The 56,985-nt window shown below is 70.1% G+C and carries 56 protein-coding genes and 2 pseudogenes; 37 read left to right on the top strand and 21 right to left on the bottom strand.

Features of this window, described 5'->3' with window-relative positions:
• The first annotated feature begins 67 nt into the window (after positions 1-67).
• Positions 68-271: a hypothetical protein gene (locus Prum_RS35435; protein WP_173080737.1), complete on the top strand. Its 204-nt coding sequence runs from the start codon at positions 68-70 to the stop codon at positions 269-271.
• Here the strand turns inward: Prum_RS35435 and Prum_RS35430 are convergent, their stop codons facing one another.
• From Prum_RS35430 to Prum_RS35400, 7 genes are all read right to left on the bottom strand, one after another.
• On the bottom strand, positions 272-640 hold the full coding sequence (locus Prum_RS35430; protein WP_173084495.1) for a sigma-70 family RNA polymerase sigma factor family protein: 369 nt from the start codon (positions 638-640) through the stop codon (positions 272-274). It abuts the gene before it with no gap.
• Positions 621-1,985 carry an NAD(P)/FAD-dependent oxidoreductase gene (locus tag Prum_RS35425; protein WP_173080735.1) on the bottom strand — a complete coding sequence of 455 codons (1,365 nt, stop codon included), beginning with the start codon at positions 1,983-1,985 and terminating at the stop codon, positions 621-623. The genes Prum_RS35430 and Prum_RS35425 overlap by 20 nt, the downstream gene beginning before the upstream one ends.
• Positions 1,986-2,014: 29 nt before the next feature.
• Positions 2,015-2,911 carry an RNA polymerase sigma-70 factor gene (locus tag Prum_RS35420; RefSeq protein ID WP_173080733.1) on the bottom strand — a complete coding sequence of 299 codons (897 nt, stop codon included), beginning with the start codon at positions 2,909-2,911 and terminating at the stop codon, positions 2,015-2,017.
• Positions 2,912-2,950: 39 nt separating this feature from the next.
• Complete coding sequence (locus Prum_RS35415) at positions 2,951-3,724, bottom strand: ABC transporter ATP-binding protein (protein ID WP_173080731.1); 774 nt, start codon at positions 3,722-3,724, stop codon at positions 2,951-2,953.
• Positions 3,721-4,671 carry a FecCD family ABC transporter permease gene (locus tag Prum_RS35410; protein ID WP_218577500.1) on the bottom strand — a complete coding sequence of 317 codons (951 nt, stop codon included), beginning with the start codon at positions 4,669-4,671 and terminating at the stop codon, positions 3,721-3,723. The genes Prum_RS35415 and Prum_RS35410 overlap by 4 nt, the downstream gene beginning before the upstream one ends.
• A 97-nt stretch (positions 4,672-4,768) precedes the next feature.
• On the bottom strand, positions 4,769-5,797 hold the full coding sequence (locus Prum_RS35405; RefSeq protein ID WP_173080729.1) for a FecCD family ABC transporter permease: 1,029 nt from the start codon (positions 5,795-5,797) through the stop codon (positions 4,769-4,771).
• A gap of 14 nt (positions 5,798-5,811) precedes the next feature.
• Positions 5,812-6,816 (bottom strand): ABC transporter substrate-binding protein, encoded by a 1,005-nt coding sequence (locus Prum_RS35400; protein WP_173080727.1) that lies wholly within the window; start codon positions 6,814-6,816, stop codon positions 5,812-5,814.
• Positions 6,817-6,946: 130 nt separating this feature from the next.
• Here Prum_RS35400 and Prum_RS35395 point away from each other — a divergent pair, with 130 nt between their 5' ends.
• The 6 genes from Prum_RS35395 to Prum_RS35370 all read left to right on the top strand — a co-directional run bounded on the left by Prum_RS35395 (position 6,947) and on the right by Prum_RS35370 (position 13,533).
• On the top strand, positions 6,947-7,951 hold the full coding sequence (locus tag Prum_RS35395) for a FecCD family ABC transporter permease (RefSeq protein ID WP_173080725.1): 1,005 nt from the start codon (positions 6,947-6,949) through the stop codon (positions 7,949-7,951).
• Positions 7,948-8,988 (top strand): FecCD family ABC transporter permease, encoded by a 1,041-nt coding sequence (locus tag Prum_RS35390; protein ID WP_173080723.1) that lies wholly within the window; start codon positions 7,948-7,950, stop codon positions 8,986-8,988. Before Prum_RS35395 ends, Prum_RS35390 begins: the two co-directional genes overlap by 4 nt.
• Positions 8,989-9,085: 97 nt before the next feature.
• Entirely contained in the window at positions 9,086-10,132 is a 1,047-nt protein-coding gene (locus Prum_RS35385; protein ID WP_218577499.1) for an iron-siderophore ABC transporter substrate-binding protein, read from the top strand.
• A gap of 123 nt (positions 10,133-10,255) precedes the next feature.
• Positions 10,256-10,780 (top strand): SigE family RNA polymerase sigma factor, encoded by a 525-nt coding sequence (locus Prum_RS35380; protein ID WP_173084489.1) that lies wholly within the window; start codon positions 10,256-10,258, stop codon positions 10,778-10,780.
• A gap of 175 nt (positions 10,781-10,955) precedes the next feature.
• A complete protein-coding gene (locus Prum_RS35375) occupies positions 10,956-11,594 on the top strand; it encodes a hypothetical protein (protein ID WP_173080721.1) in 639 nt (212 codons plus the stop codon).
• A gap of 100 nt (positions 11,595-11,694) precedes the next feature.
• On the top strand, positions 11,695-13,533 hold the full coding sequence (locus tag Prum_RS35370) for a right-handed parallel beta-helix repeat-containing protein (RefSeq protein ID WP_173080719.1): 1,839 nt from the start codon (positions 11,695-11,697) through the stop codon (positions 13,531-13,533).
• Positions 13,534-13,941: 408 nt separating this feature from the next.
• Here the strand turns inward: Prum_RS35370 and Prum_RS35365 are convergent, their stop codons facing one another.
• Both Prum_RS35365 and Prum_RS35360 read right to left on the bottom strand, forming a co-directional pair.
• The gene (locus Prum_RS35365; protein ID WP_173080717.1) at positions 13,942-14,391 is read right to left on the bottom strand and encodes a YdeI/OmpD-associated family protein; all 450 of its coding nucleotides are present in this window, start codon (positions 14,389-14,391) and stop codon (positions 13,942-13,944) included.
• A 79-nt stretch (positions 14,392-14,470) separates the two neighbouring features.
• Positions 14,471-14,728, bottom strand: a complete 258-nt coding sequence (locus tag Prum_RS35360) for an amphi-Trp domain-containing protein (RefSeq protein WP_173080715.1) — start codon at positions 14,726-14,728, stop codon at positions 14,471-14,473.
• 101 nt (positions 14,729-14,829) lie between these two features.
• Here Prum_RS35360 and Prum_RS35355 point away from each other — a divergent pair, with 101 nt between their 5' ends.
• From Prum_RS35355 to Prum_RS55345, 9 genes and pseudogenes are all read left to right on the top strand, one after another.
• Positions 14,830-15,315, top strand: a complete 486-nt coding sequence (locus tag Prum_RS35355; protein WP_173080713.1) for a hypothetical protein — start codon at positions 14,830-14,832, stop codon at positions 15,313-15,315.
• A gap of 258 nt (positions 15,316-15,573) precedes the next feature.
• On the top strand, positions 15,574-16,572 hold the full coding sequence (locus Prum_RS35350; RefSeq protein WP_246278303.1) for a LacI family DNA-binding transcriptional regulator: 999 nt from the start codon (positions 15,574-15,576) through the stop codon (positions 16,570-16,572).
• Between the two features lie 4 nt (positions 16,573-16,576).
• Complete coding sequence (locus Prum_RS35345; protein WP_173080709.1) at positions 16,577-17,206, top strand: DUF1961 family protein; 630 nt, start codon at positions 16,577-16,579, stop codon at positions 17,204-17,206.
• 236 nt (positions 17,207-17,442) lie between these two features.
• Positions 17,443-18,045 (top strand): YesL family protein, encoded by a 603-nt coding sequence (locus Prum_RS35340; protein ID WP_218577498.1) that lies wholly within the window; start codon positions 17,443-17,445, stop codon positions 18,043-18,045.
• A gap of 5 nt (positions 18,046-18,050) precedes the next feature.
• The gene (locus Prum_RS35335; RefSeq protein ID WP_218577497.1) at positions 18,051-19,583 is read left to right on the top strand and encodes an extracellular solute-binding protein; all 1,533 of its coding nucleotides are present in this window, start codon (positions 18,051-18,053) and stop codon (positions 19,581-19,583) included.
• A gap of 60 nt (positions 19,584-19,643) precedes the next feature.
• The gene (locus Prum_RS35330; RefSeq protein WP_218577496.1) at positions 19,644-20,636 is read left to right on the top strand and encodes an ABC transporter permease; all 993 of its coding nucleotides are present in this window, start codon (positions 19,644-19,646) and stop codon (positions 20,634-20,636) included.
• A gap of 10 nt (positions 20,637-20,646) precedes the next feature.
• The gene (locus Prum_RS35325; protein ID WP_173080703.1) at positions 20,647-21,540 is read left to right on the top strand and encodes a carbohydrate ABC transporter permease; all 894 of its coding nucleotides are present in this window, start codon (positions 20,647-20,649) and stop codon (positions 21,538-21,540) included.
• Positions 21,537-23,927, top strand: a pseudogene (locus Prum_RS35320) (exo-rhamnogalacturonan lyase family protein); the annotation flags it as partial. The gene Prum_RS35325 and the pseudogene Prum_RS35320, both read left to right, overlap by 4 nt.
• A gap of 44 nt (positions 23,928-23,971) precedes the next feature.
• Positions 23,972-24,076 carry an exo-rhamnogalacturonan lyase family protein gene (locus tag Prum_RS55345; RefSeq protein WP_371871403.1) on the top strand — a complete coding sequence of 35 codons (105 nt, stop codon included), beginning with the start codon at positions 23,972-23,974 and terminating at the stop codon, positions 24,074-24,076.
• Between the two features lie 12 nt (positions 24,077-24,088).
• Here Prum_RS55345 and Prum_RS35315 read toward each other — a convergent pair whose 3' ends face one another.
• A complete protein-coding gene (locus Prum_RS35315; protein ID WP_173080701.1) occupies positions 24,089-24,817 on the bottom strand; it encodes a GAF and ANTAR domain-containing protein in 729 nt (242 codons plus the stop codon).
• Between the two features lie 30 nt (positions 24,818-24,847).
• Complete coding sequence (locus tag Prum_RS35310) at positions 24,848-25,570, bottom strand: GAF and ANTAR domain-containing protein (RefSeq protein ID WP_218577493.1); 723 nt, start codon at positions 25,568-25,570, stop codon at positions 24,848-24,850.
• A 370-nt stretch (positions 25,571-25,940) separates the two neighbouring features.
• Here Prum_RS35310 and groL point away from each other — a divergent pair, with 370 nt between their 5' ends.
• Entirely contained in the window at positions 25,941-27,518 is a 1,578-nt protein-coding gene (gene groL / locus Prum_RS35305; protein WP_173080699.1) for a chaperonin GroEL, read from the top strand.
• Positions 27,519-27,546: 28 nt separating this feature from the next.
• Here the strand turns inward: groL and Prum_RS35300 are convergent, their stop codons facing one another.
• Positions 27,547-28,242: an NAD(P)-dependent oxidoreductase gene (locus Prum_RS35300; RefSeq protein WP_173080697.1), complete on the bottom strand. Its 696-nt coding sequence runs from the start codon at positions 28,240-28,242 to the stop codon at positions 27,547-27,549.
• Positions 28,243-28,556: 314 nt separating this feature from the next.
• On the opposite strand from Prum_RS35300, the gene Prum_RS35295 reads away from it, so the two are divergent.
• The 3 genes from Prum_RS35295 to Prum_RS35285 are packed head-to-tail and all read left to right on the top strand — an operon-like array spanning position 28,557 to position 32,488.
• The gene (locus tag Prum_RS35295) at positions 28,557-30,347 is read left to right on the top strand and encodes a penicillin acylase family protein (RefSeq protein ID WP_173080695.1); all 1,791 of its coding nucleotides are present in this window, start codon (positions 28,557-28,559) and stop codon (positions 30,345-30,347) included.
• Between the two features lie 11 nt (positions 30,348-30,358).
• Entirely contained in the window at positions 30,359-31,891 is a 1,533-nt protein-coding gene (locus Prum_RS35290) for an alpha/beta fold hydrolase (protein WP_173080693.1), read from the top strand.
• Between the two features lie 30 nt (positions 31,892-31,921).
• Positions 31,922-32,488 (top strand): RNA polymerase sigma factor, encoded by a 567-nt coding sequence (locus tag Prum_RS35285; RefSeq protein WP_173080691.1) that lies wholly within the window; start codon positions 31,922-31,924, stop codon positions 32,486-32,488.
• Positions 32,489-32,588: 100 nt separating this feature from the next.
• On the opposite strand, the gene Prum_RS52435 is transcribed toward Prum_RS35285, so the two are convergent.
• Complete coding sequence (locus Prum_RS52435; RefSeq protein WP_246278302.1) at positions 32,589-32,831, bottom strand: hypothetical protein; 243 nt, start codon at positions 32,829-32,831, stop codon at positions 32,589-32,591.
• Here Prum_RS52435 and Prum_RS52430 point away from each other — a divergent pair.
• Positions 32,830-33,084, top strand: coding sequence for a hypothetical protein (locus Prum_RS52430; RefSeq protein WP_246278301.1), 255 nt, complete (start codon positions 32,830-32,832; stop codon positions 33,082-33,084). The two genes, Prum_RS52435 and Prum_RS52430, sit on opposite strands and share 2 nt — an antisense overlap.
• Positions 33,085-33,087: 3 nt before the next feature.
• Here the strand turns inward: Prum_RS52430 and Prum_RS35275 are convergent, their stop codons facing one another.
• From Prum_RS35275 to Prum_RS35265, 4 genes are read right to left on the bottom strand one after another with little or no spacing between them, the layout of a single operon-like run.
• The gene (locus tag Prum_RS35275) at positions 33,088-34,155 is read right to left on the bottom strand and encodes a protein kinase domain-containing protein (protein WP_246278300.1); all 1,068 of its coding nucleotides are present in this window, start codon (positions 34,153-34,155) and stop codon (positions 33,088-33,090) included.
• Entirely contained in the window at positions 34,110-34,451 is a 342-nt protein-coding gene (locus Prum_RS52425; protein WP_246278299.1) for a protein kinase, read from the bottom strand. The genes Prum_RS35275 and Prum_RS52425 overlap by 46 nt, the downstream gene beginning before the upstream one ends.
• 11 nt (positions 34,452-34,462) lie before the next feature.
• Complete coding sequence (locus Prum_RS35270; protein WP_173080687.1) at positions 34,463-35,665, bottom strand: glycoside hydrolase family 3 N-terminal domain-containing protein; 1,203 nt, start codon at positions 35,663-35,665, stop codon at positions 34,463-34,465.
• Positions 35,666-35,711: 46 nt separating this feature from the next.
• Positions 35,712-36,332 carry a hypothetical protein gene (locus Prum_RS35265; protein WP_173080686.1) on the bottom strand — a complete coding sequence of 207 codons (621 nt, stop codon included), beginning with the start codon at positions 36,330-36,332 and terminating at the stop codon, positions 35,712-35,714.
• Positions 36,333-36,448: 116 nt separating this feature from the next.
• Here Prum_RS35265 and Prum_RS35260 point away from each other — a divergent pair, with 116 nt between their 5' ends.
• Together Prum_RS35260 and Prum_RS35255 are read left to right on the top strand one after the other, a co-directional pair.
• Positions 36,449-37,441: a GlnX family signal transduction membrane protein gene (locus Prum_RS35260; protein WP_173080684.1), complete on the top strand. Its 993-nt coding sequence runs from the start codon at positions 36,449-36,451 to the stop codon at positions 37,439-37,441.
• Positions 37,438-38,736 (top strand): ABC transporter substrate-binding protein, encoded by a 1,299-nt coding sequence (locus tag Prum_RS35255; RefSeq protein WP_173080681.1) that lies wholly within the window; start codon positions 37,438-37,440, stop codon positions 38,734-38,736. Before Prum_RS35260 ends, Prum_RS35255 begins: the two co-directional genes overlap by 4 nt.
• On the opposite strand, the gene Prum_RS52420 is transcribed toward Prum_RS35255, so the two are convergent.
• Together Prum_RS52420 and Prum_RS52415 are read right to left on the bottom strand one after the other, a co-directional pair.
• Positions 38,733-39,245: a phosphotransferase gene (locus Prum_RS52420; RefSeq protein ID WP_246278298.1), complete on the bottom strand. Its 513-nt coding sequence runs from the start codon at positions 39,243-39,245 to the stop codon at positions 38,733-38,735. The two genes, Prum_RS35255 and Prum_RS52420, sit on opposite strands and share 4 nt — an antisense overlap.
• Complete coding sequence (locus Prum_RS52415) at positions 39,236-39,727, bottom strand: BUD32 family EKC/KEOPS complex subunit (protein WP_246278297.1); 492 nt, start codon at positions 39,725-39,727, stop codon at positions 39,236-39,238. Before Prum_RS52415 ends, Prum_RS52420 begins: the two co-directional genes overlap by 10 nt.
• Before the next feature lie 157 nt (positions 39,728-39,884).
• Here Prum_RS52415 and Prum_RS35245 point away from each other — a divergent pair.
• From Prum_RS35245 to Prum_RS35190, 14 genes and pseudogenes are all read left to right on the top strand, one after another.
• Positions 39,885-41,729, top strand: a pseudogene (locus Prum_RS35245) (glycoside hydrolase family 95 protein); the annotation flags it as partial.
• 97 nt (positions 41,730-41,826) lie between these two features.
• Positions 41,827-42,273: a glycoside hydrolase family 95-like protein gene (locus tag Prum_RS55340; RefSeq protein ID WP_371871402.1), complete on the top strand. Its 447-nt coding sequence runs from the start codon at positions 41,827-41,829 to the stop codon at positions 42,271-42,273.
• A gap of 64 nt (positions 42,274-42,337) precedes the next feature.
• Positions 42,338-43,564, top strand: coding sequence for a TIM-barrel domain-containing protein (locus tag Prum_RS54035; RefSeq protein ID WP_173080678.1), 1,227 nt, complete (start codon positions 42,338-42,340; stop codon positions 43,562-43,564).
• Positions 43,446-44,138 carry a TIM-barrel domain-containing protein gene (locus Prum_RS54030; protein WP_281369142.1) on the top strand — a complete coding sequence of 231 codons (693 nt, stop codon included), beginning with the start codon at positions 43,446-43,448 and terminating at the stop codon, positions 44,136-44,138. Before Prum_RS54035 ends, Prum_RS54030 begins: the two co-directional genes overlap by 119 nt.
• Positions 44,139-44,172: 34 nt before the next feature.
• Complete coding sequence (locus Prum_RS35230; RefSeq protein ID WP_173080676.1) at positions 44,173-44,589, top strand: DUF5110 domain-containing protein; 417 nt, start codon at positions 44,173-44,175, stop codon at positions 44,587-44,589.
• A gap of 77 nt (positions 44,590-44,666) precedes the next feature.
• The gene (locus Prum_RS35225; RefSeq protein ID WP_173080674.1) at positions 44,667-44,903 is read left to right on the top strand and encodes a hypothetical protein; all 237 of its coding nucleotides are present in this window, start codon (positions 44,667-44,669) and stop codon (positions 44,901-44,903) included.
• Between the two features lie 100 nt (positions 44,904-45,003).
• Positions 45,004-47,364, top strand: a complete 2,361-nt coding sequence (locus Prum_RS35220; protein WP_173080672.1) for a beta strand repeat-containing protein — start codon at positions 45,004-45,006, stop codon at positions 47,362-47,364.
• Positions 47,365-47,524: 160 nt separating this feature from the next.
• Positions 47,525-48,127: a DUF4956 domain-containing protein gene (locus Prum_RS35215; protein WP_173080670.1), complete on the top strand. Its 603-nt coding sequence runs from the start codon at positions 47,525-47,527 to the stop codon at positions 48,125-48,127.
• A complete protein-coding gene (locus Prum_RS35210; protein WP_246278296.1) occupies positions 48,124-48,894 on the top strand; it encodes a polyphosphate polymerase domain-containing protein in 771 nt (256 codons plus the stop codon). Before Prum_RS35215 ends, Prum_RS35210 begins: the two co-directional genes overlap by 4 nt.
• A gap of 63 nt (positions 48,895-48,957) precedes the next feature.
• On the top strand, positions 48,958-50,919 hold the full coding sequence (locus tag Prum_RS52410; RefSeq protein ID WP_246278295.1) for a carbohydrate-binding domain-containing protein: 1,962 nt from the start codon (positions 48,958-48,960) through the stop codon (positions 50,917-50,919).
• A complete protein-coding gene (locus Prum_RS52405; RefSeq protein ID WP_308785443.1) occupies positions 50,808-51,104 on the top strand; it encodes a cellulose binding domain-containing protein in 297 nt (98 codons plus the stop codon). Before Prum_RS52410 ends, Prum_RS52405 begins: the two co-directional genes overlap by 112 nt.
• Positions 51,105-51,266: 162 nt before the next feature.
• Positions 51,267-51,977, top strand: a complete 711-nt coding sequence (locus Prum_RS35200) for an AfsR/SARP family transcriptional regulator (protein WP_173080668.1) — start codon at positions 51,267-51,269, stop codon at positions 51,975-51,977.
• 192 nt (positions 51,978-52,169) lie between these two features.
• Positions 52,170-52,820, top strand: a complete 651-nt coding sequence (locus tag Prum_RS35195; protein WP_173080666.1) for a RhiA family protein — start codon at positions 52,170-52,172, stop codon at positions 52,818-52,820.
• A 14-nt stretch (positions 52,821-52,834) separates the two neighbouring features.
• Complete coding sequence (locus Prum_RS35190; RefSeq protein ID WP_173080664.1) at positions 52,835-53,632, top strand: DUF7689 domain-containing protein; 798 nt, start codon at positions 52,835-52,837, stop codon at positions 53,630-53,632.
• A gap of 54 nt (positions 53,633-53,686) precedes the next feature.
• Here the strand turns inward: Prum_RS35190 and Prum_RS35185 are convergent, their stop codons facing one another.
• Both Prum_RS35185 and Prum_RS35180 read right to left on the bottom strand, forming a co-directional pair.
• Positions 53,687-55,480 (bottom strand): glycoside hydrolase family 3 protein, encoded by a 1,794-nt coding sequence (locus tag Prum_RS35185; RefSeq protein WP_218577492.1) that lies wholly within the window; start codon positions 55,478-55,480, stop codon positions 53,687-53,689.
• Positions 55,481-55,597: 117 nt separating this feature from the next.
• Complete coding sequence (locus tag Prum_RS35180) at positions 55,598-56,971, bottom strand: glycosyltransferase (protein ID WP_173080660.1); 1,374 nt, start codon at positions 56,969-56,971, stop codon at positions 55,598-55,600.
• Positions 56,972-56,985: the final 14 nt, after the last annotated feature.

The following is a 56,985-nucleotide window of genomic DNA, read 5'->3' as shown; positions in this document are numbered from 1 at the left end:
ACGAACTCCGGGGCTGTCCTGTCCTTGCTGGCATGAGGAAATCACCCACGTCCCGCCAGGAGGAACGATGAGCGCCCAGACCGGCGACAGCGCCTTCCTGCACGAGCTCGAGCTCAACGTCAAGGCGGAGCTGGCCATGGCCGAGAGCAGCCAGCCGGAGGACGAAGCCGAGTGGCTCTTCGATCCGGCGGATGCCGAGCGCGAAGAGGTCGGCCTCCGCAGTCTCCTCGGCGCGGTCGAGTCCTTGGAGGACGACTCCCCGCACGACTGATCAACGGCGGTGCCAGCCGCGCAGCTTGGCCGGGTTGAGTACGACCCAGAGGACGGTGACCTTGGCATCGACGGTTTCGACGGCGACGACCGCGATGGCCTGGCCGGCGCGGCGCAGCGCCAGCCCGGCACGGCCGTTGACGGCTTCGACGGTCAGCTCGGTATCCGGTGGCCCGCACAGCAGGGCCGCGGCCAACCGGGCAACGTCTTCCGCGCCGTGCGTGGGGCTCATCGTGGCGGGCACCCGGCCGCCGCTGTCGCAGACGGCGATGGCGGCGGCGTCCAGGGCGGCTCGGAGTGCGGCGATGTCTCCTAGCTGGCAGGCCCGCGCGAACCCGCGCACGACGTCGTCATGCCGGTTGAGCGTCATGGACATGGACGGGCGGCTGCGGGGGCGGTTCCACCGGTTCGCCAGCGGTGCGGAACGCGCGACGGGGGTCCTGCACCGAGGCGAGCGAGACGATGTCGCGGCCGAACACGGCGGCGACCAGCCAGATCGCCAGCACCCGGATCTTCCGCTCCCAGCTCGGTACGGCCAGGACGTGGTATCCCCGGTGCATCAGCCAGGCCGCCAGCCCTGTGATGACGATGCCGCGGTACTGGAAGATGCCCCGGCCGAGGCCCAGTGTGGCGACCGTGCCGAGGCTGTGGTGTACATACTGCTTCGGCTTCCGGCCGCGGAGGGTGGCCACGATGTTCTTCGCCAGGAGCTTTCCCTGCCGTACGGCGTGCTGGGCGTTCGGCACGGTCGCGGCTCCGGGCCGGCCCGCGGCGAGGTCCGGAACCGCCGCGTCGTCGCCGCCGGCCCAGGCGTCCGGGACCGGCTCGCTCTCGGTGCCGACCCGCAGGTCGGCCCGGACGACCAGCATCCCGCGCTCGTCGACGGGCAGGTCGGTGTGGCTGCGCACCATCGGGTTCGCGGCGTTGCCGACGGTCCACACGATCAGCTCGGAGTCGAATTCCTCCCCGGTCGACAGGACCACGTGACCATCGCGCGCGGAGACCAGTTGGGCATTGAGGTGTACGCGTGCCCCGCGCTTCTCCAGCGACCGCACCACCCAGCGGCCGGGCCCGTCGGTGACCTCGGGAAGGATCCGGTCCCGGGCCTCCACCAGGTGAAACTCAAGCTCTGTCTGGCTCAGCTCGGGGTACGCCCGGATCAGCGAGGTGGCCAGGGACAGCAGCTCGCCGAAGCCCTCGACGCCGGAGAACCCGCCGCCCACGAACGTCACCGTGAGCAGCCGCCGGCGCAGCGGGCCGGGCTCGAGCGTCGAGGCCCGGTCGAAGGAGGTCAGCAGCCGATCGCGGATCGCCACCGCCTCTTCGACGTGCTTCATGCCGATGGCCTGCTCCGCCACGCCGGGAATGCCCAGCTTGCGGGTCACCGCGCCGGCCGTGACGACGATGATGTCGTAGCCGAGCGCGAACGGCGGGCCGTCCGCCGGCTGCACGACGACCGTCCGGTGCGCGTGGTCGACGGCGACGACCGTACCCGAGATGAGCCTGGCCCGGCGCAGATGGCGGCGCAGCGACACCGCGGCGTGCCGCGCCTCGACCGAGCCGGCCAGCACCTCGGGGAGGAACGGCTGGTAGGTCATGTACGGCCGCGGATCGACCACCACGACGCGCGCCTCGTCCCGCCGAAGCTTCTGCTCCAGCTTCCACGCGGTGTAAAAACCGGCGTAGCCACCGCCGACGACCAGAATCGTACGCATGCGATCCTCTGTTCTCTCGCAGTCGCCAGCTACGACCGGGTAGCACGCTGGTTTGTGACATCGGCGATCTTCTCGGGGTTGAACATCCACAGCACCCGATCGATGCCCTCGGTCGAGGCGCTGATGGTGAGCACGCAGCGCACGGTGCCGCCGTGCCGTATCACGACGGAGGTCTGCCCGTTCGTGCTCGCCCACCGCAGGTCGATGTCGTCCCAGAACCAGGTGGAGATCGCGGTCAGGAACCTCGCCACCCGTACCACGCCCACGACCGGCCGGCGGGAGACCCGGACCATGCCGTTGCCATCGGACATGCTGGTCACGTCCGCCGCGAAGAGCTGCTCCAACGCGGCCATGTCGCCGGAACGGGCCGCCGCCAGGAACGTGGTCAGCAGCTCCCGCTGCGCGGCCGCGGTCGCCGGCGTACGCCGTTCGCCCGCCACGTGCTTGCGGGCCCGGCTGACCAGCTGGCGCACCGCGGGCTCGGTCGACTGCAGGATCTCGGCGATCTGCCCATACGGGTAGTCGAACGCCTCCCGCAGGACATACGCGGCGCGTTCACTGGGTGTGAGCTTCTCCATCAGCAGCAGTGCCGCGAACTCCAGGGCCTCACCGCGCTCGGCGCCCAGGTACGGATCCGCGCTCGTGTCGACGGGTTCGGGCAGCCACGGCCCGATGTACGTCTCGCGGCGCACCCGCGCCGACTGGAGCGCGTTGATGGCCAGCCGGGTCGTCGTCGTGGCCAGGAACGCGGCCGGGTTGACCACCGCCCGGCGGTCGGTCGTCTGCCAGCGCAGCCACACCTCCTGGACCAGGTCCTCGGCCTCGGCGGCGCTGCTGAGCATCCGATACGCGATCCCGAACAGGCGTGGCCGCAGGCTCGTGAATACCGCCGCGGCTGCTTCGAGGTCCGCACCAGAATCCGTCACCTGCCCATGGTGGCCGAACCCATCCCGACTACCAACGAGTTAGGACGGAACCACCATCGGTGTGCCGGCGACGGGGTCGGGTATGACGACGCAGGACAGGCCGAAGACCTTCTCGACAAGCTCGGCGGACACCGTGCCGGTGGGGGTTCCCTCGGCGACGATGGCGCCGTCGGACATGGCGATGAGGTGGTCGCAGAACCGGCAGGCCAGGTTGAGGTCGTGCAGGACGATCACGATGGTCTTGCCGGACTCGGTGTTGAGCTTCTTCAGCAGGCGCAGCAGCTCGACCTGGTGGTTGATGTCCAGGTACGTGGTGGGCTCGTCCAGCAGCAGCAGGTCGGTGTCCTGGGCGAGCGCCATCGCCACCCACACGCGCTGCCGTTGGCCGCCGGACAGTTGCCGGAGCGGGCGGTTGATCAGGTCGGCGGTGCCGGTGGCGTCGAGCGCCTGGGCGACGGCGTCGTGGTCGCGGTCGGTCCAGCGGCGAAACCAGCCCTGGTGTGGGTAGCGCCCGCGGGAGACGAGGTCGGCGACGGTGATGCCGTCGGGCGCGATCGGGGCCTGCGGGAGCAGGCCGAGCACCTTGGCGACGTCGAGGGTGCTCAGGTCGGCCAGGGTCTTGCCGTCGAGGTAGACGGCACCGTCGCGGGGCCGCAGCAGCCGGGCCAGGCCGCGCAGCAGGGTGGACTTGCCGCAGGCGTTGGCCCCCACGATCGCGGTCACCTTGCCGTCGAGCACGTCGACGTTGAGGTTCGTCACGATCGCCTGGTCGTCGTATCCGAGGGTGAGGCCCTCGGCGCGCAGTCGGGTCATCCACCCGCTCCTTGCCGGTTGGTGGTGGCCAGCAGCCACAGCAGGTAGGGCGCGCCGACCGCGCCGGTGACGACGCCGGTGGGCAGCGCCGTCGGCATCAGGTGTACGGCGACGAGGTCGGCGGTGAGCAGCAGCGCGGCGCCGGCCAGCGCCGCGGCGACGATGCCGCCGGTGGCCGGGCCGAGCAGCCGGTTGGCGATCGGGCCGGCCACCAGCGCGACGAAGAGGATGGGGCCGGCCGCCGAGACGGCCAGGGCGACGAGCGTCACCGCCACCGCGAGCAGCCCGGCGCGGCTGAGCTCGGTGCGTGAGCCCAGCGCACGGGCGGTGTCGTCGCCGAGTTCGAGCGTCCGAAGCTGCCGCTGCAGCAACACGGCGGTGGGCAGCAGGAGCAGGAGGGCGTACATCAGCAGCTGCCGCTCGCCGGTGCTGGCCTGCCCGACCGAGCCGGTCAGCCAGTGCATCGCCTGCCGCGCCTCGAAGAGTTGGGCCCGGGTGAGCATGTAGCCGAGGAGGCCGTCGAAGAAGACGGCGATGCCGATGCCGATGAGGATGAAACGGTAGCCGCTGACGCCGTCGCGCCACGCCAGCACGTACATCAGCAGGGCCGCCGTGATCGCCCCGCCGAGGGCGAGGCCGCTGACGACCATGCCGCTGACCTGGAACAGCACGATGCCGGTGACCGCGGCGAGCCCGGCGCCGGAGGTGATGCCGACGAAGTCCGGCGAGGCGAGCGGGTTGCGCAGCAGTTGCTGGAAGATCGTCCCGGAGGCGCCGAGGGCCAGACCGACGGTCAGGGCGGACAGCGCGGTCGGCAGCCGCAGGTCGCGGACCACGAAGTCGACGCTGGGGTCGTCGCGCAGGTGCAGCACCGAGCCGATGACCTCGCCCGCGCTGAGCCGGAAGCTGCCCACCATCATGGTGATCACGAACAGGGCCGCGACCACGCCCCCAGCGCGCACGGCACGACCAGGGCACGGGTCGCCCGGCGACGCCGGGTGGCGTGCAGCGCCCGTCCGGTCGCGGAGGCGGTCAGCGTCATGCTCACACCTCCGACAGCCGGGCGTACCGGACGAGGCCGATGAACGTGGGCGCGCCGAGCACGCCGAGGACGACGCCGACCTGCAGCTCGTCCGGGCCGGAGACGAGCCGGCCGAGCACGTCGGCCAGCAGCAGCACGATCGGGGCCAGCAGCATCGAGTACGGCAGGATCCACCGGTAGTCCGGCCCGCAGATGAACCGGGCCATGTGCGGCACGACGAGGCCGACGAAGACGATCGGTCCACAGGCGGCGGTGGCCGCACCGGCGAGCACCGCGACCACGCCGAACGCGGCCACGCGGGTCAGGCGTACCCGTTGGCCGAGGCCGCGCGCCACGTCCTCGCCGAGCGCCAACCCGTTGAGGGCCCGCCCGAACACCAGCGACGCGGCCAGGGCGACGAGCAGGAACGGCGCGACCCCGACCAGGATCGGCGTGTACCGGCCGGCCAGCGAACCGACCTGCCAGAACCGCAGCTCGTTGAGGGCGTCCACATTGGTCATCACGATCCCGCTCGTCACCGACCCGAGCCCGGCCGTGACCGCCACTCCCGCCAGGGCCAGCTTGACCGGGGTGGCACCCTCCCGGCCCAGCGACGCGATCGCGTACACCAGCACGGTCGCCCCGATCGCGCCGACGAACGCGAACCAGACGTAGACCCCGACGCCGCGTACGCCGAGCACGGTGATGGCGAAGACGACGAACGCGGCCGCGCCCGAGTTGATGCCCATGATCCCCGCGTCGGCGAGCGGGTTGCGGGTGACGCCCTGCAGGATGGCGCCGGCGACCCCGAGCGCGGCGCCCACGAGGATGCCGAGCAGGGTGCGTGGGACGCGCAGCTCCAGTGTCACCGTGCTGTTGATCGATCCGTCGTTGTCCAGGCTGCCGAGGGCGTGCAGCACCTCGGACAGGCCGATCGAGCGCGAACCCTGGGTCACGCTGAGGAACGCGACGAGGGCGAGGAGCGCGCACAGGGCGGCGAGCCCCGGCCCGAGGGCGGAGGCTCGCCGTGCCGTCTTGGTCGAGCTGGTCATTCGGGTACGGCGCGCTAGTCGCCGATGTTGGGGTCCGCGGCCTTGACCGCTTCGGTGAGCTTGTCCAGCTCGGTGGCGAAGTCGCCATAGGTGTGCAGCCAGAACGCCGGCCACGCCACGACCGCCCCGGCCTTCGCCGCCTTGATCTTGAACCAGGTCGGCTGCTTCTTGCCCCAGTCGGCGTTCGCCGTGGCGGTGAAGGACCGGCCGTCCCACAGGATCAGGTCGGGCTGGTACTTGTCCGCGTTCTCCCAGCTCAGGTTCTCCCAGTACGGGAAGCTGGGGTCCGGGCTGGCCGGGTTGATCACCTTCAGGCCGAAGCTCTGCAGGTCCAGCAGTTCCGGCGCGTACACGGGGTTGGCGAAGTACACCTTGTCGTCGCTGGGCGACATCGCCCCGACGGTGAGGCCGGGCTTGGCCGCGGTCGCCTCCTTGAACCGGGCGACGGCCTCCTCGAAGCGCTTCTTGTTCGCCGCGATCTGCGGGTCGTCCACCTTGGCGCCCAGGCTCTCGGCGAGGTCCTCGTAGCCCTCGGCGAGCTGCACGATCGACTTGCCCTGCGTGGCGCCTACCACGGGGGCCAGCTCGGCGAGTTTCTTGCTCTTCTCGTCGACGCCCTCTTCCAGGCCGCTGTGCGCCTTCTCCACCGGCCACCAGTCACCGACGATCAGGTCCGGTCGCAACGCCGCGGCCTTCTCCACGTCGATCTTGCCCCACTCCTCCCCCAGGATCTCGATCCCGGTCAGGTCGAGGTTCTTGAGGTTCGGGTCGGTCTTGACCGACTCGTCGGCGAAGATCCCGACCGGCTTGATGCCGAAGGACATCAGCGCGGCCGCCTCACCGGAGTGCGCGATGATCCGGGTGGGGGTCTTGTCCGCCTTGACGACCTCGCCGGACCCGTCGGTGAACGACCACGGACCGGACGCCTCGGTAGCGTCGGCCGGGGAGTCCTCGGAGCCGCAGCCGGCGAGCGCGACGCTCAGGGCCAGCGCGGCGAGGACCGGACGCCATGCACGCATGGTGGCTTTCCGTTCTCTATGAGCAAACAGGATGATCAGCAACTAGTTAGGTGAGGCTAACTAAACACGTTGCCACCAGCAGCTCGATGTGACCGGGATCACAGGGCACCGTCGTATGCATACTTAGGCAATGCTTACCTCACTCCGTCGCGGTCGGGGTGTGCTCGTCGTACTCTCGCTGCTGGCGCTGGCCGTCCTGCTCAGCCTCGCGCTCGGCGCCCGGGACATGCCGCTGCCGAGCGTCATCGAGGCACTGCTGCACCGAAACCCGCAGGTCAACGACCACGTCGTGGTCTGGGACCTGCGCCTGCCCCGGACCGTGATCGGCGCGCTCGCCGGCGCCGCGCTCGGCCTGGCCGGCGCGCTCATGCAGGGCCTCACCCGCAATCCGATCGCCGATCCCGGCCTGCTCGGCGTCAACGCCGGCGCGTCGCTGGCCGTGGTGGTGGCGATCACCTGGCTGGGGATCGGCACCACCGCCGGGTACATCTGGTTCGCCTTCGCCGGGGCGGCGCTGGCGGCCGTCGCGGTCTACGGCATCGGATCGCTGGGCTGGGAGGGCGCGACGCCGGTGAAGCTCGCCATCGCCGGGGCGGCCCTGACCGCGGTGCTCACGTCGCTCATCACCCTGGTCCTGCTCACCGACCTGCAGACGCTGGAGCGGTACCGGTTCTGGCAGGTCGGTTCGCTGGTCGGCCGGGACCTCGCGGTGGTGCGCACGGTCGCGCCGTTCCTCGCCATCGGTGCCGTGATCGCGCTCGCCTCTGGCCGCATGCTGAACGTGGCGAGCCTCGGTGACGACGTGGCACGAGGGCTCGGGCAGAGCGTGACCCGGACCCGGGCGATCAGCATGGCCGCGATCGTGCTGCTCTGCGGGGCGGCCACCGCGCTCGCCGGGCCGCTCGTCTTCGTCGGACTCGTCGCACCGCACGCGGCCCGCTGGATCACCGGCCCGGACTACCGCTGGATCCTGCCCTACAGCGCCCTGCTCGGCGCCGCGCTACTGCTCGCCGCCGACGTGCTCGGCCGGATCGTCGCCCCGCCCGGCGAGGTCGAGGCCGGGTTGGTCGTCGCATTCCTCGGCGCGCCGCTGCTCGTCGCGCTCGTCCGCCGCACCCGGCTGGCCGGGCTGTGACCGCCACGACGGGGGTGCGGCGCCGGCTCCGCCGCCGTGAGCTGACGATCCTCGCCATCCTGGGCGGGAGCGTGCTGGTGCTCGCCGCGGCCGGCCTCTGCCTCGGGGCGTACCGGCTCTCGGTCGCCGAGGCGATGCAGGCGCTGGCCGGCCAGGGCACGACCCGGGACGAGTTCATCGTGGTCCAGGTCCGCGCGCCGCGCCTGGCCGCCGGGGTACTGGCTGGGGCGGCGCTGGCGGTATCCGGTGGGATCTTCCAGACGCTGCTGCGCAACCCGCTGGCGAGCCCGGACATCATCGGGATCACCGCCGGCGCGAGCGTCGCCGCGGTCTTCGCCATCACTGTGCTGGCGGCGGGCGGCGTCGCCGTATCCGGCTGGGCGTTCGCCGGGGCGGCAATCGTCGCGGGCGGCGTATACCTACTCTCTTGGCGCGGAGGGTTCTCGCGGCTCGGAGGGGTGACCGGCTACCGGTTCGTCCTGGTCGGCATCGCGGCGGCGTTCATGGCCAACGCCGTGCTCGGCTTCCTGCTCACCCGGGGTGAGATCCGGCAGGCCCAGACCGCGATCGCCTGGATGGTCGGGAGCCTGGGCGGCGCCCGGTGGCCGGAGATCACCGTCCTCGCGGTGCTGCTCGCCGCGCTGCTGCTGGTGGTGGCGGCGCTCCAGGGGGCGCTGCGCCTGTTGCAGCTCGGCGACGAGACCGCGCGCGGGCTGGGCCTGCCGGTGGAACGGTCCCGGGTTGCGCTGCTCACCCTGGCGGTGGCGCTCGCGGCGGTCGCGACCGCGGTCACCGGGCCGATCGCCTTCGTCGCGTTCGTCGCCACCCCGATCGCCCGCCGCCTGGTACGCACGGGTGGCCCCGCGCTGCTGCCGGCGGCGCTGGTCGGTGCCGTGGTGGTGACCGGCGCCGACCTGGTGGCACAGCACGCGCTGCCGGGCGTCAAGGCGCCGGTCGGCATCGTCACCGGCATCGTCGGCGGCCCCTACCTGCTGTGGTTGCTCGCCACGGCGGGGCGTACCGCACGCGGGGCGTGACCGGCTGCGCGGCGGGTCACATAGGCTAGCCAAACCTAACTTGACCATGGTTGCATGTGGTCGCTTCCGCGGATCGGCCGCGACCTCTGGAGACATCGTGATCAGCAAAAGACTCACCCGGGCGCTGCTCGCAGCCCCCCTCGCGTTCACCCTCGCCCTGACCGCATGCGGCGGGTCCGGCTCGGACGACAGGACCGGCGACTCGGACGGCGACGCGGCCGGCACCGGATCCTCATCAGCCAGCTTCCCGGTCACCATCAACCACGCCTTCGGCGGCACCACCATCCAGACCGCGCCGACCCGCGTCGTCACGTGGGGCTGGGGCAGCGCCGACGCCGCGATCGCGCTCGGCGTCGTACCGGTGGCCATCCCCTTCCAGAGCTACGGCGGCGACAAGAACGGCGTACTGCCGTGGATCGCGCAGAAGCTCACCGCGCTCGGCGCGGCGACACCGACCGTGCTGCCGGAGACGCAGGAGCCGCCGGTGGAGGAGATCGCCGCCGCCAACCCCGACCTCATCCTCGCCCCGTACTCCGGCATCGACAAGGAGCAGTACGACCTGCTCAGCGCGATCGCCCCCACGGTGGCGTACCCGAAGGAGGCGTGGGCGACGCCATGGCGGGACGTGGTCACCACGGTCGGCACCGCGCTGGGTAAGAAGGCCGAGGCCGACGCCCTGCTCGCGGACTTCGACAAGCTCCTCGCGCAGAAGGCGGGCGAGCACCCCGAACTGGCCGGCAAGACGGTGGCCATGGTCTGGGACTCGGCCGGCACCTTCTACGTCTACAAGGAGGCCGACGCCCGCGTGGAGTTCGCGCTCGACCTCGGCATGAAGGGCGCCGCGAGCGTCAACGAGCTCGGCACCGCCGAGTCCCCGTTCTACTTCACGCTCAGCTACGAGAAGCTCGACAAGCTCACCTCGGACGTCCTCGTCTCGTTCGCGACCACCCAGGCCGAACAGGACACCTTCCTCGCCTCGAAGTCCGCGAAAACCATGCCGCAGGTGCAGAACGGCACGGTGGCGTCCCTGGTGGGCGCGGAGTTCATCGCCTCGGTGTCCCCGCCGACGGCGCTCTCGGTGACCTGGGGCCTCGACAAGTACGTCGCGGCGCTCGCCGCCGCGGCGGCGAAGGTCGGCGCCTGACCAAGAAAACCTTCCGCCCGCGAGCAACCTTTTCGGCCGCCCGGCGCACTTGTGTACGTCTGAACACAAGTGCGCCGGGCGCCTGGCGTACGTCTAGAGTTGCCGAGGTGGAAGGCCGTGCCGTTGCGTGACGCCGCCTTCCACGCGTTCTTCGAACAGCACTACGCCGGGCTGTCCCGGCTCGCGTACCTGATGACCGGCGAGACGGCCATCGCCGACGACCTGGCCGCCGACGCCCTCACCGAGGTCTGGCGGCACTGGGACCGGGTGGCGGCGACCCAGGACCCCGCCGCGTACGCCCGGGGGATCGTGGCGAATCTGACCCGCGGCTGGGTCCGCCGGCAAGGCCGCGCCCGCCGCGGCCTGCGACTGCTTGGCCTCTCCGCCGGCGATCAAGGGCGCTCGCAGCCGGACGTGCCGGCCGTGCTGGACGTACGCAGCGCGCTGCGCCGGCTGCCGCACCGGCGCCGGGCGTGCGTGGTGCTGCGGTACGCGTTCGACCTGTCCGAGCGGGAGGTCGCGGAGATCCTCGGCATCTCGGTCGGTGCGGTGAAGAGCCAGACCTCACGCGGCGCCCGCCAACTGGCCGACCTGCTCCAGGACGTGCGGTTGCCGAACCATATCGACGGTTGGGAGGTGGCGCGGTGACCGATCACCGGCAGCCCGCGGAGGGTGTCCTGCGCGCCGAGCTGCGCCGGGCGGCGGCAGAGCACGAACCCGACCGGACGGCGATGCTCAACCGGATCGCGGCCAACCGCGGGTCGCTTCGTGCCCCCCGGGGCAGACGGCGCGCCTGGCCGGGGCGGCCCTCGCCGTCGCCACCGTGCTTGGCCTCGGCGGGATCGCCAGCTGGGCGCTGGCCGCCCACACCGGGCCGGACACGACGCCCGCCGCACCGCCGCCGGCGACCCTGCCGGGCACCACCGGCTCGGCCGCCCCGGGCTCGGCAGCCCCGCCCACCAGCCGGCCACCGGCCAGCCGGCCACACAGTCCGACGCAGGCCCCGTCCCCGTCCTCGGCGTCACCGTCGCCGTCGAGGGTCCGTGGCCATCCCGGCGACACCCAGGTGGAGAAGGGCAGTCTCTGGTCGGACGGCTCCATCGAAGTGGCCGGCACCGACGTCTCGGAGAGCACGGTGACCCTCAAGGCCGAGGCGGACCTCACCGCGCTCGACCTGACGATCCGGGTGGTGATGACCCCCGGCCTCGGCGACCAGGGCGCCACCCACGACGTCACCGGCGGCGCGATCACCGCCACAGTGGAGCGCCGGTCCGGCGCGCTGCTCTACCACTTCGTGCTGCGCGAGGGCACCACGCTCCCGGCCGGCACCTACCGGTTCACCGCCCGCTACGGCCACGACGGCGCGGGCCGCGACGCCACCGACGACACGTACGAGGCGTTCGCCACCGACGCGGACCGCAGACGGCCGCACGTCTACGGCAACTTCGACGTCACGGACTGAGCCAACCCCGGTGTGACCGGCGCCACACCGCCGGTCGGCAACCTTCCGCCGAGCCACGACCACTACAAGCGTCTCGCTCGCGAAATACGGAAGGAAACAGATGAAGAGCCGGAAACGAAAGGTCGTCCTCGCGGTGGGTGTGGCCGCGCTGGTGGCCGGATTCGGCAGCCTCGCGGCGGTGTCCTTCGCGGACGCGAACTCGGCCTCGTCCGCCGGGTTCACCGACACCTTCGAGGACGGCGACATCGCCGGCTGGAGCAAGTCCGGCGGGACGTGGAGCGTGGTCGCCGACGGCAGCAAGGTGCTGCGGCAGTCGAGCACCACGAGCAACAACGCCCGGGTCTTCGCCGGGGACAGCGGCTGGACCGGCTACGCCGTACAGGCCAGGGTCAAGCCGTTGACGCTCGGCTCCGGCGGGTTCGTCGGCCTGCTCGCCCGCGCGACCGGCTCCACCACCTTCTACCGCCTGGCTCTGCTTCCGGGCAACCTGGTGCAGTTGCAGGCGGTGAACAGCGGGACCGTCACCGTGCTGGGCAGCGCCTCCCGAACAATGTCGCCCGGGACGTGGTACACGCTCTCGCTGACCGTGAACGGCGCCACGATCAGCGGCTCGGTGGACGGCAGCGCGGTCGCCACGGCCACCAACACCTTGCGCGCCGCCGGCCGCATCGGCGTGCAGACCAGCTACGCCACCGCGAGCTTCGACGACATCACCGTCACGACCGGCGGCGCGACCCCGGCCCCGACACCGGCCACAACCACGACGGCGCCGGCGCCGTCGACATCCCCGACCGGGACGACATCCCCATCTGGTACGCCGTCGCCGTCGCCGACGAGCAGTCCTCCCACGGCCGGCAACGCCCTGTACGTGTCGCCGGCCGGTGCCGCCGGCGCGGCCGGAACGCAGGCGAACCCGACCACGCTCACCTCGGCGATCACCCGGGTCACCGCCGGCGGGACGATCTACCTGCGCGGCGGCACCTACAACCTGTCGCAGACGGTCACCATCGCGCCGGGCAACAACGGCACCGCCAGCGCCCGCAAGAAGCTGTCCGCCTACCCCGGCGAGACCCCGGTCCTGAACTTCTCCGCGCAGAGCGAAGACCCGGCCAACCGCGGGCTCGCCGTGAACGGAAACTTCTGGCACCTCTACGGCATCGTCGTCGAACGCGCCGGCGACAACGGCATCTTCGTCGGCGGCAGCAACAACATCTTCGAGCGCACGGTGACCCGCTTCAACCGCGACTCCGGGCTGCAGATCTCGCGGATCGCCTCGGACACGCCCCGCGCCCAGTGGCCGGCCAACAACCTCGTACTGAGCGCGGAATCGCACGACAACGCCGACTCCGACGGAGAGGACGCCGACGGCTTCGCCGCGAAGCTCACCGTCGGCCCGGGCAACGTCTTCCGCTACGCCGTGTCCCACCACAACATCGACGACGGCTGGGACCTGTTCGCCAAGCCCGACACCGGTCCCATCGACCCGGTGACCATCGAGGACTCCATCGCGTACGACAACGGCACCCTCAGCAACGGCACCGTGAACGCGGCCGGTGACCGCAACGGTTACAAGCTCGGCGGCTCGGACATCGCGGTCAACCACGTCGTCCGGCGCAGCATCGCGTACCACAACGGCAAGCACGGCTTCACCTACAACAGCAACCCCGGCACCATCTCGGTATCGAACAACCTCAGCATCGACAACGCCGAACGCAACTACTCGTTCGACGCCGGCACCTCGGTGTTCCGCGGCAACACCTCGTGCCGCGGCGGCAGCGGGACCAACGACCGCATCATCGGCGACGCCGACAGCTCCAACCAGTTCTGGTCCGGCTCCAACGGCTCCCGGTGCGCCACCCGCACCGGCGCCCTGGCCTGGTCCTTCGCCGCCGACGGCCGCCTCCTGGTGACCTTCGCCGGCAAACCCGTAACCCTGTAGCCCCCGCCTTCCCCCGCCCGCCTCCCCCGCCCACCCCGCCCCGCCCGCCGCGCCTCTCCCCGCCCGCCGCGCCTCTCCCCGTCGATCAAGGGCATATGGTCGTGCTTTGATCTCCAATCCACGACCGTTTGCCCTTGATCCGCGTGGAAGTCCTTGATCGGCGGCGGTGTGGGGTGCGCCTGGGATCCCGCTCCGGGCACCACCACCACGACAGAGCCCGAGCTCCATTGTGGACAGCGCAGGGCCCTTGGCGGAGGCCAACGTCGATCAAGGGAAACATCGCGGATCAAGGGCATATGGTCGTGGATCGGAGATCAAACCACGACCATATGCCCTTGATCGGCGGGATGCCGGCCACGGCGGCGGCCGGCTACGACGGAGGCCGGCTACGACGGAGGCCGGCTACGGTCAGCGGGCGCGGTGGTCGCGGAGCATGGCCACCGATTTCGCCACCCGGCTGGCCCGGGTGTCGGCCTTCTTGGCGGCGGTGACCTGGACGACATGCCACTGCTGCTTGCTGCGGGAAAGCGTGTCCCAGAACGCCTTGGCCGCCGGATCGCCGGCCAGCGCCGCGGCGAGGTCGTCTGGCAGCTCCACCTCGCGCGGCGCCGTGTCGAGTTCCACCTCGAGGTCGAGTACGTCGCCGGCCTGCACGCCCGCGGCTTGGCGGCGTTCGGCGCTGACACCGAGCCAGAAGCCGTCGCCCATCCGGGCGATGGAAGTGCGGAAGGTGTACCCGTTGATGGTGGCGGCAACCTTCGGATGCCTTCCACCGCCGAGCGCGTCGACCAGCGCCTCCGGCACCTCGAATCCGGTCGTCGTCCGGCCGGTGGCCTGCAACTCCGCGCGAATCTTCATGACGAATCCCCTTCGCTGTCGCCTACCGTCGAAGGCTTAGACCGGCGGGCGAGCGGATTCTCATCGGTGGGTGCGGACCCTAGACGACCGCGGCCTCGTCGTCGGCGTCGTCGTCCTCCTCGATCGTCCAGCTGAGCTGGAACTCGATCTCCTCCTCGCCGTCGCCGCGCTCGTGCTCGATGGAGAACTGGGCGCGGGCGGGGACGCGGATGCGTTCACCGGCGATCTGGATCCGGAACGTCGTCTCGGACTCCAAGGCGTCGGCGAGGCGCCGCAGCTTCGCCACGACCTCCTCGGTGGAGTAGAAACTCTCGACGTCCCGAGTTGTCCCCGCCATCTGCTCTCCCCATATCTATCCACAGTGGTACGACGCGGCGATCCTACATATACCCGCCGCGCATATCGACTCGTTGGCCGATCGGCCGGCACAGTATTCGCATGAGCAAGCGACTGTACGAGCGCAGTAGCCAAACCATTTCCGTGCGTGACATCCGGCCGGACGTACTGGACGTCATCGAAGCCCATGCCACCGCGAGGATGCTGGGCTCGGTGGCATCGACCGCGACGGAGTGCGTCCAGACGCGCTCGGTGAGCCTGAAGAGACCGGGCCTCCTCGCCCGGCTCGGTGGCGCGACCACCGAGCCGGAGCACCAGACCGTCGCCGTCCTGACCCCGACCACGCTGATCGTGGCCACCGTGGGCGAGCAACGTGGCATCACCGTGCTGTCGACGCGGCTGGCCGACGTGGACGGCATCGAACAGATGAACCCGGCGCCCGTCGTTGACTCCAGCGTCCACGTGCAGGCGCGCTGGGGTTCCGCGGAAGCCTCCTCGTACATCGTCGCGCTGGGTGACGATCAGGCGGCGCGGGCGTTCCTGGCGGCCCTCCGCTCGGCGGTCACCGCCACGAAGCAGGCGCGCTGAGCGCATCCGCGGGCGCCGCCACCGCTCTTGTGAAATGTTTCAATGAGCCAGTAGGATTCGCTGCGCCCCCGCCCTCGCGTCAAAGCACGTGCGGCGTAAGGGTTCTGGTCAGCCCAAGCCAGACAGCTCCGTTGCGGATCCGGTGCCGTTCCTTCGAGTGCTGTCACGTTTTAAAGCGGGGAAGCTACTAGACAGGCAGCGCCGAGGAGCGAGGGCATGGCATTGACGGCCGCTGGAGGTGCCACGCGGTCTGCGAGCGTGAAAGACGTCGCCGCCGCGGCGGGCGTGTCGGTGGGCACCGTGTCCAACGTCCTCAACCGTCCGGAACGGGTTAGCGGGCTCACCAGGGCACGGGTTCAGCAAGCCATGCGCGAGCTCGGCTTCGTGCGCAACGAGTCCGCGCGCCAGCTGCGCGCCGGCAAGAGCCGCGTGCTCGCGTACGTGATGCTCGATGCCAGCAATCCGTTCTTCACCGACGTCGCGCAGGGCATCGAGGACGTCGCCGAGGCGGCTGACCTCTCGGTGTTCATCTGCAACAGCGATCAGCGGGAAGAGCGCGAGCGCTCCTACCTGACCCGGCTCAAGGAGCAGCGGGTGCAGGGCGTGCTGATAACGCCGGTGGACCCCGACGGCTTCACCATAGACGATCTTGCGCGGCGCGGCACCCCGGTCGTCATCGTCGACGGTTCCCGGGGTGGCGGTATGAGCTGCTCCGTGGCGGTCGACGATGTCCTCGGCGGGCGTCTGGCCGCCGAACACCTGCTCGACCTCGGCCACGAGCGGATCGCGTTCGTCGGTGGTCCGGAGCGGATCGGGCAGGTCCGGGACCGGCGCGAGGGCGCTTGGCGCGCGCTCACGGCCGCGGGCCGGGCCCGCGAGGACCTCGTGATGGTCGGTACCGACGCGCTCACCGTCGCCGAGGGCCGGGGCGCGGGCGCGCGGCTCGCCGGCATGGCGCGCAAGGTGCGCCCGACCGCGGCGTTCTGCGCGAACGACCTGCTGGCGCTCGGCTTGCTGCAGGAGTGCGTCACCCTGGGCATCCGCGTGCCCGACGACCTGGCCATCGTGGGCTACGACGACATCGACTTCGCCGCCGCCGCCACCGTTCCCCTCACGTCGGTGCGGCAACCGCGACGGCAGCTCGGCCGCATGGCGGCTGAGCTGCTGATCGACGAGGCCGGCAACCCATTTCACCGGCACCAGCAGGTGCTGTTCACGCCCGAGTTGGTCGCGCGGGCCACGACCCGGCAGGGGTGAGTCGATGACGTACCACAATCCGTTGAGCTCGCCGGAGGACATCGCCGCGTTCCGGCTGGAGGGTGACGGCGCGGTCTCGTTCCCCCGGGGACGACTGAGGCTGGAGAGCCTGCGTCCGCCCGAGGACGGCCAGGACGCCAACATCGTGCTGTGGTGCCCGCAGGACTTCGGCCCGGACCTCACGGTGGAGTGGGATTTCTGGCCGATCCGGGAGCCCGGCCTGTGCATCCTCTTCTTCCACGCGCGCGGGCGGCAGGGCGAGGACATCTTCGACCTGGCGCCGCGCACCGGCCCGTACGAGCAGTATCACCACGGCGACCTGGACGCGTACCACGTGTCGTACTTCCGCCGGATGTGGCCGTCTGAGCGGAAGCTCCACACGTGCAACCTCCGCAAGAGCTACGGCTTCCACCTGGTCGCGCAGGGACCGGACCCGTTGCCGGCGGTGCTGGACGCGCAGGGGCCGTACCCGCTGCGCCTGACCGTCCACCGCGGCGAGGTCACCTTCGAGGTCGCTGACCTGGTGTCCTTCCGCTGGCGGGATGACGCGCCGCTGTCCGGCGGCAAGCTCGGCTTCCGGCAGATGGCGCCGATGATCGGCGAGTATGCCAACCTCCGCGTCACCGAGCACTGACGCGCCCTGATCGGGGCCCGGAACCCCTGGGGCAAGGGCTTTCCAGGCGTTGACATTGAGACGATTCAGAGCTACGGTCGCTCACACATTTTGATCCGTAACTTGCTCGTCACACGTCCGTCCACTTGCTCCGCCGTTCACAAGGCAGGCCCCCCGTGCAGCGACGAGTTCCACCCCCCGTGCTTGCTCCACCCGGTCGGTGGCCCGCAAGAACATCATCTACCTGGGCGATCAGGTTGTACGAAGCAGCCGACGAGGTGGTCTGGGCCGCCAAGCTCAACCTGCTCTGGGGCCTGTTCACGCTGGCCGGCGGCGTGATCCTCGGCGTCGGCCCGGCCACCGTCGCGGCATACACCCTGGCCCGCCGGCGGGCGCTTGGTGAATCATTTCATTCTTGGCCCGCGTTCGCGGCCGCCTACCGGCGGGAGTTCGGTCGCGGCACCCTCCTGGTCCTCCCGCTGGTCGGCGTGGCGGCCCTCCTGGTCACGAACTACTTCTACTTCGCATCGCTCGGCTCGGCGGGTACGGCCTTCCGGCTGGCCACCCTCGCGGCGCTGGGGGTGCTGGTCGTGATCTGGGCGTACGCGCTGCCCATGTCCGTCCACTTCGACCTGCGAACGCTGAGCTGCCTGCCCAAGGCATCGCTGTTCGCCCTCACCCGTCCGGCCGCGTCCGTGCTGCTGCTGTTCATCTTCACAGCGGTCGTGTACGTGGCCACGACGTTCCCGTTCCTGGTGCTGGTGCTCGCCGTCGGCGGGTGGATCCAGCTCGACACCTGGCTCTGTCTGCGCTTTTTCGCCGAGAACGAGGCGAAACTCCACGCGAAAGGAATCTCATGACGATAGTGAACCGACGGCGCCGGCTCTTGGCCGGAGCACTCGCCCTGTCTACCGCCCTGGGCCTCGCCGCCTGTGGCGAGGAGGAGAAGGCGGCGTCGTTCGACACGATCACCGTGATGACACGCCTGTTCGGCACCGCGCCCGACCCGAACGGGGAGATGCAACAGGCCATCCAGAAGCTGATCGGCAAGAAGCTCGACATCACCTGGGTGCCCAACGCGGACTACGGCGACAAGCTCAACGTCACGCTCGCGTCGAACAACATCCCGGACGTGCTGGTCGCGGACGAGAAGGCTCCGGCGTTCGTCCAGGCCGCCACGGCCGGCGCCTTCTGGGACCTGACCGGCAAGCTGGACAAGTACCCGAACCTCAAGGCGGCCGACGAGCGGACCGCGCTCAACTCCTCCATCAACGGCAAGATCTACGGGATTTACCGGGTACGGCCGGTGCTGCGGTCGGCCGTCATGCTCCGCAAGGACTGGCTGGCGAAGCTCGGCCTGCAGGAGCCGCAGTCGGTCGACGACCTGTACAACGTCGCCAAGGCGTTCACCGAGCAGGATCCGGACGGCAACGGCAAGAAGGACACCTACGGGTTGATCATCCCGAAGTGGCCCGGCAACTACGCCAGCTCCAGCCCGTACGACACGATCGAGACGTGGTTCGGGGCGCCCAATGGCTGGGGCGAGCGCAACGGCAAGCTCGTGCAGGGCTTCGACACCGAGGAGTTCTACACGGCCAACCGGTGGCTGAAGAAGTGGGTCGACGAGGGTCTGGTCAACAAGGACTTCGCGACGCTGGACAGCGCCAACTGGAACGACGCGTTCGTCCAGGGCAAGGGCGGCATCATCATCGACGTCAACGTCCGCGGCACCGACCTGTCGGTCCGGATGAAGGAGAAGGACCCGAAGAGCTTCGACAAGGTGACCATGGTCGGCAACCTGAAGCGGTCCGACGGCCAGAAGTTCTCGCTTCCGTTCACCGGATACAACAACGTCCTCGCCATCTCCAAGCAGCGGGTCCGCACCGAGGAGCAGCTGGACGACGTCCTGACGACGCTGGACAAGCTCCAGTCCAAGGAGGGCTCGGCCCTGCTGACCAACGGCATCGACGGCCGTAACTACAAGCTCGAAGACGGGAAGGCCGTCCTGATCAACCAGGACGACCCCGCGGTCAAGGTGGTCCAGAACGACGTGGACAAGGCGTTCATCCAGATCGGCACCCGCGCCAGCGTCGGCCTGGGCCAGTACCCGTTCAAGTTCCCCGACGAGTCGACGCAGAAGCTGTTCGACCTGCGGGACACGCTGATGAACGAGGACCTGAAGACGGCGGTCTACAACCCGGCGCTTCCGGTCATCGCGCCGACCCTCGTCTCCAAGGGCCAGACGCTCAACCTGATCATCCCCGACGCGCGGCTCAAGTACCTGTCCGGCCAGATCACCGAGGAGCAGCTGCGGGCCGAGGTCAAGCGCTGGTACGAGAGCGGCGGCACCGAGGTGACGCAGGAAACCAACGACCTGGTGTCGAAGCTCCCCAAGTAACCCTCTCGAAGGGCCCGGCCGCAGGGCCGGGCCCTTCCCGCTCCTCGATGGGAGGCCGCTGTGGCCACCGATCTGGTTCCCGGCGTGGCGCCGGACACGCCGAAAACCGCCCGGCCACGGGCCCCACGCGTCGCCCGCAAGAATCCCGCCCGCCGCCTCGCGCTGCTGCTGCGGCACCGCTGGCTCTACCTGATGCTCCTGCCCGGCGTGGCGTACTTCCTGGTCTTCAAGTACTGGCCGATGTACGGCCTGCACATCGCCTTCAAGGACTACATCCCGTTCCTCGGCTACTCGGGGAGTCCGTGGGTCGGCCTGAAGCACTTCGAGGAGCTGTTCACCGGCGGTGACTTCGGCCGGCTGATGGCCAACACGCTGATCCTGGCGCTGCTCACCATCGTGTTCGTCTTCCCGGCGCCGATCGTGGTGGCCCTGCTGCTGAACGAGGTACGCGTCAGCGTGCTGAAGCGCTCGGTCCAGTCGCTGATCTACATCCCGCACTTCCTGTCGTGGACGATCGTGGCGTCGCTGACGTATCTGCTGTTCTCCGCGGACTTCGGCGTCCTCGCCGGCTTCATCAACGACATCGTCGGCGGCCAGCGCGCGGACTACGTGGCGCAGGAAGAGTGGTTCCGGCCGCTCATCATCCTGCAGTTGCTGTGGAAGCAGACCGGCTGGGGGACGATCATCTACCTCGCCGCCCTGGCGAGCGTGGACCAGCAGCTCTACGAGGCGGCCCGGGTCGACGGCGCCGGGCGGTGGCGCCAGCTGTGGCACATCACGCTGCCGGCGATCCGGCCGGCGATCGTGGTGATGGCCATCCTGACCTCCGGCAACATCATGGACACCGGGTTCGAGCAGATCTGGCTGATGACGACGTCGCTGAACCGCCCGGTGTCGGAGGTCTTCGATACCTACGTGTACTACATCGGTATCACCCAGGGTGGCTTCAGCTACGCCACCGCGGTGGGCCTGTTCAAGGGCGTGGTCGGTGTGTTCCTGATCGTCGGCTCGAACTGGCTGGCCAAGCGCCTCGGCCAGCGTGGACTCTACTGAGGCGGCGATGATGAAGAGAACCCATTCGATCCGGCACTACGACTCGGCCAGCAGCCGCGTCTTCGACGTCGCGAACGTGCTCATCCTGTTGTCGCTCGCGGCCATCACCCTGCTGCCACTGCTCTACGTCCTCGCGGGCTCGTTCGCCTCCGAGGGCGAGATCGACTCGCGGCCGTTCTTTCTGTGGCCGGAAAGGATCGTCACCGACGCGTACGACTACATGTTCGCCGGCGACACGTTCATCCGCGCGCTGCTGACCACCATCGGCGTGACCGCCGTCGGCACGGCGATCCAGGTGGCGCTGACGCTCACGATGGCGTACCCGCTGTCGAAGCGGCACCTGCCGGGCCGGGTGTTCGTCATCAACCTGGTCGTCTTCACGCTGGTCTTCAGCGGCGGCATGATCCCGACGTACCTGGTGGTGCGCGAGCTCGGGCTGCTCGACAGCTACTGGGCGCTGATCCTGCCGCTGGCCATCAACCCGTTCTACCTGCTCATCGTGAAAAGCTTCTTCCAAGAGCTGCCGGAGGCCCTCGAAGAGGCGGCCCGGATCGACGGCTGCAACGAGCTCGGCGTGTTCTGGCGGATCGTGCTGCCGCTGTCCAAACCCGTCATCGCGACGTTCTCGCTGTTTTACGCGGTCGCCATCTGGAACGACTACATGTCGCCGCTGCTCTACATCAACGACGAAGACAAGTGGACATTGCAGGTGCTGGTCCGCCAGATCACCGCGCCGAACGCGGACTCGGCGAACATGCTGGGCACGCAGTCGTCGGCCTTCTTCCCCGAGCAGGGCCTGAAGTTCGCGGTCATCGTGCTCGCGACGGTGCCCATCCTGCTGGTCTATCCGTTCCTGCAGAAGCACTTCGCGAAGGGCGTCATGATCGGGTCGGTCAAGGAGTGACGGTTCGCTGGCTGGAAGGGCCGCGACGGCAAGGCACCACCTGGGGCCTGCCGTGGCCGCGCGGCACGGTCACCGCGGATACACCATTCGCGCTGGCCGACGGTACGCCCCTGCAAAGCTGGACAACCGCCACCTGGCCGGACGGCACGGTCAAGTGGTCGGCGCACGCGATCGGCCCGCGGGGCGACCCACCCGCCTCGTACGAGGTGGTCGCCGGGCGTTCGCCGCGGGCACCCGCCGCGCCGGTCACGGTGGCGTGGTCGGGCGACGACCTCCGGGTGAGCACCGGGCCGGTGGCATGGACGCTGCGGCGTCCGCACCTGATCTCATCCATCGAGTACGCCGGCCGGCAGATCGTCCGTGCGGTGCGTCTGGTGAGCATCCGTCAGGACGGCCCCTCCCGCGATCGGCGGCACACCACCGCCGAGGTCGAACGCATCACCGTCGAACAGGACGGTCCGGTACGCGCGGTCGTACGACTCGACGGGCGGCACGGCGACTGGTTGCCGTTCAGCGTCCGGCTGTACTTCTACGCCGGCGCCACGGACGTGCGCGTCGTCCACACGTTCGTCTGGGACGGCGATCCCGAGCGGGACTTCCTGGCCGGCCTCGGCCTCCGTGCCGGCGTCGTGATGCGCGACGCCCCGCACGACCGGCACATACGGCTCGCCGGCCCGGAAGGCTTTCTCACCGAAGCGGTGCGCGGCCTGACCGGCCTGCGCCGCGACCCCGGCGCGCAGGCCCGCGCCGACCAGGTCGCCGGCCGCGCCGTCGGTGACATCCCCAATCCCGAGGTGTCCGGCCGGCTCCACCTGATTCCACAGTGGAACGACTACACGCTGGACCAGAACAGCGCCGACGGGTTCCTGCTACGCAAGCGCACCGCGCCCGGCCACGCCTGGGTCACCATCCCGTCCGGTACGCGATCGGCGGGATACGGGTACGTCGGCGGCGCGACGGGCGGCGGCCTGGGGTTCGGTCTGCGTGACTTCTGGAAGCTGCATCCGACCCGGCTCGACATCCGCGGCGCGGCAACCGACATCGCCACGGCGACGGTGTGGATGTGGTCGCCCAGCGCGCCGGCGATGGACCTGCGGTACTGGCACGGCGGCATGGGCCAGGACACCTTCGCCGAGCAGCTCGAAGGGCTCGAAATCACCTATGAGGACTACGAACCCGGCTTCGGCACGCCGTACGGGATCGCGCGGACGCACGAGCTCAGCCTGCGCGTGCACGACGCAACCCCGTCGAACGACGCGCTTGCCGAGCACGCCGCACAGCTCAGCTCCCCCGGGCTGCTGACCGCCTCGCCGGAGCGGCTGCGGGAGGCGAACGTCTTCGGCAGCTGGAGCCTGCCCGACCCGCGGCACCAGGACATCGAGGACCGCCTCGACCTCCTCTTCGACTACTACCTGCGCCAACGGGAGCAACGCCGCTGGTACGGCTTCTGGGACTACGGCGACGTCATGCACTCGTACGACCCGGATCGGCACACCTGGCGCTACGACATCGGCGGGTACGCCTGGGACAACTCGGAGCTCTCCCCCGATCTGTGGCTGTGGTACCAGTACCTGCGCACCGGCCGCGGCGAGGTCTTCCGGTTCGCGGAGGCGATGACCCGGCACACCGGCGAGGTCGACGTCTACCACCTCGGCCGCTGGAGCGGTCTCGGCTCCCGCCACAACGTGCAGCACTGGGGTTGCAGCTGCAAGCAGCTGCGCATCTCCAGCGCGGTCTACCGGCGGATCTACTACTACCTCACCGCGGACGAGCGGACCGGCGACCTGCTCGACGAGCTCGCCGTGCCCGAGGAGACGTTCGTCGCCATCGACCCGCTGCGCAAGGTCCGCACGGACCGGTACGTGCCCGACCCGCACGCCCTGTCGGTCAGCCTCGGCACGGATTGGGGCTCGCTGGCCGCCGCCTGGCTGACCCGCTGGGAACGGCACGGCGACGAACGCGCGCGGGACCGCCTCCTTGGCACGATGGCGGACATCGGAGCGCTGCGACACGGTTTCCTCACCGGCCAGGCGCGGCTCGATCTGAGCACCGGCCGCTTCGACACCACACGCGACAGCATCGACGTCTCCCACCTGTCCGCCGTCTTCGGCCTGCCGGAGATCGTCGCCGAACTGATCGATCTCGACCTCGGCCTTCCGCGGTTCGAGCGGGCCTGGCTGGACTACTGCCGGCTCTACCTGGCATCGCCGGAGCAGCAGGCGGCCGAGGTCGGCCAACCGCTGCGGGGCATCTCACTCGTGCAGGCCCACAGCCGCCTGACCGCGTACGCCGCGGCCCGCACGGGCGACGCGCGGCTGGCGGAGCTCGCCTGGCGCAAGTTCCTGCACGACGAGGGCGACCAGCTCAACCAGAACCCCTCCAGCGCGAACCGCACTGGCGGCTCACCCGCATCGACGGCACGGGCGTTCTCATGCCCGTCGACGAGGCGGCGTTCGTGTCCACCAACGACGCCGCGCAGTACGGCCTCGCCGCGATCCAGTTGCTCGCCCTCGTCCCACACGTACCCAGGCAGTAACCGCAAGCGGTGTCAGCGGGGCGGATTGGTGGCCGGCGGCGGTGCGAGCTGTTCGGTGCCGTCGACAATGGCCTGAGCGAGGTCGGTCAAGCGCAGGTTGCGGCTTCGGGCGCCGCCGCGCAGCACCGTGAACGCTTCGGCCATGTCCAGCTGGAGTCGTTCGGCCAAAACCCCTTTGGCCTGCTCGATCAGGATCCGGCTGCGCAGCGCGGTCTGCAGCTGTTCGGTGAGAGTGTCGCGGCGGTGGATGGCGCGTTGCTGCAGAAGCCCGATGGTGGCCACGTCCGCGAGTGCCTGGCCGACGCGCAGCTTGTCGTCGTCGAGAGGTCCCGGCGCGGTGTCGAACAGGTTCAGCGCACCGATCACCTCGGCGCGTAGGCGCATGGGCATCGCGTGTACGGCGACGAATCCGACCTCGGCAGCGGCGGCGGTGAAGGCCGGCCAGCGGCCGGCCGAGGACAGGTCCGCGACCGACACGGGTTGGCCGGTACGGAAGCAGTCCACGCACGGGCCCTGGTCGGTCTGGAGTTGGAAAAGCTCGAGCAGCCTGGTCCGCTCGGAGGAGGCGGCCACCACCTGCAACGCGTCTCGCTCGTCGGTCAACAGCAGGCCGGCTGCCGACACGCCCAACAACTGCACGCACCGCTCGGTCAGCACGTGCAGAAAGTCGATCACGTCGAAGTCGTCGACGAGAGTGTCGGCCATTTCGACGAACACGTCCGATAGCTGAATGCCGGCCATCTCACTCACCCTCGCAACACATTAGACCCATCAACGACTATCGCCCCCAGATTCGCGGTCGAATCGGAGGCGTCGGGCGACCACGTCAGCGGCCACGTCGCGCAGCCGCCGGTCGTGGGCGTACGCGTACGCACGCAGGCGGATGAGGGCCACCGCCGCGGTCACCCCCAGCTGCACGGTGATCATCCCGGTGGCCTGGTGCACCTCAGGGTGCGCAGGAGCGATCGGCTCCGACCGGCGTCCGTCAGGCCGCGGCCGGTCGTGCTGTGCCGCGTCGAGCAGCAGCGCGCAGGCGGTATCGGCCAACAGCAGCGCGTCAGCGAGTTGGTCGCCGTCCAGACCGCCGGGCTCGGCGCGGTAGAGATCCATGACACCGACATGGATCGCGCCGACCTGCAGCGGCAGCGCGAACACCGCGCGCACTCCGGCGGACACCGCGGCGGGGGCGAAAACCGGCCAGCGGGCCAGGCAGGCCGAGGTCGTCAGGTCGGCGGCCAACACGGGGCCGCCCTCGACGGCGTCCACGGTCGGGCCCTCGCCGAGGGTCAGGGCCAGCTCCGCGAGCTCGGCGGCGACCTCGCCGGTGATGTACACGGTCTCACGGGAGGGCGCGCCGAGCACCACGGTGATGGCGGCGCCGTCCACGCCCGCCGCCGGCAGTGCCGCGGCACAGACATGCTCGACCGTGACCGGCCCGCCGTGGGCGTTTTCGACGACCTGGCTCCACAGCCGCGTCCTGCGATCGGCGTTCACGGGACCGCGCCGTCCGGACACCGTGCCACCGCGGGTGGCTCCATGAGGGCGCCTCCGATACCAAGCGGTTCGTGAGGCCGCGGCGGGCAGGTGACGTAGGACGAGGTCCGGATCGAACGCGACGGACTCCCTGAGCGGCGGTGTCACCATCCAGCCTACGCCCAACACCCCGGATGCACGCGCGCCGCGCCTCGGTACGCCCACGGTCACTTGTGCTTTGGGTGTGCAGATGATGCACTGTGTTTAGCACTCGCCCTGTGCGAGTGCCAACCGAATGGGATGGGACCCCGGAGGGGGACCGTGTGCAGCGGTCATCGCAGGTCGGCCCGACCAGTGCCGCGTTCGGCACGACGAGCAGAGGACGACGCAGATGGCCAAGTTGATCGCGTTTGGGGACGAGGCCCGTCGCGGCCTGGAGCGCGGCATGAGCATCGTGGCGGACACCGTGAAGGTGACGCTGGGCCCGAAGGGCCGCAACGTCGTACTGGACACCAAGTGGGGCGTGCCCACGATCACCAACGACGGTGTCAGCATCGCTGAACAGATCGACCTTGACGACCCGTACGAGAAGCTGGGCGCCGAGTTGGTCAAGGAAGTCGCGAAGAAGACCGACGACGTGGCCGGCGACGGCACCACCACCGCCACCGTCCTGGCCCAGGCGCTGGTGCGGCAAGGGCTGCGCAACGTCGGTGCCGGCGCGAACCCGATCGCGCTCAAGCGCGGCATCGAGGCCGCGGTCGCGGCGGTGGTCGAGGCGCTGAGAAACCAGGCTCGGGACGTGGAGACGAGGGAGCAGATCGCCGCCACCGCGTCGATCTCCGCCGGTGACGCCGCCGTTGGCGAGATCATCGCCGAGGCGATGGACAAGGTCGGCAAGGAAGGCGTCATCACCGTCGAGGAGAGCAACACCTTCGGCCTCGAGCTCGAGCTCACCGAGGGCATGCGCTTCGACAAGGGCTACATCTCGCCGTACTTCGTCACCGATGTCGAACGGATGGAGACCGTTCTCGACGATCCGTACCTGCTCATCGTCGAGAAGAGGATCTCGAACCTGAACGACCTGCTGCCGATCCTGGAGAAGGTCATGCAGGCGGGCAAGCCGCTGATGATCATCGCGGAGGACGTCGAGGGCGAGGCCCTCGCGACCCTGGTCGTCAACAAGGTCCGTGGCACCTTCACGTCGGTGGCCGTCAAGGCACCCGGCTTCGGAGACCGGCGTACGGCGATGCTGACCGACCTCGCGATCCTCACCGGTGCCCAGGTCATCAGCGAGACGGTGGGCCTCACCCTGGACAACGCCGGACTCGACACCCTGGGGGTGGCTCGCAGGGTCGTCGTCACCAAGGACGAGACGACCATTGTCGACGGCGCCGGGGACGCCGACCAGATCGCCGGCCGGGTCGCCCAGTTGCGCACCGAGATCGAGAACAGCGACTCCGACTACGACCGCGAGAAACTGCAGGAGCGGCTGGCCAAGCTGGCCGGCGGAGTCGCGGTGGTCAAGGTCGGCGCGGCCACCGAGGTCGAACTGAAGGAGCGCAAGCACCGCATCGAGGACGCCGTACGCAACGCCAAGGCCGCCGTCGAGGAAGGGCTGGTGGCCGGTGGCGGGGTGGCGCTGGCCAACGCCGCGGCCAGCGCATTCGACAAGCTCGACCTCGCCGGCGACGAGGCCACGGGGGCGAACATCGTGCGGGTCGCGCTGACCGCGCCGCTCAAGCAAATCGCCGTCAACACCGGCCTCGAGGGCGGCGTGGTGGCCGAGAAGGTCCACTCCCTCCCGCCGGACCACGGCCTCAACGCCGCCACCGGCGAATATGTCGACATGTTCAAGGCGGGCATCGTCGAACCCGCCAAGGTCACCCGCTGCGCGCTGCAGAACGCCGCGTCGATCGCGGCGCTGTTCCTGACCACGGAGGTGCTCGTCGCCGACAAGGCGGCACAGTAGATCGCGCGGGCGTCCAGGTCGTACGCCGTCACGGCGCGGGAGTCGTGGCGGCGTGCGCGATCGCCGACGGTGTTTGGCGGCCGACGATCGCCGGGGCCTCATGGACCAACTCGTCGTTCCTGAGGGCCTCCACCATGAACAGGGCGAAGTCCACACGGCGGGTGATGTTGCTATCGAGGATCGGATCGCCCGTGTGGCGGCTCCACACCGGTAGGCCCTGGCTGTCGCCCTCCTCCAGGTCGCTGCCGCGTACGACGGTCCACCGGGTGTCGCTGGCGAAGATCCGCCGGCAGGCTTCTACCTGGTCGTCGAGGTCGACGAGGCGTGCGAGCTTCGCGAGCCGGCCGACGACCTTGACAAGTGCCTTGACCTTCCAGGAGTACACGTCCAGGCCGTCGCGCGTGATGTGCCACCCGCAGGAGAACACGAGACGTGCCCCGGGACGTGCGTGGTCGAGCACGGCCTGGGCCGTTCCCGATGAGTAGTTGTCGACCCCGAGCGGCACCAACACGGTCAGTACGCCATCGCAACCGGCGACCGCGCGTGCGATGACCTCCCGGTCGTTCGTCGCTCCCGCGACGACGGAGATACGCCCCTTGAACGCGCCCAGCTTGTCCACGCTGCGTTCCCGGCACACGCCGACCACCTCGTAGCCCCGGTCCAGCGCGTGCCGCACCATGTACTGCCCGAGCTTTCCAGAAGCCCCAACGATGCAGATCTTCACGTCTTCATCTCCCTGCGTAGGCACGTTGCGACCGAGGGAGCTCTCGTCGCCAAGCGGACTCTTTTCAGATCACCGGGGTCCAGAGCGACACCACGAGCCTACGCCCGATCGATGTGAGCGGTTCCCAGGCGACCCGAACAGGGGTACGTTGAGCCTGACATTCAGCGTTCTCAACGCCTTCTTCCTGCTGCCCTGGACCCCGGTGGCGTACCCGCAACGCCAAGGTCCGTTTTTCAGCCGAAGGTGGGCGACCATGTCACTCTGGGGCTCGGGGATCAGAGCTACATCGCACCCGCCACTGAGGGCAGGGCACCGTGAAGCCCGCTGGTGCCGCGGTGCTGATCGTCGCCGCGCTTGTGGTCACGACCGCACCGGCGGGCGCCGTGGCCGCGAAGCCGGCGACACCGGTCGCCGGTGTGGTGCGTGACCAGTTTGGACTGGCGCACGTACGGGCGGGCAACCGCCATGAGCTGTTCTTCCTCCAGGGCTGGGTGCACGCGCAGGACCGGCTGTTCCAGATGGACCTCAACCGGCGCGAAACCAGCGGGACGCTCGCCGAGCTGCTCGGCGACGCAGCGATCCCGCAGGATGTCCAGTTCCGCACGTTCGGGGTCCGCCGGGCCGCGCAGCGGTCGCTGGCGGCGTTGTCGGCGTCGACGCGCCGCGATCTCACCTCCTACACCGAGGGCGTCAACCGCTGGGTCGCCCAGCACCCGCTACCCGCGCAGTACGCCGCAGCGGGCGCGCGGTCATTCGTTCCTTGGCAGCCGTTGGACAGCGTCACGGCCCTCAAGTGGATCTCCTTCCAGGTGTCGCTGTTCGACGGCCTGCGGGATCTGAGCTCGACGGTCGCCTTGCAGGCCGCGATGGCCGCGGGCGCGGCCGGCGGCTTCGACGGTGGTCTGCTGTTCGCCGAGGACGCCTACCGCTCGCAGCCGTTCACCAGCGCCGCCAGCGTGCCGGACGCGACCCGCGCACCCGCGCCCACGACAGCCAAGGCGGCCGGTGCCGGAAATGCGACCGCGGCGCGGGTGGATCCCGCGCGGCTGGCCGACGCGGCGCGGCTGTCGGCCCGGTGGCTCGCGGCCGCGGGAGGTCTCGACGCCTTGGTGCCGCTGCTGGCGGGTGAACGCCGGCGGGGCTCCAACGAATGGGTGGTCAGCGGTGCACGGACGACCACCGGCCGGCCGTTGCTGGTCAATGACCCGCACCTCGGCCTGGGCGCACCGTCCACCCACCTGCTCGCCGCGTTCGACCGCGCGCGACGCTCGGCGGATCCCACCCTTCGAGCCCTCGGCGGCAACCCCGCCGTGGTCGAGGCCGCCGGCCGGCTGCGGGGATGGGACTTCACCACTCCCACCGGGGTACGGCGTGGCTACGACGCCGGGGATACGTACCGCGCGAATGTCCCCAGTGGACCGTCTGCTGTGGAGAAGGCTCGAAGTGTCAACGCGACCGTCTACAGTGCGTGGCGCTCCCAGATCCTGCGCGATGCCATCGACGCCCCGCTCGCGTCACTCGGCCTCCCGCCACCCGGCGGTGACATCGCCCTCGCCGACCTGCGCATCCTCCTGGAGGGCCGGCCACAACCGGGCGTTGGCGCCACCGGCATCGACTTCTTCGCCGTACCCGGCATCGGCGACCACGCTGTCGCACGCGACGTCGTACTGCTGCGCTCCCTCGCCCGAGCGCTCGACGCGCTCGCCGGCCCCGACTACGCCCCGGCGTTCGCCGGCTCGCACGACCAACGGGACTACCGCTGGGGCCAGCTGCACCGCATCGTCCTCGATTCGCCCCTCGGGCCGGCGTTCTCCGTGCCCCGCGTACCCGGTCCGTTCCCGCCATCCATCCCGGGCCTGCCCGGCCTGTCGGTCGACGGGGCGTACGGAACCGTGGACGCGGCCTACCACAACGTTCGCGCCACCACCGCGGCCGACTACATGTTCTCCGACGGCCCGGCCCGCCGCTACATCGTCGAGGTCACTTCGACCGGACCGCGGGGCGTTGACTCCCTGGCCGGCGACATCGACGACGGCACGCCACGCCACGGGCAAACCGACCTGCTGTCGAGATACCTCGTCAACGAGCACTACCCGCTGCTCTGAGAGGAAATGCCATGAGGACGCTGCGGCGAGCCGGTACGGCGGCACTGGCGCTGGCGACCGTGGCGGCGATCGCGATCGTCGGCACGCCCGGCACCGCCACCGCCACCACGCGCCTCAGTTGGACCGCGTGCGGGCCGCGGCTGGAATGCGCGGACGTCACGGTGCCGCTGGACTGGGCCCACCCCCGCGGACCAACGATCACCCTCCCGGTGATTCGCCATCTGGCCAGCCATCCGGAGCGGCGCATCGGTTCGCTGTTCGTGAACCCGGGCGGGCCGGGTGACTCCGGCGTCGAGATGGCCGCCACCCGGGGAGCGGCCCTCGACGCCGCCACGGAGGGACGCTTCGACGTCGTCGGCTGGGACATCCGGGGTGCCGGGGGCGACGCCCGTGTCGACTGCTTCGGCGACGTTGCCGCCCGGGAAAGCTTCTGGGCCAACCTTCCCATCCCCACCACCGGCCCCGACCAGCGGCGATACCTCGCGGCCACGACGGAGTTCGCCCGCCGGTGCGGAGAAAGAAACGGCGACCTGCTCGCCCACATCTCCACCGCGGACACCGCCCGCGACCTCGACCACCTGCGCCGGCTCGTCGGCGACCGGCAGCTGACCTACCTGGGTGAGTCGTACGGCACCCTCATCGGACAGGTGTACGCGAACATGTTCCCGAGCCGGGTGCGCGCGATGGCCCTGGACGGACTGGCCGACCCCACCGCCGCGACCCACGGGACCGCGGCGGCCATTGCGGCCGGGCTCACCGGCACCGACGAGACCTTCGACCAGTTCCTGGCGACCTGTGCGGCCGCCGGCCCCGAACTGTGCCCGCTGGCCGGCCACGGACCGGTCGCACCGCGCGTCAACGCGATGCTCGACCGGCTCCGGACCACTCCGCTGCCGGCGCCGAACGCGACACCGCCCGGGACGCTGGCGTACAACGAGGCACTGGCGCCGCTGAAGTTCGCGATCCTCGGTCACCCGAGCCTCTGGCCGGAGGCGGCCGCCGCGCTTGAGATGGCAATCCAGGGCGACGGCTCAGCGATCAAGGACGCCGCCAACTTCGATTCGAGCGAGGTGTTCCACCGCCTGGTCGAGCCCGGGCAGGCAATCAGCTGCGCGGACAGCCCCGCCCGGCAGGACGCCGCCGACTGGCCCCGGGTCGTCCGGAAGCTCACCAAGATCAGCCGCATCGGCGGCGCGCCGGTGGGATGGGGCATGGGGGCCGCGTGCACATCCTGGCCGACCCGCAACACCAACCGGTACACCGGTCCATGGAACGCGACCACCCGCACTCCGATCCTGCTCCTCGGCAACCGGTACGAGCCCAACGCGCCGCTTGCCGTGGCCCGCAAGGTCGAGCGACTGCTCGGCAACGCGGTCCTGCTCGTCCATGACGGGTACGGGCACCTGAGCGTTGCCGACCCGAGCACTTGCGTCACCCGAGCCACCGGCGACTACCTCGTCAGACTCGTCACGCCGCGCCCAGGTACCGTCTGCCCCTCCGACCGCCGACCGTTCGACCCCGACTTCGGCCAGCCCGCGAGCTAACCGACCCACCGATGAGACCAGGCCGTACCTATGGAGAAGACCCGCAACGTTCACGTTGACTCGGCCGACATCGAGGCCCTCGCCCGGAGGGCGTCCACCGGGGACTTGGCGGCGCTGGACACGTTGCTGGTGGCGGTACGTCCGGAGGTGTTGCGGCTGTGCGCGCGGTTCCTGCCGAACCGGGAGGACGCCGAGGAGGCATGCCAGGACACGTTGCTCGCGTTGGCCCGCGGGATCGGGCGGTTCGAGGGGCGTTCCTCGTTCCGGACCTGGTTGCACCGGTTGGCCGCCAACCGGGCCCGGTCCACGTACCAGGGATTGCGGCGTCGTTTTCTCGCAGAGGCGGCGGGCGTGCCGCTGCCGGACCGTCCCGACCCGCAGCGCACAAGCGTCGTGGCGGGGACCCGGTTGGATCTGCTCGATGCCCTCGGACGCTTGGCGCCCGACCTCGCCGAATCGGTGGCGTTGCGTGACGTCCTCGGGTTGAGCTACCGCGAGATCGCCATGCTCCTGGAAATACCGGAGGGGACCGTGAAGTCGCGGATCCACGAGGCGCGGCGCCAACTGCGGCAGCGGCTCGTCAACGGTCGGATGTGAGACACAGCGCGGGGCGAACATTAGTCGATGACGGGCTGACTAACAGGGTGAAAGGTCCGATCGACAAAGGAGAACCCGTCATGAAACGCCCCTCAATTCGTCACCTCGCCGCCGTCGGTGCGCTCGCACTGATCGCGATCGCTCCCGCCGCCGCCTGCGGGTCGGAGCCGGTGTCGCCGCTGCCTATCCAGCCCGGCACCGCCACGCCCAGCCAGACGGCTTCACCGTCCGCTGTGGAATCCACGCCGCCGGCCAACGCCCCTCCCAGCGCGCAGAATCCGCCCGCCGTCCAGCGCTCGAAGACAAGCACCCCGCGGCCGACGGGCCCGACGCCCAGTTGCATGGGCGCCATCCGGTACGACGTCGACCTTCAGAACACGGAGCTCGCGCTGCTCAAGTCGATGTGCTTCGCGACCGGCGCCGTCCTGCGGTTGCAGGGAATCGGGCCCGGGCTCGTGACCGTGGAGCCCGCCTCGCTCGTCTCGCAGAGCTACGAGGCCGGTGTGGTCGACATCCGGTTCGTCCGTCGGGGCACCGTCACGGTGAACATCCCGCAGGACGAGCAGACCTACACCGTCACCGTGGTGATCCGGTAGCCGCTACCGCACCCGTACCCCGGCGAGCAGCGTGTCCACGAAAGCCGGACCGCTGCCCGCCGGGGGCGCGATCTGCACGTACACCAGGCCGGCGTCCCCCGGCGCGAGGCCGGCCGTCTCGACGATCACCGCCTTGCCGCTGGCGCATGAGGTGTAGAGCGCCACCACCCAGTCGATCCCGGCCTGGCGGCTGGTGCGCACCGGCGCCGCGAGGCATTCCGCGTGCGGCTGTTCGGCGACGAACGCGGCCGGTGTGGTCCGCGTGGCCAGCTCCCGCGACAGCCCGATGAACGCCGCCGGCACCGCCGGGTCGGACCTCCACCGGTCCGGAGCCGGCGTCACCACCAGGGCCGGTTCCCGTGCCCCGCCCACCCATCGGCCCTCCCAGCCCGATCCCGTGGCGCGCCAGCCGGCCGGGAGCGCGACCCTGATCCGCCCGGTCGAGTCCACCGCGACGCCGGGATCCCGCGGCGCCTGACCGCCCACCGAGTCGGACGCCGTCGCCGAGACGACCGCCGCCACCAGTACACCGGCGAAGGCCACCGCTCGGCGGCGCCGCCGAGCGGCGATCGTCCCCACCGGCGCTCGCGCCGCCGCGGCCCGGCCAAGCGCCGCCGCGAACGCCGCCGCGTCCGGGTATCGGCTCGCGGGCAGCCGCGCCGTCGCCCTCCGCAGCACGCCGGCCACCGGTTCCGGTACGCCGTCGCGCAGCCGAATCGCCGTGTCGAACCCGCCGGCGCCTGGCGTGCCGAGCAGCACGGCGCCCAACCGGCCCAGGCCGTAGACATCGGCCCGGGTGTCGACCACGGCCAGCGGATCGTCCTGCTCCGGCGCCATGTAACCCGGCGTACCCGCGCGGGCGGTCAAACCGGAGGCCGCCGCGACCGCTTTCGCCAGACCGAGATCGGCGATCATGACCTGTTCACCGCCGGCCGGCCGGGACCGGAACAGTACGTTGCCCGGGGTGAGGTCGCGGTGCACGATGCCGCTGGCATGAAGGACGGCGACCCCGGCGGCGATCTCCCCTAACAGGGCCAGACCCTGGTCCACCGGCACCGGCCCGGCGGCCAACCGATCGCGCAGGCTACCCCGTCGGCCCACAGCATCACCAGGTACGGCCGGCCGTCGGGCAACTCGTCGAGCGCGTACACCCGCACGACGCGTTGGTGATCCAGCCGCCACAGCAGCCGCCCCTCGTCAAGGAACCGCTCCCTGACCCTCAGGTCATGGCTCCAATTGTCGGCCAGCACCTTGATGGCGACGCGGGCGCCGAGCGAAGGATCAAAGCCCAGCCACACGGTGGCGAACGAACCGGCGCCCAGCAGCCGCTCGATGCGATAGGTCCCAATCCGCGCGGGCGGGATCACGGTGTCAGAGCCTACCTGGGCGGCCACAGCGCGTTGATGCGAGCGACCGACCGGTCGATCTGTGCGGCGGTGATCAGGCCGGTCTTCACCATCGACAGGACCTTGTCGACGGTCTGCTCGACGACCGCCTCGTCGTAAACCGCCTGGTTGCAGATGACCAGTTGGTCCACACCGGCCTGCAGCGCGTACTGGGTGGCCTCGTCCCGGCCGTAGCGGCTGGTGATCGCCACCGCCTGCATGTCGTCGGTCACGACGATGCCGTCCCAGCCCAACTCGCCACGCAGCAGGTCGGTGACCACCGCGTGCGACAGTGACACCGGACGGTCCGGGTCGAGCCGCTTGTTGAGGAAGTGGGTGACCATGACCGTGTCTGCGGTGCCGGCGCGGATCAGCTTCTGGAACGGCTCGATCTCGGTACGCGTCCACGTGCCGGTGACGTCGACGGCCTCGAAGTCGGTGTTGCCACTGGCGCTGCCCAGACCGGGAAAGTGTTTGATCGACGTCCGTACGCCCGCCGCGCGGTACGCGTCGATGGTCTGGGTCGCGCATGAGACCACGACGTCCGGGTCGGCGGAGAATGCCCTGTCGAGCCGCGCGATCGCCGGGTTGGCCGGGTTGACCGCCAGGTCGACCACGGGGGCGAAGTTGAGGTTCACCCCGATCTGCGCCAGCGTCTGCGCCATGTCCCGCGCCCAGCCGCGGGTAACCGCGGGCGAGTCGAGCGCGCCGATCTCGGCCTGCGACCGGGTGGCCGGGAACCCGTTGGACGGCCCGAGCCTCGCGATCCTGCCGCCCTCCTGGTCGACGGAGACGATCAGCGTTTCGGGTGCCGCCTCCCTCAGGGTTTCGATCAAGGCGGTGACCTGCTGCGGAGAGTTGATGTTTCGGCTGCCGCCGGACTCCTGGTCGCGGTCGAACAGGATGACACCACCCAGGCCCTGCTCGCTGATCGCGCGCATGATCCAGTCGTTGGGGCCGACTTGATCGCCGCGGAACCCCACGATCAGCATCCTGGCGATCTTCTTGCGCAGCGCCGCCTCGTCGGGTGCGGGCGACGCGGCCGGCGGCGACGTTGCGGGCGCCGTACCCGTGGACGCGGTCGCCGCGTCTGGGGTTGGCGCGTTCCCGGCGCCACACGCGCTCAAGCCGGTGGCGGCCGCGGCCGAACCGATGGCCGTGAGCAACTCGCGGCGCGTGACTCCACGCCCCGTCATCGGATCCACGCTACCCGCCTCGGCACCCGCAGGCGCCGGTATCGGCTCAGCGTCCGGCGGCGTCCGGCTTTCGCACGTAGAGCAGGATGCTTACCACCCCGACCCACAGCAGCCAGGCGAGCAACGCGAAAAAGCCCAGCGGCGTCAGGATGAGGACCCCGATCACGATCGCCACCCAGCCGAGCCAGCGGGGCAACGCCGCGGTGTAGACGAGCGCGAGGCCCGCGGCCAGCAGCATGAGCGCGGCTCCCCCGCTGAGGGGGAAGAAGAGCACGTTGTTGAGCACCGAGATCGTGTGGATGACCTCCGGCGGTACCTCGTCCGCCTCGGACGCCGCCGCGAACGTCAGGCTGCCGAACAGCAGCATCCCGACGGAGGCGATTGCGGTGCCGGCGAAGCCGATCGCCGCGAGCCGGCCGTCGCCGCCCTCGGCGCGGGAGATGGTCCGCCGCAGGCTGCCGCCGAACCACACCAGGAGCAGGGCCGCGACGCCGAGGATCCAGGCGGCCACGACCTGCCGGGCGTCCTCGTCCCGCCAATACGACACGATCTCCGCGGTGGAATCGTCGTTGTCCGGCGTCTCGCCGCCCACGATGAAAGCGACCAGCACCAGGATCAGGAAAGCTACCCCGGTCAGCGGTGCGAGACGCTCCAAGCGCCTTGCCATACCGCCAGCATACGACAGCCGACTACTCTACGTAGTCGTTTGCCTGCGGCGGCTCGGCCGCGGGTGGCGCCGTCCGAGTACGGTCGATCCGAGGACGATCGGATTGCGGAGGCTCCGTGTCGTGGACTGACCGGCTGACCGGCGGATCGATCCCTACGCCGCGCATGCTGCGGCTGTTGCGGGTCGCGTTGGTGGTCACGGTGGTCGCGACGCTCCTCGGTGGACTGTCCACATTCCTTGGCGCGTACCGGACGGCCGGTGCCGTGGCGGACGACGTGGTGCCGAGCGTCGCGGCGGTTTCGGCGGTCTGGCGACAGCTGCGCGACGCCGACGCGCGGATCAGCGGCTGCCGGATCGACCCGGCCGGCGGCGGGGACACAGTGGACTGTGCCGGCGTGCTCGCCAGCGGCGAGTACCGCGACATCGTCGCCGACGCGGTGCAGCGACTGGCGGTGCTCGCCGAACGCGATGTCGGCGACGCCGCGGACCGCCGGGTGTTGCGCGTGGCCCAAGGGCTGCTCATCCGCTATCTCGGCCTGATCGAGCAGGCGAACCTGAGTCTCAGCCGCGGCCAGGGCGTGCTGGCGGAGGCTTTCCTGCGGTACGCCAAGGACCTGCTGCACGACACCGTCCTGACCGAACTCGACATGTACCGCAGGGTCATCGACGAAGAGCTGGCCGAGCAGCGAGAATCAGCCTGGCGTGCGCCGGCCACCGCGTTCCTCTGGCTGCTCCCGCTGGTGTTCGGCCTCTCCCTGCTGGTGTTGACCCAGCTGTACCTCGCCGCCCGGTTCCGCCGCCGGCTCAACGTGCCGCTGGCGATCGGCACCATCGGCCTTGTCGGCCTCGGTCTCGTGGCCGGCCAACCGGTGCTGACCGGCGGGCGGTTCGCGCGGGCCGCGACGGACCTGGAGCGGCTGGTCAACGCGCCCGCCACCGAGGTTTCGCTGCCCGCGGCGCCAGAGAGCCGCCTCGTCGACCTCACGCACGCCGCCGCCGACTCGCACTCCTTGCAGTACCTCATGCCGGTGCTCGCGCTAGCGCTTCTGGCGCTGATCGTCGCTGGCTTTCGGGATCGGTTACGCGAATACGAATTCGAGGCGTCATGAGTGGTAGCCGCTGGTACCGACTGGCGGTGCTGGCCATCGCGGCGCTGGCCCCGACCAGCGCCACGGCGTGTGCCGCCGTCGCCGGTGAGTCGGAGTCGGTCACCGTGATGGCGTCCTGGGACCCGCAGCAGCGGGAAGGAGCCGCGTTCCAGGCGACGCTCGCCCGTTTCAGCCGCGAAACGGGCATCGACGTTCGATACCAGGGTGTCCGCACAATCACCTCCGTCCTGCGGCTGGCGGACCTCGGCGACGCGCTGCCGGACATCGCGGTGCTGTCCAGCCCGGCCGAGCTCGCCCGGTACGCCCGCGCCGGCCGGCTGGTGCCGCTGTCCCCCGACGACCGGATCCAAAACCACCAACTGCTCCGCGGCGGCGACCGGCAACCCTACGGTGTGGTGCTCAAGACCGATCTGAAAAGCCTCATCTGGTACGGCACGGAGGCGGGCGAGGGCGCGCCGCAGACCTGGACCGACCTGGTACGTCGCGGCGCCGACCTGCGGGCCGCTGGACGGAACCCGCCATGGTGCCTGGGCATGAAGTCCGGCGCCGAGTCGGGCTGGCCCGGCACCGACTGGGTGGAAGACATCCTGCTGCACCAGTCCGGCGTCGAGGCGTACCGCCGATGGGCCAACGGATCCCTCGCGTGGACGTCACCGGAGGTCCGATCGGCGTGGGAGGCGTGGCGGCAACTGCTGGCCGCCGCCGGGATGACCGACGGCGCCAACGTCCAGCGAATGCTCCTCACCGGTTGGCACGAGGCCGGAGCCGACCTGACCGGCGGCGGTACGGGATGCGCCATGGAGCATCAGGGCTCCTTCGTCCGTGCCCTCCGCGACGGCTACGAAACGTTCTCTCCCCTCCCTCGATTCGAGCCCGGCCCAGGGCCCGACGGCTCCGGCGTCGAGGTGTCGGTCGACGCCGCCGGTCTTTTCAGCGCGAAGCCGGCGGCCCGTCAACTGCTGACCTATCTCGCCTCCCAGGCCGGCCAGGAGGATTGGATCGCACACGCGGGTGGTTCATTCTTCTCGGCGCGCACCGACATTGACCGGGCGGCCGCGTACCGGTCGGACGCGGTCGGCGGCCGGATCGCCGAACAACTCGCCGCCACGGCCGGCAACCGGTGTCTCGACGCGTCCGACTTCATGCCGCAGACCGTCGCGAACGTCTTCGCCGCCGGCGTACTGGAGTTTCTGTCGGATCCGGCATCGGACCGGCTGCCGCCGATCCTGCGGCGGCTCGACGCGACCCGGCGAGCCGTGCCCACGACCGAATGGCTGTCGGACCCGTGCCCCTAACGGCCGACCGAAACCAGCGCGAGCGCCTCGTTCAGGTTGTGCTCGGCGACGTCCTGCATGAACGCCCGGTTGGGGAAGTCACCGTCGAGCAGCCGTAGCGGACCCGCGGTCAGTGACAGCCGTTGGGCGAGCATGTACAGCGCGAGCCGGTCTTCGTCCAGATCGTTCACCGCGAGCCGCGGGTAGTCGCTGCCGAGTCGGATTCGCAGGAACACGTGCTCCCACTCGACGTCGAAGTACATCAGGTCTTCGACGTCTATCAGGACGGGATTGCCGTCCCGGTCCACCAGCACATGGTCCAGGCCAAGCTCGCCGTGGACGACCGCGTACTCGGCGCGCGGCCGCACCGCCGCGGCAAGCTCCCGCAGCCGCTCCTCCAGCCGGTCGCGGGCGCCGGCGATCCGCTGGTCCCTCGACGCCGCCTCGGCGAGGCAATCCAGCGCGAAGTCGAGCGCGGCTGCCTCGCAGGACGTCCCCCGCGACGTCCCTCCCCCGTCGATCAGCGCCACCTTGCCGTATGACGGCCCCGGTAGCGCCGCATCGCTTCCAGAGCCTCGGCGAGGCGCGCCATCGTCGGCTCCGCGGAGCCCGGATCCCGCTCGAGCCAGTCCATCAGGTTCTCGCCTGGGAAGTCCTCCACCATCGCCAGGTCGGCCGGGTAGTGGGTGCGGTCACGGTCGACCAGGTGGACCGCGGGGACCCGCAGGCCCAGCGAGCGCAGCCGCGCGTGCGCCGCCTCGAACAGGTCGAGCCCGACACCGGGCGAGAACGGGTCCGCTAGGTCGTCGTCGCCGTCAGCCGCCGGCCAGTAGTTCTCGGAGTCCTCCCACAGGTAGGCGATCGCGGTCGTCGCGTCGTCCATCGTCAGCCGGTACACGCCCTTCCGGCTACCGCCCGCGAGCCGCCGGACCGCCGCCAGCCGCCGCCCGCCGCCCAGCGCGGCCCGCGCCGCCCCCGCCAAATGGTCCCGAGTCACTTCCCTTGGTGCCATGCCCACCACCCGCCTCTGCATCTCGCCAGCTCACGAACCCTACGCGACGCACGCGGAGCTGCTGCGGGCAGAGAGATCCCATGTCTTGGAAACTCAAATGGGTCGTTTCTGGGCGATGACTCGACACGATAGGAGGCGCAGTCTATAAAAACATCCCATGGCACGTCACCGTCTCCAGCTCGCCACGCCCGCCGCCGCGTTCCACGACGGCTTCCCGCTCGGCAACGGCGCGCTCGGCGCGATGGTCCATGGCCGGCCCGGGGTGGAGCGGTTCGACCTGAACCTCGACACCCTGTGGTCCGGTGGCCCGCTCCCGGCCGAGCAAGGGCCGCCGCCGAGCCGGTTGCTGCCCTCGTTGCGCCAGACCCTCCGCAGTGGACAGTTTCTCGACGCGGATGTGCTCGCGCGCCAGATGCAGGGCCCCGGCTGGACCCAGTCGTACCAGCCGATCGGCTGGCTGGACTGGCGTTACGCCGCGGACGGTGATGTCGAGGGCTACCGCCGGGAGCTCGACGTCGCGGACGCGGTCGCGACGACCAGCTACCGAAACGCCGGCGGGCCGGTCGAGGTCGTCAGCTTCGTTTCGGCACCCGCCGGGGTGCTGGTTGTCTCCGTCACCGGCGCGGGGGCGCGGATCGACCCGGTTGAGCTGCCCCGGTTCACCTCGCCGCACCCGTCGGTCGAGGTGGCCGAGCAGGAGGCGTGGCTGGTGGCCACCGGCCGGGCTCCCGCACACGTGCTGCCCAACTATGTCGACCGCGAGCCGGCCGTCGTCTACGCGGACGACGTTCCAAGCCCGGACGGTACGGTCGCCGCCGGCATGGGCTTCGCTCTCGTCGTGGCCGTGCAACGCGCGGGGGCGGACGAGGTCCGGCTGATTGTCGGCGCCGCCAGCGGCTTCCGCGGGTACGACCAACGACCGAGCGCCGATCTCGCGGCGATCACCGAGCGGGCGCGAGGTCGGGTGTCGGCGGCGTTGGCGACCGGCACGGCCGAGCTGCGCATGGCGCACACCACGGACTACCGCGGCCTTTTCGACCGGGTGGACCTGGATCTGTCGCCGTCGTACGGCTCCGCCGCCGACGACCCGGCCCGCGCGGAGTTCTTCTTCCACTACGGCCGCTACCTGCTGATCTCCAGTTCGCGACCGGGGACCGAGGCGGCGAACCTGCAGGGCATCTGGAACGCCGACGTGCGGCCCGGATGGAGCTGCAACTACACCACCAACATCAACGCCCAGATGAACTACTGGCTGGCCGAGTCCACCGCCCTGCAGGACCTGCACCAGCCGCTGTTCGACCTGGCCCGCGACCTGGCCCGCGCCGGCGCCGCCACGGCGGCCCGGTACTACGCGGCCGCCGGGTCGGCCGTGCACCACAACACCGACATCTGGCGGTTCTCCACGCCGGTGGTCGGCGATCCCCAGTTCGCCAACTGGCCCAGCGGCCTGCTGTGGCTGGCCGGTCACCTCTGGGACCACATCGAGTACGGCGCCGGCGAGGAGTTCGTCCGCGACACCGCCCTTCCGGTGTTGCGCGCCGCGGCCGCGTTCGCGCTCGACATGCTCGTCGCCGACGCCAACGGCGAGCTCGTGATGAGCCCTTCCACCTCACCGGAACACCACTTCCTGACCGGCACCGGCCACGCCGCGACGTCCGAGGGGTCCACTATGGACCAGGAACTCGTCCGCGAGGTGCTGACCCGGTACACCTTGCTGGTCGACCGGCTCGCCCCCGGCGAGCCCGGCGACAACGACCTCGCCGCCCGGGCCCGCGCGGCGCTCGCCCTGCTGCGTCCACCGGCGGTCGGCACCGACGGCGCGCTGCTGGAGTGGTACGACGAGCGCCCCTCCCGCGAACCGGGGCACCGCCACGTCTCCCACCTCTACGGCCTGTACCCCGGCGTCCGCATCACCGAAGCCGGCACGCCTCGCGACTTCGCGGCCGCCCGCCGCGCCCTGCGGACCAGGCTGGACCACGGAAGCGGGTACACGGGCTGGAGCCAGGCATGGATCCCTCTGCCTGGCCGCACGGCTGCGCGACGCAGAGCTCGCCGAGGGTTCGATCTCTATCCTGCTGGACAGTCTCAGCTCCGCCTCGATGCTGGACCTGCATCCCGACGACGGCCAGCCCAGCGGCTGGATCTTCCAGATCGATGGCAACTTCGGCGCGGTCGCCGGCCTGACCGAGCTGATCGTCCAGAGCCACGAGCACGCGATCAGCCTGCTCAAGACACTCCCGGCCGGCTGGCACAGCGGCGCCCTGCGCGGTATCCGCTGCCGTGGCGGCCACGGGATCGACACCGAATGGGCCGACGGCACGCTCGCCCACGCCACCGTCACTGCCGGAAGCGGCGGCGACATCGTCGTCGAGGTCCCGGGCACCACCCCACCGCTGGTGGTGACCGACGAGAACGGCCACCACATCGACGCCGAAGCGGTCCCCGGCGCGATCGCCGGACGGCGGCGCCTGCGCTGGAGCGGCACCCCGCACACCCGGTACCACCTCGCCACGTCCGCACCCAGCAAGGAACGGCTGGGCCGTTGAGAAATCTACGGATTACCGACGTCGAGTCCGTGCACGACCGCCTGGTCTCAGGGCGGGCGATGAGGTGCTCACCCTCGAAGTGTGCTCGCCGACCGTGGTCCGCCTCGTCGTAAACCACGGCGAGCCGGTCGACGACCGCTCATGGTCGATACTCACCCGCGATCTCGGCGCGCGGGCCTGGCACATGTCGTACGACGACGAGGCCGTGGTGCTCACCACCTCGGCCGTACGCGTCGAGGTGGACCGGGCGAGCGGCGACATCGAGTGGCGACGGCCGGACGGTGGTCGCCTCTTCGACCTGCGCAACGGTCCCGGTGGCCGGCGTCTCGTCCCGAAGGACGTCCTGCGGACCCGCTTCGCACCGCACGCCGACGCGACCGTGCGGATGAGCGCCGACGGTATCCGGTCCTCCGCGGACGGCAAGGCGGTCGTCGACCGGCACGCGTTCGCCGCCCACCTGCGATTCGGCTGGGCGCCCGACGAGTCGCTGCACGGCCTCGGCCAGCACGACGACGGTCTGCTGGACCTGCGCGGCACGAGCCAATACCTCTACCAGCAGAACACCAAGATCTCGGTTCCTGTGCTCGTGTCGAGCTACGGCTACGCGGTGGTCGTCGACTCGGGCTCGGCCATGGCGTTCGCCGACGACGCCGACGGCGGCCGGCTCGACGTGGACACGGTCGACCAACTCGACCTGTACGTGGTGGTCGGCGCGGAACCAGGGGACTACCCGGGTGTCCTCGCCGGCCTCACGGCACTGGCGGGTCCGGCGCCCATCCCGCCCAAGGCGATCTTCGGATACGTCCAGTCGAAGGAGCGCTACGGCTCGCAAGCGGAGCTGGTCGACGTGGCTGAGGAGTTCGCCCGCCGCGGTATCCCGCTCGACGTACTCGTGCTGGACTGGCAGTCCTGGACCGGCGAGCTATGGGGCCAGAAAACCCTTGATCCGGACCGATTCCCGGACCCGGACGCACTGATGAACACATTGCACGCCGATGGCACGCACCTCATGGTGTCGATCTGGCCGACGCTGAACAAGGACGCACCCGATCATGCCGAACTCGAGGCACACGGCTACCTGCTTGGCAACCGTGCCACCTACGACCCCTTCCAGCCCGGCGCGCGTTCCCTGTACTGGCGGCAGGCCGCTGCGGGGGCTGTTCCGGCACGGTATCGACTACTGGTGGTGCGACTGCAGCGAGCCGTTCGAGGCCGACTGGACCGGCGCGGTCAGGCTCACGGCCGAAGATCGCGCTCGGCTCAACGTCGCCGAGGCACAGAAGTACGTTGATCCGACCCTGGTCAACCACTACTCGCTGGCCCACACGCGGGGAATCTACGAAGGCCAACGGACAGCGACCGATCGCCGTCGAGTGGTAACGCTCACCCGGTCGTCGTCGTTCGGCCAGCCGCGCTACGGCACGTTCGCGTGGTCGGGCGACGTGGCCGCGACCTGGCAGGTGCTGCGCGATCAAATCCCGGCAGCGCTCAACCTGTCGATCACCGCGCAACCGTACTGGACCTTCGACATTGGAGGTTTCTTCGTACGCCGCGACCCGACGGCGTGGTTCTGGGACGGCGACTTCGACGACGGGGTGGCCGATCTCGGATACCGCGAGCTGTATGTGAGATGGCTTCAGGTGGGTGCGTTTCTTCCCATGTTCCGCTCGCACGGCACCGACACTCCACGCGAGCCCTGGCGGTTCGGCGAGGCCGGCGAGCCGTTCTATGACGCGATCGTGGCGGCAATCGAGCTGCGGGCGAGCCTGCTGCCGTACATCTACGCGCTGGCGGCGTCCGCGCATTTCGAAGGGCTGCCGCTTTTGCGGCACGTCGGGTTCGAGGCACCGACTGGTACGAACTAGGCTCGGGCCGCCGGCTGGCGGGGGCCAGCACCTGGTGGTCGACGTACCGCTCGACACCGTACCGGTGTATGTGCGGGCAGGGTCGGTCATCCCGCGCCTGGGCGAGGATCGTTCGCTTGAGCTGTGGGTCTACCCGGGCGCCGACCGTGCGTGCTGGTTGTACGACGATGATGGGGAGTCCTACGACTACGAGGGCGGCGCCTACCGCCGGGTCAAGGTCACGTACACCGATGCCGACCGGTGCGTCCATCTCGCGGCTGCCGAAGGAGACGGCGTCCGGCAACCGGGACGCCGACGCCAGTGGCTGGTTGACGGGACGATCGTGCGGTTCGTCAGCCCGGACGGTCGCCCGCTGCGCACGGCGGACGGGGAGCGGGCGAGTCTCAGGTACGAGGGCCGCGAGGTTGCCGTCTACCTGGACGCCGGTTTGGGCTACTTAGGGACGCCCTGATCATGGGTGCGCAGGTCGCAGGTAAGCTGTAGTGGGCGTCGTCCACGCCGCTGTTCCGACCATTCCGGGAGGCTTCGATGCCTGACACCGCGACGCCGCCGAACGGCGAGCCCGACGAGGCTACGGACGACCAGTCCGCGCCCGCTGACGATGCCGCGCCGGACGTTCCCGTCTTCGCCAACCGAGCCGAGCGGCGCGCCAAGGGCAAGGGCAAGTCGTCGGCGCAGGCGCAGCTGCCGGGTAAGGGCACGTACCCGGGCGGTCGCGGCTCGGTCCAGGCCCAGCGTCAATGGGGCAACCGCCGCACCGGCTGACGTCTGACAGCTACGAACCTATGCGCGTCTCAGAACATCTGTACTACGACGACGGGGCGTGCTGATACCACGATGACGTGCGTGTGGAGCCTCAGTCATCATGAGGAGCACACGAAGACTCGCACGTGGCTCAACCCTGGTCGGGGCGGTGGCCGCCGTCCTGCTGGTCGCGGCCAGCGGGGCGCTCGCCGCCACGGTATGGGTGTCTACGTTTACCGTGACGAATACCAGTGACAGCGGGGCGGGTTCGCTGCGGCAGGCCATCCGCGACGCGAACGGGCACCAGGGCAAGGACCGCATCACGTTCGGCGTCTTCAACGTCGGCGGATATGCGATCACACCGGTGACCGACCTGCCGGAGATCACCGACCCGGTGACGATCGACGGTTACTCCGAGCCGGGCGCCCAGCGGGCGACCGCCCAAGCACCCGCGATCCTGAAGGTCGCCATCGACGGGGCCAACACATCGTGGGGCCTGTCCGTCCGTACGGACGGCGCCGAGATCTACGGACTCGTCATCTACCAGGCCAGCGGCCCCGTCGCCGACGGCGAGGTCTGCGTGAACGATGGCATCTGCGTCGTCGGGGACAACAACGTCATCGCGGGCAACTACATCGGCGTCGACCACGCCGGCCTGTTTCCGATCCCCAACCGCGGCGAGGGCATTGAGCTCACCGGCGACGGCAACATCATCGGCGGCGCTTCGGTCGGTGACCGCAACCTGATCTCAGCCAACGACAACGACGGGGTGGACCTCGCGGGCGTGGGCAACCGCGTGGAAGGCAACTGGATCGGCATCGACGCCATCGGCGGCACCCTGGGAAACGGCCAAGACGGAGTGTCCGTCAGCGGCGGCGCCAAGGTGGCCGACGGCAACGTCATCGCCGGTAACGTCATCTCCGGCAACCTCGGCGACGCGGTCAGCGTCGACGGCGACGACAACACCGTCCTGGACAACCTGATCGGCACCAACGCGGCCGGCAACGCCGGAATCGGCAACGGCGGCGACGGCGTGGCCCTCTTCGGTGACCGCAACCAGGTCGACGGCAACGTCATCGCCGGCAACGACGTCGGCGTATCCATCAATGAGCTGGGCAGCGCGAACACGGTCCGGGGAAACAAGATCGGCACGAACGCCGCGGGCAACGCCCAGCTGCCGAACGACACCGGCGTCTACATCGAGGGCAGCGAAAACACGATCGGCGGGCCCGGCGTCGGCGAGGGAAACCTCATCTCGGGCAACAACGACGACGGCATCGAGATCGAGGACCCGAACGACGGCACCGCCACGGGCAACCGGCTGCTGGGCAACCTGATCGGCACCCGGCTCAACGGCGCGATGGCGTTGAGCAACGGCGACAACGGCGTGCAGGTCAACGCCGAGGGTGAGAACTGGGTGGGCGGCAGCCAACCCGGCGCCGGCAACGTCATCTCGGCCAACGCGAACGACGGCATTTCCGTGTGGGGAGGCAACACCCGCATCGAGGGCAACCGGATTGGCACCAACGCGGCCGGCACGGCGGCGCTGGGCAACCTCGATGACGGGGTACACCTGCGCAACACCGGTTGGGTCGGTGGATCGCAACCCGGGGCGGGGAACCTCATCTCGGCCAACACCGCCGCCGGCATCTACCTGTCCGGGACAACCGGCGTCCAGGTGCTCGGCAACAAGATCGGTACCAACGCCGCCGGCGTCGCGGGGCTCGGCAACGGCGGTGCGGGGATCCTCCTCGGCGGTGCCGACACCAGCCTGGTGGGCGGGGCCGAGCCGGGCGCCGGCAACGTCATCTCCGCCAACGCCGGCGACGGCGTCGCGATCGACTTCGGCGCCGCCGGCAACCAGATCCTGGGCAATGCCATCGGCACCAACGCCAACGGCACCATGAACCTCGCCAACGCGGGCAGCGGCATACGCGTCTACAGCGGCGACGGCAACCGCATCGGCACCGACGGCGCGTCCGGACGGATGAACACGATCGCCCACAACGGCGGCGACGGGGTAACCATCGACGCCGGCACCAACAACGCGGTCACCGGTAACTCGATCTTCGACAACGCCGGCCTGGGCATCGACCTCATCCCGGTCAACGTCACCGCGAACGACGGCGCGCCCGACAGCGACGCCGGCCCGAACGATCTGCAGAACCACCCGGTGATCTTCACCGCGGTCACCACCCCGGTCGCGACCACGATCACCTGGAGCGTCGACACCATGCCGCTGACGCAGTACCGCGTCGAGTTCTTCGCCAACGGCGCCTGCGACGGCTCCGGCCACGGCGAGGGCCGCAAGTTCCTCGGCGCCACGCTCGCCACCACCGACGCCAACGGAAAGGCGGCCGGCATCACCCAAACAGCGAACACATTCGCCGGCGCGTCGGTCGTCGCGACGGCAACCCTCGTCCCCGGCGGAACCGTGCTGGGGTCAACATCTGAGTTCTCGGCCTGCCTCCTGGTGCAGTAGAAGGGTCGCGCCTCAAGAAACTCCCAGCATATTTTGAGGTTCATCGATAGATCACCCGCACCCTCCCGACGGTACCCTCCATTCGTGTTCGTGAATATCTAACCCTGTGGCAGGCAGATGTTCACCCGGCGGACACGAATGGACGGGAGGGACCACCACCATGGCGCGGCTCGTGACGCTGGCGATCGACCTCTTTGCCGTGACCCTGCTCGTGTTCGGGCTGTACTTCCGGCGGCATCGGCGACGCGACCTCATCGTGGCCTACCTGGGCGTCAACGTCGGCGTGCTGGCGGTCGCCAGCCTGCTCGGCTCCGCCACCGTGGGCGCCGGGCTGGGCCTGGGACTGTTCGGGGTGCTGTCCATCATCCGGCTGCGCTCCACCGAGCTGGACCAGCACGAGGTGGCCTACTACTTCTCCGCGCTCGCGTTGGGCATCATGGGCCCGCTCGGCGCCGCGTCGTCAATCTGGTACACCACCGGCCTCACCGCTCTGGTGCTCGTCGTGATGTACCTCGGCGACCACCCGCGCCTGTTCCGCGGCTACCGCCGCCAGTTCGTGGTCCTGGACTCGGCGGTCGTCGACCATGTCGCTCTGGTGGCCGAGTTGGAGCGGCTGCTCGGCGCCCGTGTGCATTCAGCCAACGTGGAACGGATCGACCTGGTCAACGACACCACCGTGGTGGAGGTCCGCTACTCGCACCCGGCCAAGGCTCCGGCCGGCACGCACGCCGAGGTCACGGCCAGGATCGGGGCTGGCCGTTGACCGCCGTCGAGCTCGACCCGCTACTGTGGAGGTTCGCGCCGGTCGGCCTCGTGGAGCTCATCGAGCGGGCCGCGCTGCAGACCCGGATGGACCGCAAGTACGTCCTGCCGGCGCGTGAGGTGGTGGCGCTGCTGGCCGCCATGCCCGCGGACGCCCGGGCCCTGGAGATCGGCCGCACACGCGCGTTCGGGTATGACTCGGTGTACTTCGACACCGCCGCGCTGACCAGCTACCGGCTCACCGCCCTGCGACGCCGGCACCGCTTCAAGGTACGGACCAGGACCTATGTGGACTCGGCGGAATGCTGGCTGGAGGTCAAGACCGAAGGTGGGCGCGGAAGCACCGTCAAGCAACGGATCCCGCACCCGCTGGACTCGCGATCCACTGTGGATCACGGGCGCGGCTTCATCGACGAGCTGCTGAGCGGCTGCCGCGGCGAAACGCTCACCCCCACCCTGGTGACCCGCTTCCGGCGCAGCACCATCCTGCTGCCCGAGCACGCCGCCCGGGTCACCATCGACACGGACCTCACCTGGGACGCCGGCCTTCTCCACCTGTCGCTGCCGCACCTGGTGGTCGTCGAGACCAAGACCGGGTCCACTCCCTCGCCGGTCGACCGGGCCCTCTGGGCCCGCGGGCACCGCCCGATCCGGATCTCGAAGTACGGCACCGGACTCGCCGCGCTGCGCCGGGACCTGCCCCACGCGCCATGGCGGCGCACCCTTCGCCGGCACTTCGACCCGCCGCTCGGCCACTCACCTCGCTGACGGCGTACCCCCTCACCCCCACCCGCTGGCCGCGCGGCCAGCTACCACAGGACAGGACGGAAGATGCGACGTACCCGGAAGTTCGCCATCCCCATCGCCGCCGCGGCGATATCGGTCACCGCGTGGATGGGCGCGGTCACCGGCGCCGCGGCGGAGACCGACGACGTGGGGGTGCTCGCCGCGGGTGACGCGGCGGCGGCCGCCATCGCGGCCAACGCGGCGGACCACGACGATCCCGCCGACCACTCGTGGAACTCCGCGGACGTCGCGGCCATCACCCTGACCGGTTCGAGCGCGACGAGCGCCAGCTCCGACGTCTCGGTCAGCGGCGGCGTCGTGACGATCACCGGGGCGGGCACGTACCAGCTGAGCGGCTCGCTCACCAACGGCCAGATCGTGGTCAACACCACCGAGTCCGGGATCGTCCGGCTGATCCTGAACGGCGTCACCATCGCCAACTCGACCAGCTCCGCCATCAACGTCGTGGACGCCGGCGAGGTGATGGTGTTCCTGAACGCCGGCACCACCAACCGGCTGTCCGACGCCACCAGCTACGTGTACCCCGACGCGAGCACCGACGAGCCCAACGCCGCGCTGTTCAGCACGGCGGACCTCACCATCGCCGGCACCGGCTCGCTGACCGTGACCGGCAACGCGTACGACGGCATCACCAGCAAGGACGGCCTGGTCATCGCCGCTGGCACGATCACCGTGACCGCGGTCGACGAGGGCATCCGGGGCAAGGACTACCTGGTGGTCAACGGCGGCACCATCACCGTCACCACCCGCGCCGGCGACGGGCTGAAGTCCGATGAGGACGGTGACGCCACCCTCGGGTACGTGCTCCTGACCAACGGCACGGTCAACGTCACCGCGGCCGGCGACGGCGTGCACGGCGAGACCGACGTGATCACCACCGGCGGCACGCTCACCGTCCGGGCCGGCGGCGGGCGCACCGCGACCCTGCCCGCTGACGCGTCCGCCAAGGGCCTCAAGGCCGGCGTCCTCATCGTCACCGGCGGTGGACAGATCACAGTGGACGCCGCCGACGACGCCCTCAACTCCGACATCGCGATCGCCATCGACGGCGGCACGCTCACCCTCGCCACCGCCGACGACGCGGTGCACGGCGAGACCACGCTGGACGTCACCGCCGGCACGATCAACGTGACCAACTCGTACGAGGGGTTGGAGGCGCTCAAGCTCACCATCAGCGGTGGCGTCGTCAACGTCAACTCCACCGACGACGGGCTCAACTCCGCCGAAGAGGGCGTCAACGAGTTCGCCGTGGCGCCCAACGCGTTCATCCGGATCACCGGCGGCTCGGTGGCGACCAACGGCGGCACCGACGCCATCGACACCAACGGGACGCTCACCATCTCCGGCGGCACCGTCGCCGCGCACGGCTCGGCCACCCGCGCCGGCGGTGAGGGCGGCCTCGACTCCAACGGCCCCGTCACCTTCACCGGCGGCACCACCTTCGCCACCGGCCTGACCGCCGTCACCGGTACCATCGCCAACACCTCGCCGCAGCGCTGGATCACCTACCGGTTCGCGGCCACCCAGGCCGCCAACAGCATCGTTCAGGTCGCGTCGGGCACCACCGTGATCGCCGCCTACCGGGCGACGAAGGCGTTCCAGCAGATCACCCTCTCGTCCAGCCAGGTCATCGGCGGGCGCAGCTACAACGTGTACACCGGAGGCAGCGTCTCCGGTACCCCCGTGGGCGGGCTGTACCCCGGCGGAAGCGTCACCGGCGCCACCCTGGCCGGCACCGCGACGGCCACCGGCACGAGCGTGACGACCGGCCCGACCTCCGCGAGCCCGACGACCCCCGGCCCGGCGCCGACCACCGTCACCCCGACCACGCCCGGCACCACCCCGGTACCGCCGCCTGCCGGGTCACCTACACCATCACCAGCCAGTGGACCGGCGGGTTCCAGGGCGACGTCACGATCGCCAACACCGGCACGACGGCCGTCAACGGCTGGACGCTGCGCTGGAGCTTCGCCAACGGGCAACTGATCAACCAGGCGTGGAACACCACCTACACCCAGTCCGGCGCCCAGGTGACGGCCACCAACGCCGGGTGGAACGGAACCATCGCCCCCAACGGCACCGCCGCCTTCGGCTTCACCGCGAGCTGGACGGGCACGAACGCCAAGCCGACCGCGTTCACGCTCAACAACGCCAGCTGCACCGTGGCCTGAACCTAGGCCCCGCTGGCCGCCCGGCTCGCGCCGGGCGGCCAGCCTTTGGGCGGGCCTGAGCGGCGTTGTCCAAGGCCCAGACACCGCTATCGAAGGATTGACAAAGCGTTTCCGTTACGCATGGTTGCCCGATAAATACCCTTTGTGCACCGACATCGGGGGGTGACCGGGCTGGCCGCGCAGTTGTCGTTGCACCTGCTCGGTCCGTTCCGCGCGCGGCGCGGCGAGCACCCCGTAACGCTCCCCCGCAGTGCCGCCCGCGTGCTCGCCTTCCTGGCCATCCACTCCGCGGCCAGCCGGCAGCAGGTCTCCGGCGCGCTCTGGCCGGATGTCCCGCAGTCGCGCGCCAGCTCCGACCTGCGTACGGCGCTGTGGCGGTTGCATCGCGCCGCCGACGAGTTCGTCCTCGTCGGCGGGGAGACGCTGGCCATCTCGGAGCTGGTCGCGGTGGACGTGCAGCAGGTGACCGACTGGGCGACCCAGACGGTCGCCAGCGCCGGCGACCGTCCACCGCCGCCGCGAGGCAGTGGCCGCGAGCTGCTGCCCGGCTGGGACGAGGAGTGGCTGGAGGACGCCCGGGAGCGGATCCGGCTACTGACCGTACAGGCGTTCGAGTCGGTGGCGGAGCGACTGCTCACCGCCGGGCGACCGGCGGAGGCGCTGCCGTACCTGCTCCAGGTCACCGAGATCGACCCGCTCCGGGAGAGCGCACAGCAGCTCATGGTCGAGCTGCACCTGCGCCAGCGCAACGTGCACGAGGCGCTGCGGCAGTACCGCCGGTACGAGCGCCTGGTCCGCCGCGATCTGGGCATCGAGCCGGGCGTCGGGCTGCGCTCCCTCCTGTCCCGGTATGCACCAAATCTTGTTGATTGAGTGACGCCCCGGTGACGCTCCGCCGATCCTGAAGATCCACGCGAGCGGCGGCCGTGACGCCACGGTGACGCTCCGGTCACGTACCGGTCACGCCCTGGGGCCGGTACGGCCATGGCGCTCCGGCGGGTCCGAGGCGGGCCGGCTGGTTGTCTTCGGGCACGCCAGATCGGCGATCGAGAACGGAGATGGGACATGACCACCTACAACCTGACCGTCAGGAACGACTCGAACGAGCCCTGGGACATCTTCACGTTCCAGAAGAACCCGCTGCTCAACCTCAACAGCCCGGCGCTGGTCTCGCTGGCGTGGTTCACCAAGTACACGGCGGCGCACAGCCAGGCCAAGTTCACCTGGGAGCTGGACTACAACTTCATGTGGTCGAACACCGGCGACCTGACGCCCGGCGTGGTCTTCGAGGCCAGCCAGTCGTTCCCGGCGGACCCGTTCGTCGCGGGGCTGGCGACCGCGTCCAAGGCCGGCGACCAGGCCATCCTGTCCTACCACCAAGAGCAGGACTACTTCGAGTTCACCAACGACGGCCTGCTGGTGCTCCCATCGCCCGGGACGCTCTACGTGAGCAGCGACTCCTCGGTGCCGAACGGCATCGCGTCGGTCGGCATCGGCATGTCCAACGCCGGCACGTTCGCGCTGCCCGCGCTGACCAACATCACCGCGGAGTTCACGCCCGACCCGACGTACTACGTCGCCGCCAGCGTGAGCATGCAGCAGGGCCAGGTGCTGGAGGAGGAGATCAGCAACGCCGTCGAGCTGCAGTTCGCCGGCGTCACCTCGCTCGTCGCCACCTTCAACCCGGACCACACCTGGTCCGTCTCGACGTCCTGAGGAGGAGGGTTGTCATGGCACGTCCACCGAATGAGTACGAATGGCGCGAGCTCGCCCGCCGTTTCCCCGGCCTCGTCTGGCACGACGTCGAGATCACCGACGAGCCGACCCGCCAGTACAACTGCATCGGGTACTCGATGGGCCTGCGGCAGTGGATCAACCCGGACTCGCCGCTGACCGCGTTCGAGCAGCAGTACGGCACGGAAGGCTTCGTGGTGGCGCCCGCCGACACCGCCTCCGTCGACGGTTGGGGCAAGGACGACGGTGCCGAGATGACCCACGGCAGCCGCCAGTCGACCACGAGGCCGCAGACTGGACTGTGGGAGTCCAAGCTGGGCCGGTGGTTCCGCATCACGCACGGGCGCGACCAGTTGGTGGGCACGCGCTACGGCACGGTGCTCACCCACTTCCTGCCGAGCTTCGCACGGGGCGAGGAGACCGAGGGGGTGTCCATGCCGGAGTACGGCGACGACGAGTTGCGGCAGATCGCCGAGCAGTCGGGCCGGGTGGATCCGGGTCTCAAGGCCGCCTTCGACGAGCGGCTGACGGCCTGGAAGGCGACCTGGGACGGACCGGAGCTGCTGACCAGCGAGAACACGTACGACTTCGCGACCGGCCCGGAGTTCGAGGCGGTGGTCGGCCTCGGGGACGGCATCGTCCCGCTGATCATCGAGGAGATGACCCAGCCGGACGGGTTCTTCCTGGTGCCGCTGCTGGAGCAGTACCGCGATCCGGTGCCGCCCGGCGCACCGGCGGAAAGCGAGCAGTCCCGCCGCGACCGCGCGATCCGGGCGTGGCTCGCCAGCCTCTGACCACGTTCCCCTACCCGGGCGTCGCGGCCCCCCGGCCGCGGCGCCCGGCCCGGTTCAGCTGCCGTAGCGGAGCCCGTGCCCGAAGGGATAGAGGGCACCGGACCCATCCGCCCGGGGGATCGTGACGGGTAGCCTGCCGGCGGGGTTGACCTCCCCGAACAGCACGCGGGTCAGGGACTCGACCGCGCCGGCCGTGTAGCCGTACGTCGCGAGGAAGGTCGACACGCCGGTGAGGCGTGAGATGTCGTAGGGGTTGCGCATCGCCGAGACCACGATCGGCACGCCGGTCGCGAGCAGCGCCGTGATCAGGGCCTGCTGGGCGGCCGCCGACGCGGTGGGCAGCCCGGTGGTGGCGTCGATGCCCGCCGCGTTGTTCGTCGACACCACCACGAGGTGGTTCGCCGCCGCGGCCGCGACCGCCTCGGCGATCCTGGCCGGGCTCGGCGTCAGACCGGTTTCCAGGACCGTGACGGTCTGGCCCCGCCGGCGGACCGCTTCGCCGAGCGTTCTCGTCGTCGTCACGCCCCAGCCCGTCACGAGAACGCTGCGCGGGTCGCCGGTCAGCGGCAGCACGCCGGCGTCGTTCTTGACGAGGGTCGTGGTGCGATCCGTGATGACCTGCGCGTCGGCGAGGTGGCCGGGCGCGCCCACGACCTTCTCCGCCAGCTCGACGTCGACCAACGGATCGGCGAACAGCCCACGCTTCAGCTTCACGCGCAGGATCCGGTACACGGACTCGTCGAGGCGTCGCATCGAGATCTGCCCGCTGCGGACGGCGTCGAGCACCGCGTTGTAGGCGACGTCCATCTGCGGCGCGAGCACGAGCTGGTCGGCGCCGGCCTTGACCGCTTCGACCGGCGCGACATGCGGTGGGTATGTGCTCGTGGCGCCGCGCATGTCGAGCGCGTCGGTGACGATGAGCCCGTCGTAGTCCAGCCGCTTGCGCAGCAGTCCGGTGAGGATGGATTTGGACATGGTCGCCGGGGCGCCGCTGGGATCGACCGAGCGGAGCACGACGTGCGCGGTCATGATCGCGTCGACGCGTTCGTCGATCGCCGCCCGGAACGGAGGCAGGTCGATGGCCTCCAGCTGTGCGCGCGTGTGGGTGACCTCGGGCAGTCCGAAGTGGCTGTCGACGGCGGTGTCGCCGTGCCCCGGGAAGTGCTTGGCCACGGCCGCCACGCCGCCGTCGTGGTAGCCGTCGACCTGAGCGGCAACCAGGTCGGAAACCAGATCCGGGTCCTCGCCGACGGACCGGATCCCGATGACCGGGTTGGCCGGGTTGACGTTGACATCGGCGACGGGCGCGTAGTTCTGGTTGATCCCGACCGCCGCCAGCTCGGCGCCGATGACCTCGGCGGAGCGGTACGCGTCAGCCGCCGACCGCCCGGCGCCGAGAGCCATGTTGCCCGGCATCGCCGTCGCCGGCGCGGAGAGCCGGAAGACGAGGGAGCCGCCCTCCTGGTCGGTGGCGATCAGCAGCGGGATCGGTCGCCGCTGGCCGGTCGCCGCCGCCTGCAACCCGTTGGACAGCGTGGCGATCTGCCGCGGATTCCGCAGGTTGTCCGGGCCGCGGCCCTCGGTGTAGTAGATGACGCCGCCCGGCTTGTACTTGTCGATGACCTGCGCCGGGGTGCTGACGCCGTACAGCCTCTGGTTGCCCGCGGCCGCGGTCTCGGTCACGGTCTGGGCGTCCTGGCCGTAGACCTCGACGACGAACAGCTGCCCGACCTTCTCCTCCAGCGTCATGTGCCGAAGCAGCCTCATGATCTTGCCGCGCTCCCCCGCGCCGGCCTGAGCCGGCTGGCCCAGGGCGGCGGACGGCACGGCCGCGGACGACAGAAGCACACCAACCAACACGACAGCGAACAAGGCTCGCCGACCGATCCGATGGCACATGCCAACCTCCGGGGCTAGACAGCTCTACCTGTCGTGTATACCCCTTGAGAATAGTGATCGGTACGTCTATGTCAGGCGGTCGACATCCTCGAGCAGCTTCGACACCTGGCTCACCAGGCTGAAGTTCTCCGTGGCGTACGCCTCGGCGGCTGGGCCCTTGGCGCCCTTCCAGCCCTCGTCGAGAGAACGGATCACCGCGGCGGCGAGCGACGCCGCGAGCTCCTGCCGATCGTCGGTCTCCGGCACCAGCACGCCGACCTCGGGGGTCACGAAGTCGCGCGGCCCGCCGGAGTCGGCGCCGATCACGGGCGTGCCGCAGGCCATGCATTCGATGAACACCAGGCCGAAGGGCTCGCGATAGGACGGGAAGCAGCCGATATCGGCGCAGTTGAACAGCAGCGCGAGCTCGTCCTGCGGCCGCGGGCCGACGAAGTAGGTCCGCCGCAGGCCGAGGTCGGCGGCGAGGTCGTGCATCTGGACTTGCGCCTCGACCGGTCCGGAGCCGATCACCAGGGTGAGGATCCGCAGCTCGTGCTGCTCGTAGATGGCCGCGGCGCGGAGCAGGGCGTCGAGCCGCTTCCAGTCGGCGAACTTGCCGCAGAACGCCACCACCGCGTCGAACCCGTCCGGCGGCGCCACCGGTTCGGGCTTCCGGTCACTGCCCTCGGGCGGCTGGGTCAGGAAGCCGGACAGCACGTTCGCGCGATCGGCGTACACGTCGGTCGGCTCGGTCAGCCTGCGGAAGATGTCCTGGTTGTAGCCGTTCGGCGAGAGCACCACGCGGTCGCGCGGGAACTCCGGGAACACCGCGAGAAACGCCTCGACCTGCTCGGCCGAGATCGTCGCCACCACGTCGACGCCGTGGGCCGGGTCGGCGTAGTCGAAGATCTTCTCGTCCCGCATGAACGGCAGGAAACGCGACGGGAACTCGTCGGGTCGATCACCGCGCTGCTCGTTGGCGTACATCTTCAGCTCGGTGCCGTGCGTGAAGCAGAGCAGAGGCATCGTGCCCCGGCCCGCCTCGGCGCGGCGCCGGATCACGTCGCGCATCACCACCGTATTCATGAAGGCGTGGTGGGCGATCGCGAGCTCAAACCGGTCGCCGGTCGTCTCCTCGATCTCGTCCATCCAGCTCGCGACCTCGTCGGTCAGCCGCTTGCGGTACGCGGCGACCTCCGCCTCGCTCATGCCGTGCCAGCGATAGTTGCTGACCGGAGAGATGGATTCGCAGATCGGGATGTCATGGTCGAGCGCGAAGACCCGCACGTACTCTTCCTGGAACCGCTGCCGCCGCGAGGGATACATCGAGTAACACCGCAAGCCGGGCAGCGCGTTGTACGCGTGGTGGTGCGCCTCGTGCAGGATTCCCGATCCCGGAGCGAACTCGCCACCGCGTTGCCAGTTGTTGGTGCCGAGCTGAAAGATCAGCCGGTCGCCCATCACGCCTCCCTGCC

It is taken from the genome of Phytohabitans rumicis (assembly GCF_011764445.1).
GTDB lineage: Bacteria > Actinomycetota > Actinomycetes > Mycobacteriales > Micromonosporaceae > Phytohabitans > Phytohabitans rumicis.
This window is presented reverse-complemented; position numbering and strand designations above follow the sequence as displayed.

What these genes read in the sequence shown, in the direction of transcription:
- Prum_RS35435 (WP_173080737.1), top strand. Translation starts at nt 68, where the DNA reads ATGAGCGCCCAGACCGGCGACAGCGCCTTCCTGCACGAGCTCGAGCTC.
- Prum_RS35265 (WP_173080686.1), bottom strand. Translation starts at nt 36,332, where the DNA reads ATGGCAAGGCGCTTGGAGCGTCTCGCACCGCTGACCGGGGTAGCTTTC.
- Prum_RS35220 (WP_173080672.1), top strand. Translation starts at nt 45,004, where the DNA reads ATGAGGAGCACACGAAGACTCGCACGTGGCTCAACCCTGGTCGGGGCG.
- Prum_RS35365 (WP_173080717.1), bottom strand. Translation starts at nt 14,391, where the DNA reads ATGAAGATTCGCGCGGAGTTGCAGGCCACCGGCCGGACGACGACCGGA.
- Prum_RS35395 (WP_173080725.1), top strand. Translation starts at nt 6,947, where the DNA reads ATGCTTACCTCACTCCGTCGCGGTCGGGGTGTGCTCGTCGTACTCTCG.
- Prum_RS35370 (WP_173080719.1), top strand. Translation starts at nt 11,695, where the DNA reads ATGAAGAGCCGGAAACGAAAGGTCGTCCTCGCGGTGGGTGTGGCCGCG.
- Prum_RS55345 (WP_371871403.1), top strand. Translation starts at nt 23,972, where the DNA reads ATGCCCGTCGACGAGGCGGCGTTCGTGTCCACCAACGACGCCGCGCAG.
- Prum_RS35415 (WP_173080731.1), bottom strand. Translation starts at nt 3,724, where the DNA reads ATGACCCGACTGCGCGCCGAGGGCCTCACCCTCGGATACGACGACCAG.
- Prum_RS35290 (WP_173080693.1), top strand. Translation starts at nt 30,359, where the DNA reads ATGAGGACGCTGCGGCGAGCCGGTACGGCGGCACTGGCGCTGGCGACC.
- Prum_RS52415 (WP_246278297.1), bottom strand. Translation starts at nt 39,727, where the DNA reads ATGGCACCAAGGGAAGTGACTCGGGACCATTTGGCGGGGGCGGCGCGG.
- Prum_RS52410 (WP_246278295.1), top strand. Translation starts at nt 48,958, where the DNA reads ATGCGACGTACCCGGAAGTTCGCCATCCCCATCGCCGCCGCGGCGATA.
- Prum_RS52435 (WP_246278302.1), bottom strand. Translation starts at nt 32,831, where the DNA reads ATGCAACTGGGCGTCGGGCCCGTCGGCCGCGGGGTGCTTGTCTTCGAG.
- Prum_RS35270 (WP_173080687.1), bottom strand. Translation starts at nt 35,665, where the DNA reads ATGACGGGGCGTGGAGTCACGCGCCGCGAGTTGCTCACGGCCATCGGT.
- Prum_RS35215 (WP_173080670.1), top strand. Translation starts at nt 47,525, where the DNA reads ATGGCGCGGCTCGTGACGCTGGCGATCGACCTCTTTGCCGTGACCCTG.
- Prum_RS35425 (WP_173080735.1), bottom strand. Translation starts at nt 1,985, where the DNA reads ATGCGTACGATTCTGGTCGTCGGCGGTGGCTACGCCGGTTTTTACACC.
- Prum_RS35360 (WP_173080715.1), bottom strand. Translation starts at nt 14,728, where the DNA reads ATGGCGGGGACAACTCGGGACGTCGAGAGTTTCTACTCCACCGAGGAG.
- Prum_RS35400 (WP_173080727.1), bottom strand. Translation starts at nt 6,816, where the DNA reads ATGCGTGCATGGCGTCCGGTCCTCGCCGCGCTGGCCCTGAGCGTCGCG.
- Prum_RS35355 (WP_173080713.1), top strand. Translation starts at nt 14,830, where the DNA reads ATGAGCAAGCGACTGTACGAGCGCAGTAGCCAAACCATTTCCGTGCGT.
- Prum_RS35255 (WP_173080681.1), top strand. Translation starts at nt 37,438, where the DNA reads ATGAGTGGTAGCCGCTGGTACCGACTGGCGGTGCTGGCCATCGCGGCG.
- Prum_RS35180 (WP_173080660.1), bottom strand. Translation starts at nt 56,971, where the DNA reads ATGGGCGACCGGCTGATCTTTCAGCTCGGCACCAACAACTGGCAACGC.
- Prum_RS35190 (WP_173080664.1), top strand. Translation starts at nt 52,835, where the DNA reads ATGGCACGTCCACCGAATGAGTACGAATGGCGCGAGCTCGCCCGCCGT.
- Prum_RS35325 (WP_173080703.1), top strand. Translation starts at nt 20,647, where the DNA reads ATGAAGAGAACCCATTCGATCCGGCACTACGACTCGGCCAGCAGCCGC.
- Prum_RS35405 (WP_173080729.1), bottom strand. Translation starts at nt 5,797, where the DNA reads ATGACCAGCTCGACCAAGACGGCACGGCGAGCCTCCGCCCTCGGGCCG.
- Prum_RS35225 (WP_173080674.1), top strand. Translation starts at nt 44,667, where the DNA reads ATGCCTGACACCGCGACGCCGCCGAACGGCGAGCCCGACGAGGCTACG.
- Prum_RS35285 (WP_173080691.1), top strand. Translation starts at nt 31,922, where the DNA reads ATGGAGAAGACCCGCAACGTTCACGTTGACTCGGCCGACATCGAGGCC.
- Prum_RS35430 (WP_173084495.1), bottom strand. Translation starts at nt 640, where the DNA reads ATGACGCTCAACCGGCATGACGACGTCGTGCGCGGGTTCGCGCGGGCC.
- Prum_RS35195 (WP_173080666.1), top strand. Translation starts at nt 52,170, where the DNA reads ATGACCACCTACAACCTGACCGTCAGGAACGACTCGAACGAGCCCTGG.
- Prum_RS35315 (WP_173080701.1), bottom strand. Translation starts at nt 24,817, where the DNA reads ATGGCCGGCATTCAGCTATCGGACGTGTTCGTCGAAATGGCCGACACT.
- Prum_RS35345 (WP_173080709.1), top strand. Translation starts at nt 16,577, where the DNA reads ATGACGTACCACAATCCGTTGAGCTCGCCGGAGGACATCGCCGCGTTC.
- Prum_RS55340 (WP_371871402.1), top strand. Translation starts at nt 41,827, where the DNA reads ATGCTGGACCTGCATCCCGACGACGGCCAGCCCAGCGGCTGGATCTTC.
- groL (WP_173080699.1), top strand. Translation starts at nt 25,941, where the DNA reads ATGGCCAAGTTGATCGCGTTTGGGGACGAGGCCCGTCGCGGCCTGGAG.
- Prum_RS52430 (WP_246278301.1), top strand. Translation starts at nt 32,830, where the DNA reads ATGGGCGCCATCCGGTACGACGTCGACCTTCAGAACACGGAGCTCGCG.